Here is a 56,668-nt window from a genome sequence, read left to right as displayed (position 1 = left end):
GACCGCCTTGGCGTGCTGCTCGTTGTCCAGGACGCCGGGATGGTCCGTCGCGCGCATCGACGCCTTGGTGGCCAGCACCACCTCGCGGGGTGCCGACGCCGGACCGGCGGCCAGCGCCAGAGCCGCGGCGACGGGGTCGTCGGCGACTTCCAGCGCCAGTCCGTGCCGCACGGCGGCGTCAGCGTCGAACCTCATGCCGAACAGCAGCGCCGCCCGTGCCGCCTGCGGACCGATGGCGCGCTGCAGCATCCAGGTCGCGCCGCCGCCCGGGTGAATCCCGAGCTTCTGGAACCGCGGGTCGAAGACCGCGCCGGGCCCGGCGATCCGGACGTCGGCGGCGAGAGCAAGGTTCAGCCCCGCCCCGACGGCCGGGCCGTTCACCGCGGCGATCGTCGGCAGCGTGCAGTCGGCCACGGCGAGGAAGCCGTCGTAGATCACCCGCAGACCGTTCACCGTGGCGGCACCGAGCGCGGTCAGGTCGGCGCCGGCACAGAAGGCCTTGCCGGCGCCCGTCACGACCACGGCGTGCACGCCGTGATCGGCCTCAGCGGCGTTGATCGCGGCCCGCAGGCCGGCAGACATTTCCGCGGTCACCGCGTTGCGGCGTTCGGGATCGTTGACGGTGATGACTGCGACGCGGTCGATGACCTGCGTCAGTACGAGATCGGACACCACCCCAGCCTATGGCCTGTGTTTCGACTCACGTGAGTCAAAACCTTTACCCGAGATCATTTCTGCGAAACAACTGTGTGATTGCTTTGCTGTTCGTGTTGAGAGGTGTTCGGAGTTCATGTTGAAGCGTTTTGCTGTGGTTGCTGCTGTGGGCATGTTGCTCCCGTTGGGGGCAGCGACCACTGCGGTCGCCGACCCCGCGCCCGCCGGTGACGAGGGCCCGCCGCCGGACACCGGCATCGTGGCCTCGGAAGAACCGGCGACGGTCACGACGCCCGATGGCTGGACTCTCACCGTCGTGGCCAAGAACGAGACCGAGCTGCCCGTCGCACCTCTGACGACAGCGGTCAGCTCGCGCGAATACCTCGTGGGCGGCACATTCACCGGAACAGTGACCGGCAAGGGCAAGACCACCCTCGCCGGCGGCACGCTGGAAGCGGGCTACCAGATCGGCTGCGGCATCGAGCTGGGCCAGGTGCGTCTGGTCGGCTCCATCGGTATCGCTACCTCGGGGTCGACGCTGGCCGGGTTGCTGCCCACGGGCGTGAGTGTCCCCATGTCGGGCACCGTGGAAATCCACCCGAAGCCCGGCACGGTCACCCAGGTGCCGGTCGACAAGAAGTCCTTCAAGGCCGCGCCGGTGCGCGTCACGCTCAAGGACACACACGTCAAGGTCGACGGCTGCGTCGGCCAGTCCTTCCTGCGGTCCTACGCGGTCTTGACCAGCTCGACCACCGACACCGACGACATCGTCGCCTACTACGGCATCACCAAGTCCGTCTGACCCACACCTCCCGCCGAAACGGCATTCCAGCAGGGCAGTTCTCGAACTTTCCCTGCTGGAATACCGTTTCGCCGTTTGTGGAGGCCTCCGACCGGGCACAATGCGCGGGTCCGTAGGAGGGGGAGCATGAGCGACGACGCCGAATCGCCGGCAATGCGGCAACGCGTCGAAGACCGGTACCGGCAGCTGGCCGAGATGCGCCAGCTGCGGCCCATCGTCGCCGTCGTCAACCGCTTCAACGAGATCGACGGCGGCACCCTGGGCACGGTGGTGTCGGTGCAGCTGTTCACCACGGTGATCCCGCTGGCGATCATCGGCTTCAGCTATCTCACCGGGTTCGCCGACAGCGCCAGCCCCGGCGTCGTGGTGAGCCGGCAACTCGGCCTGGTGTCGCCGCTGACCGACCACGTACGGGCCGCCTTCGGCCGCGCGTCGGGCCTACGGTCCAACTGGACGTTCTTCGGCGTCGCGAGCTTCCTGGTCTGGGGCATCCCGATGTCGATGACCATCGCCGGAATCTTTGCCAAGGCGTGGCGCCGCGAGCCCTTCGGCTGGGGCGGCAAGCTGTGGCGCGGAGTGACGTGGTTCGTGCTGTACCTGACGATGATCGGGGTGCGGGAACGCATCGCCTTCGGCGCCGAGCACCACGGCTGGAGCCAAATTCTGCTCTTCGCGGTGTCACTGATCCCGGTCTGGATCTTCTGGACCATCACGCCTGCGCTACTGGTGCGCGGTGGCGGCCGGGGCCGGGCCGCTCTGCTGCTCGCGGGCTTCGCAGGCGTGGTCATCGAGGGCACCATCCTGCCGCTGGCGGCCCGGATGATCTTCCCGCCGCTGCTGCGCGGGTGGGACGACTTCGGGCCCATTGGCGTGGCGATGGCGCTGCTCACCTGGTGCGGGATCAGTGGCGCCGGCTGGGTGATCACGGCGTGCGTCGGCGCGGTGCTGTGGGAGCGGACGGCGCCGTCACAGACCGTCATCGAGGCGGAGTCGGACGACGGCGGCGGACCCGACACAAAGCGCCCCCGACAGGATTCGAACCTGCAACCTACGGAGTAGAAATCCGCTGCGCTATCCGTTGCGCCACGGGGGCAATGCGCAGGAAGTCTATCTCGGCGGCTCCTCGCGGTGGTCACCGCAACAGCGGTATTGCGCCGCGCCGTTTCCGGCAGCGGACTAGCGTTAGGGGCCAGCGCTGGGCAACGACAGAGGAGAGCGACAGCCATGAGCGACGTGCCGGACTTTGACACGGCCGGGTTGCCCGAAGAGTTGAGTGCAGTCGATCAGTTGATGCATCGCGGGGAAGCCAATCCCCGCACCCGCTCCGGCATCATGGGCGTCGAACTGCTGGATGTCACCCCGGATTGGGAGCGGTACCGGGCCGGGTTCGAGCAGGCCTCCCGCAAGGCGATCCGGCTGCGGCAGAAAGTCGTGATGCCGAGCCTGCCGACGGCCGCCGCACGCTGGGTGGTCGACCCTGATTTCAACCTCGACTACCACGTGCGCCGGGTACGCGCGCCGGGTGCCGGCACGCTGCGCGAGGTCTTCGATTTCGCCGAGCTGGCGCTGCAGTCGCCGCTCGACATCTCCCGTCCGCTGTGGACGGCCACGTTGGTCGAAGGGCTGCCGGGCGGTGGCGCCGCCAACATCGTGCACATGAGCCACGCCGTCACCGACGGTGTCGGCAGCATGGAGATGTTCGCGAACCTGTACGACCTGGAGCGCGATCCGGCGCCGCGGCCTGCGGCGCCGCTGCCCATCCCCGAAGACCTGTCGCCGAATGACCTTACGCGGCAAGGTATCAACGCGTTGCCCAAAGGCATCGCCAACAACGTGCTCGACGCCACTCGCGGTGCGGCCGGTCTGCTCGGGCGCATGATGCGCGACCCGGCCGACGCGGTCGGCGGGGTGGTCGACTACGTCCGGTCGAGCCGCCGGGTGATGACACCCGCGGCGCCGCAGTCGCCGGTGCTGCGCCGGCGTGGTCTGGCGTCGCGCAGTGAGGCGATCGACATCAAGTTCAGCGATCTGCACAAGGCGTCCAAGGCGGCCGAGGGGTCCATCAACGACGCCTACCTCGCCGCCTTGTGCGGTGCGCTGCGCCGCTATCACGATGCCAAGGGCATCCCGGTCGCGTCGCTGCCGATGGCTGTGCCGGTGAATGTGCGTTCCGACTCGGATCCGGCCGGGGGCAACAGATTTGCCGGGGTGAACATCGCGGCGCCCATCGGCGTCGTCGACCCGCGCAAGCGCATCCAGAAGGTGCGTGCCCAGATGACCCGCAAGCGGGAGGAACGTGCCATCGAGGTGGTGGGCGTCGTCGCGCCGCTGCTGAATCTGGTCCCCGAAACGCTGCTGGAGTCCATGGCCGGGTCGGTGGTCAACTCGGATGTGCAGGCCAGCAATGTGCCCGGGCCGCCGGTCGACACCTTCATCGCCGGCGCAAAGGTGGTGCGGCACTACGGAATCGGGCCGCTGCCGGGCGTCGCGATGATGGCGGTGCTCATCTCGCGCAGCGGCTGGGTCACCATCAGCACCCGCTACGACCGGGCGTCGATCAACGATCCTGAGTTGTGGGCCCGCTGTCTGCTGGATGGATTCAACGAAGTGCTGGCTCTGGGTGGGGACGGCCGGGCCATCCCGGCGTCGTTCGAGTTGCCCGGCGATCAGGCCGAGTCGGCAGTGAACGGGGGCGCCGCACAATGAGTTCGGACGACGAGTATTCGGCAGAGTTCCGCAACGCCCGGTTGCCGGGCTCGGTGGCGGAGATCCTGGCCAGCCCGCAGGGGCCGGAGGTCGGTGCGTTCTTCGACATGGACGGCACCCTGGTGGCCGGATTCACCGGCGTGATCATGACGCAGGACCGGTTGCGCCGCGGCCAGATGGGCGTCGGTGAATTCATCGGCATGGTGCAGGCCGCGGTGAACCACCAGCTGGGGCGCGCCGAGTTCGAGGACCTGATCGGCCGCGGAGCGCGGATGCTGCACGGCAATTCGCTCAGCGACCTCGACGAGCTGGGCGAGCGCTTGTTCATCCAGCACATCAAGAAGCGGATCTATCCCGAGATGCGCGAACTCGTCCGCGCCCACATGGCGCGCGGGCACACCGTCGTGCTGAGTTCGTCGGCGCTGACCGTCCAGGTGGAGCCGGTGGCGAACTTCCTCGGCATCAAGAACGTGCTGTGCAACAAGTTCGAGACGGATGAGTACGGGCTCATCACCGGTGAGGTCGTCAGGCCGGTGCTGTGGGGACCCGGAAAGGCCAACGCCGCACAGGCGTTCTCCGCGAACAATGGTGTCGACCTGGCGAAGAGTTACTTCTACGCCGACGGTGACGAAGACGTCGCCCTGATGTACCTGGTCGGCAACCCGCGGCCCACCAATCCGGCGGCGAAGCTGGAATCTGTTGCCGCCAAACGTGGTTGGCCGGTGCTGAAGTTCTCCAGCCGCAGTGGCAGCAGCCCCATCGCGCAACTGCGGACCTTCGCCGGTATCGCGTCGCTGGCCCCGGTCGCGGCGGGTGCCCTCGGTCTCGGTCTGCTGACCGGCAATCGGCGCACGGGCGTCAACTTCTTCACCTCGGCGTGGAGCAAGGCGCTGATGACGACCCTCGGCATCGACCTGAACGTGATCGGTGCCGAGAACCTGCGGGCCCAGCGACCGGCGGTGTTCATCTTCAACCATCGCAACCAGGCCGACCCGATGATCGCCGGCGCACTGGTCAGCGACAACTTCACCTCGGTGGGCAAGAAGGAACTCGAAAGCAACCCGATCATGGGCACCATCGGCAAGGTGATGGACGCCGCGTTCATCGACCGCGACGATCCGGCGTCCGCCATCGAGAGCCTGCACAAGATGGAAGACCTTGCCCGTAAAGGTCTTTCGATCCTGATCGCACCCGAAGGTACCCGCCTGGACACCACCGAGGTCGGTGAGTTCAAGAAGGGGCCGTTCCGGATGGCCATGGCCGCGGGCATCCCGGTCGTGCCGATCGTGATCCGCAACGCGGAGGTGATCGCCGCCCGCGATTCGTCGACCTTCCATGCGGGCAAGGTCGACGTCGTCGTCTTCCCGCCCATCTCGGTCGAAGACTGGACCCTCGACAACCTGTCCGACCGCATCGACGAGGTGCGTCAGCTCTACCTCGACACCCTCCGAAAATGGCCGCACGACAAGGTGCCCGACAACGCGCTCTACCACCGGGCCACGCCGGAATCTGCCGACACAGACGATTCACCCGACGACAGCGGCGAAGCGCCGCGCGGCGCCAAGGGCCGACGGTGAAGCACACCGCTGACGACCTCGCCAGCTTCGACCCGACCGACGACGCTCTGGTGCTGACCGCGGTCGGTTCGGCAGCCGAGTGGGACCTGCTGAACGACTGGCTGGCCCACCAGCGCAAGCAGCACCCGGACACCCGACTCGAGGTGCTCCGGCTGCCGACCGAGGGGGAGCCCTCGTCCGGCACGTTGGCCCGCCTGGTCGAACTACTCAGCGCCGACGACAGCCGTTCCGTGGTTCCCGTCCGGGTGTTCTGGGTGCCCGCCGGTCTGCCGACGCGTTCCAAGATCGTCTCGCTGATCTCGGGCCGCGACCGGTACCGGCCACCGGAGCTGCTGCAGCGCCGCATCCTGCGCAAGGACCCGCTGCGGGCCCGGGTGGTGGCCGGTGAGCCCGCCACCGTCGGGCAGCTGCGGCAGCAGTGGAAAGACACCACGACCGCCGAAAACCCAAGGGAATTCGCCCGGTTCGTGCTGCGTCGGGCGCAGCTCGCCATCGAGCGCGTGGAGCTGCGGCTGCTCGGTCCCGAGTACAAGTCACCCCGGCTGGTCAAGCCCGAGGTGCTGGCGTCAGCCCGGTTCCGGGACGGGCTGGAGAAAATCCCCGGCGCGACGGTCGAGAAGGCCGGCGAGATGCTCGACGAACTGTCGACGGGCTGGAGCCGGTTCTCCGTCGACTTCATCCCCAAGGTCGGGCGGGCCATTTTCAGCCGGGGATTCGACCCCAACGTGGACTACGACCGCGAGCAGGTCGAGGCCATGCGGCACTCGCTGGAACTGCACCCGGCCGTGCTGCTGTTCTCGCACCGGTCGTACCTCGACGGCGTGATCGTGCCGGTGGCGATGCAGGAGAACCGCCTGCCACCGGTTCACACCTTCGCCGGGATCAACCTGGCGTTCGGTCTGATGGGTCCGATCTTCCGGCACTCCGGCGTCATCTTCATCCGGCGCAACATCGCCGGCGACCCGTTGTACAAGTACGTGCTCAAGGAGTACGTCGGGTACATCGTGGAGAAGCGCTTCAACCTCAACTGGTCCATCGAGGGCACCCGCTCGCGGACCGGAAAGATGTTGCCGCCCAAGCTCGGTCTGCTGGCGTACGTCGCCGACGCCTACCTCGATGGCCGCAGCGAGGACATCCTGCTGCAGCCCGTCTCCATCAGTTTCGATCAGCTCCACGAGACCGCCGAGTACGCCGCCTACGCTCGCGGCGGCGAGAAGACCCCCGAAGGTCTGAGCTGGCTGTACCACTACATCAAGGCGCAGGGCGACCGGAACTTCGGCAAGATCTACGTGCGCTTCCCCGAAGCGGTGTCGATGCGGGAGCAGCTGGGTCCGCCGGACGGCGCGGTGTCCACCGACCCCGCGGTCAAGCGCCTGGCCCTGCAGAAGATGGCATTCGAAGTGGCCTGGCGCATCCTGCGGGCCACGCCGGTCAACGCCACTGCGTTGGTGTCGGCGCTGCTGCTGACCACTCGCGGCCTGGCCCTGACGCTGGACCAGCTGCACCACACGCTGCAGGACGCGCTGGATTACCTTGAGCGCAAACAGATTCCGATGACCAACTCGGTACTGCGGCTGCGTACGGCCGAAGGCGTCCGGGCTGCGCTCGACGCGATGTCGGGCGGGCATCCGGTTACCGCGGTGAACACCGGCCGCCAGCCGGTCTGGTACATCGCGTCGCAGGACGAGCACGAGGCCGCGTTCTACCGCAATACGACCATCGACGCGTTCCTGGAAACCGCCATCGTCGAATTGGCCATGGCGCACGCGGCCAAGGCGGAATCCGATCCGGTGGAGGCGTTTTGGTCGCAGGTGATGCGGCTGCGCGACCTACTCAAGTTCGAGTTCTACTTCGCGGACTCGGCCAGGTTCCGCGAGCACATCGTGGAAGAGATGTCGTGGCAGGCCAACTGCGAGCAGCAGTTGGCCGAGGGCGGCGAGGCCATCTACGCGATGCTGCGGGCCAAGCGTCCGATCATCGCCGGCGCCATGTTGCGGCCGTTCCTGGAGGCCTACGAACTGGTCGCTGACGTGTTGCGGGGTACGCCGCCCGAGATCAGTGAGAAGGATCTGACGAAACGGGCACTCGGCGTCGGCCGGCAGTACGTCGCGCAGGGCCGGATTCGCAGCAACGAGTCGGTGTCGGCACTGCTGTTCACGACGGCGCGCCAGGTGGTCGCCGACCAGAAGCTGCTCGAAGCGGCGCCCGATCTGGAGGAGCGGCGCACGGCCTTCCTCGCCGAGCTGCGGTCGATCCTGGCGGACCTGGCGACCGTCGACTCGATCGGCTGGATCAAGTTCGACGTCCGCGAGTTGCAGCGGCGCAAGTCCAAGACGGCCATCGAGGCCGAGTAACCCGGGGTAACTCGGGCCGGTGCACTCGGGGCCCGGGTTATCCACAGTTCGCGATTCATCCACAACCGGCGCCGCCATCGCAGCGGCGCCGGTTCTTTTGTCGGTGCCTGGCGGGTCAATGGACGCACAGGCCGACGAGAACGCCGGCAACACCGAAATGGATGGAGAAGCACATGTTCGAGACACCCTTCACCGTGGTCGGCAACGTGGTGACCAATGTGGTCCCGCGTCGGGTAGGTGAGACCAATGTCGTGACGTTCCGCGTGGCGAGCAACTCGCGGAAGAAGACCGAGGACGGCTGGGAAGCGGGAAATTCGCTGTACGTCTCGGTGAGCTGCTGGGGCCGCGTGGCCGACGGCGTGGCCGGCCGGTTGTTCAAGGGCGACCCGGTGATGGTCGTCGGCTACATCTACACCAACGAGTACGTCGACAAAGAAGGCAATCGCCGCTCGTCGATGGAGATGCGGGCGACGTCGGTCGGTCCGGATATGGGGCGGTGCCAGGTCAAGGTCGATCCCCGGCGGCCGAGCCCGCTCGACGTCGAGGCCGGCGACACACAGCCCCAGGACGAGCCGCCCGAGACTGCGAATTCGGACGACCTGGTGCTGTCGGCGTAGGGCCCCGGTCGGGGCGCCGCACAGGGCCATCCGCGGGGCGCCCCGACCGCGCCATCGGGCGATTTGGCGGCTTGCCTAGGATGGGCAGCGAGTTTTCGCGGGACCGCGCCAGATCCAGTGAGCCGGGGCTCGCGCTACGAGAACGCTACGACGAACAGCCAACGAAAGGCATGACGACGGCATGGCCGAATTCATCTACACGATGCGCAAGGTCCGTAAGGCGCACGGCGACAAGGTCATCCTCGACGACGTCACCCTGAACTTCCTGCCCGGCGCGAAGATCGGTGTCGTCGGCCCCAACGGCGCCGGTAAGTCCAGCGTCCTGAAGATCATGGCCGGCATCGACAAGGCCAACAACGGCGACGCCTTCCTGGCGCCCGGCGCCAGCGTCGGCATCCTCATGCAGGAGCCCGAACTCGACGAGACCAAGACCGTTCGCGAGAACGTCGAGGCGGGCGTGGCGATCAAGGGCAAGCTCAACCGGTACAACGAGGTCGCCGAGCTGATGGCCACCGACTACACCGACGAGCTCATGGAAGAGATGGGCAAGCTCCAGGAGGAGCTCGACGCCGCGGACGCCTGGGACATCGATTCCCAGCTGGAACAGGCCATGGACGCGCTGCGCTGCCCGCCGCCGGACGAGCCGGTCACCCACCTGTCCGGTGGTGAGCGCCGCCGCGTTGCGCTCTGCCGGTTGCTGCTCAGCAAGCCCGACCTGCTGCTGCTCGACGAGCCCACCAACCACCTGGACGCCGAGAGCGTGCTGTGGCTGGAACAGCACCTCGCCGACTACAAGGGTGCGATCCTCGCCGTCACCCACGACCGGTACTTCCTGGACAACGTCGCCGAGTGGATCCTCGAGCTCGACCGCGGCCGCGCCTACCCGTACGAGGGCAACTACTCCACCTACCTGGAGAAGAAGGCCGAGCGTCTCGAGGTTCAGGGCAAGAAGGACCAGAAGCTGCAGAAGCGACTGAAGGACGAGCTGGCCTGGGTGCGTTCGGGCGCCAAGGCCCGCCAGGCCAAGAACAAGGCCCGCCTCGGACGCTACGAGGAGATGGTTGCCGAGGCCGAGAAGACGCGGAAGCTCGACTTCGAGGAAATCCAGATTCCGACGCCGCCGCGCCTGGGCAACGTCGTGGTCGAGGTCGACAACCTGGAGAAGGGCTTCGACGGCCGCACCCTGATCAAGAACCTGTCGTTCACGCTGCCGCGTAACGGCATCGTCGGCGTCATCGGCCCGAACGGTGTGGGTAAGTCCACGCTGTTCAAGACCATCGTCGGCCTCGAGGAGCCGGACGACGGCAACGTGAAGGTCGGCGACACGGTCAAGCTGTCGTACGTCGACCAGAGCCGGGCCGGCATCGACCCGAAGAAGACGGTCTGGGAGGTCGTCTCCGACAAGCTCGACTACATCGAGGTCGGCCAGAACGAAATCCCGTCCCGTGCCTACGTGTCGGCGTTCGGCTTCAAGGGCCCCGATCAGCAGAAGCCGGCGGGCGTGCTCTCCGGTGGTGAGCGCAACCGGTTGAACCTGGCGCTGACCCTCAAAGAGGGCGGCAACCTGATCCTGCTCGACGAGCCGACCAACGACCTGGACGTGGAAACGCTGTCTTCGCTGGAGAACGCGCTCGAGCAGTTCCCGGGCTGCGCTGTGGTCATCAGCCACGACCGCTGGTTCCTGGATCGCACCTGCACCCACATCCTCGCCTGGGAAGGCGATGACGAGGACGAGGCCAAATGGTTCTGGTTCGAGGGCAACTTCGGTGCCTATGAAGAGAACAAAGTGGAACGACTTGGAATCGAAGCGGCGCGTCCGCACAGAGTGACCCACCGCAAGCTGACTCGCGACTAACGTCGCACGTACGTGCCGATCGGGGCACGACGGTGCGACGTCAGGAGCAAGTCGGATGACGGAAAATCGGGGCGGACTCAGCAGCACGACGCAGTCCGCCGGCGCGGGCGGCAATGCTGGTCTTGCACGGGCATATCTGCTGACCTACCGCGGCCCCAACGACGGCTCACCGGCCGACGGTGGGGTCACCGCCCCGATCGACGTGGCGCTGGCGACCCGGGTGTCCCCGGAGTTGCTGGCCGCGCATTTCCGGCTCGGCCGTCGCCGCTCGATGGGGGAGACGCTGGTCGCGATCTACCCGGCCGACGATCCCGGCCGCTTCGGCCCGGCGCTGCAGATCGTGACCGACCACAGCGCGCTGCTGATGGACTCGGTGATGGTGTTGCTGCACCGCATCGGCGTCGCCTACACCGCGATCATGAGTCCCGAGTTCCGGGTGCGCCGTGATTCGGCCGGTGAGGTCGTCGCGATGGGTCCGGCGGGTGACCCCAGCGCACCGGCCGACGGCATCGACGAGACCTGGATTCATGTGCAGTTGGCGACCATCGGTGACGGCAAGGCAGTCGCCGACGCCGCGGCCGTGCTGCCCCACGCGCTGACCGACACCCGTGCGGTGGAGCTCGACACCCCCGCGATGAACGCCGCGCTCGTCGGGTTGGCCAATGCACTCGACGCCGACCACAACGGCCGGTTCCCCGGCTACGACCGGCGCGATGTGGCGGCCCTGCTGCGCTGGCTGGCCGACGGGCACTTCGTGCTGCTCGGCTATCAGCAGTGCACGGTGCAGAACGGGCAGGCGCAGGTCGACCCGACGACCCGGCTGGGCGTGGCCAAGCTACGCGCCGACGTGCTGCCACCGCTGGCGGGCGACGACGAACTGCTGGCGGTCGCGCAGGCCACCATGCCCAGCTACCTGCGCTACGGCGCCTACCCGTACATCGTGGTGGTCCGCGAGAGCGCGGGCCCGAACGGGCCCGCCCGCGAACACCGCTTCATCGGACAGTTCACCGTCGCCGCGGGCAACGCGAATGTGCTTGAGATACCGCTGATCTCGCGCCGGGTCAACGAGGCATTGGCGCTGTCCAACGGGGACCCGAGCCGGCCCGGCCAGCTGATGCTCGACATCATCCAGACCGTGCCGCGGTCCGAGCTGTTCTCACTGACCGCGCGCGACCTGGTGGACATGGGCAAGTCCGTCATCGACCTGGGTTCTCGCCGGCGTGCGCTGCTGTTCCTGCGTGCCGACAAGCTGGCCCACTTCGTGTCGTGCCTGGTGTACCTGCCTCGAGACCGGTACACCACCGACGTCCGGTTGGCGATGCAGGACATCCTGGTTCGCGAGCTCGGTGGCGAAAGCATCGAGTACACCGCGCGCGTCAGCGAATCTCCATGGGCTGTCGTGCATTTCACCGTGCGGCTGGGTGAGACCGCCAGCCCGGCGAGTGTCGACACCTCCACGGCGAACGAGACCCGGATTCAAAGCCTGCTGACCGAGGCGGCCCGGACGTGGGGCGACCGGCTGATCGGCGCCGTCACGCCGGGCACCATCACCCGGGCCGAGGCCGAGCACTATGCGGTGGCCTTCCCTGAGGTGTACAAGCAGGCGTTCACGCCGGTCAAGGCCATCGCCGCGATCGGCATCATCGATCAGCTGCAGGACGACAGCGTCAAACTCGTGCTGGACTACCCCGAGCCGGCCGCCGACGAGGACCGCACCGCGCAACTCACCTGGTATCTGGCCGGCCGCTCTGCGTCGCTCAGTGAGCTGCTGCCGATGCTGCAGTCCACGGGTGTGGTGGTGCTGGAGGAGCAGCCGTTCAATGTGGTGCGCGGCGACGGCATGCCGGTATGGATCTACCAGTTCAAAATCTCGGCGCACCAGTCCACTGTCGACGCACCGGAGGCCGAACGCGAGGTCATCGCCACCCGGTTCGCCGACGCGGTCACTGCCATCTGGCAGGGCAAGGTGGAGGTCGACCGGTTCAACGAGTTGGTGCTGGGTGCGGGACTGACCTGGCAGCAGGTGACGATCCTGCGGGCCTACGCAAAGTACCTGCGGCAGGCCGGTTTTCCGTACAGCCAGTCGCATATCGAGACAGTGCTGCGGGACAACCCGGGCACGGCGAGGTCCCTCGTCGAATTGTTCGAGGCGGTGTTCGACCCAGCCGGGGGAGACGCCGTCGAACGCGCTCAGACCGCCGCGGCTGCCGTCGCCGCCGACATCGACGCCCTGGTGAGCCTGGACACCGACCGGGTCCTACGGGCGTTCGCGGCGCTGGTGCAGGCCACCCTGCGCACGAACTACTACGTCACCGCCGAGGGCTCGGCGCGACAGCGGAATGCGTTGTCGTTCAAGCTCAATCCTCAGCTCATCGACGAATTGCCCTTGCCCAGGCCGAAATACGAAATCTTCGTGTACTCACCGCGGGTCGAAGGCGTGCACCTACGGTTCGGCAACGTGGCCCGCGGCGGCCTGCGCTGGTCGGACCGGCGGGAAGACTTCCGCACCGAAATCCTGGGCCTGGTCAAGGCGCAGGCGGTGAAGAACGCCGTCATCGTCCCCGTCGGCGCCAAGGGCGGCTTCGTGCTCAAATCGCCGCCGGTACTCACCGGTGACGCGGCCACCGATCGCGATGCGCTGCGCAGCGAGGGCGTCGCCTGCTACCGGCTGTTCATCGCCGGCCTGCTCGATGTCACCGACAACGTCGAGACGGCCACCGGCGCCATCGTCCCGCCGGCACAGGTGGTGCGCCGCGACGGTGACGATGCCTACCTCGTCGTCGCCGCGGACAAGGGCACCGCCACGTTCTCCGACATCGCCAACGACGTCGCCAAGTCATACGGCTTCTGGCTGGGCGACGCGTTCGCCTCGGGTGGTTCGGTGGGCTACGACCACAAGGCGATGGGCATCACCGCCAAGGGCGCCTGGGAGTCGGTCAAGCGACACTTCCGGGAGATGGGGCATGACACCCAGACCCAGGACTTCACCGTCGTCGGCGTCGGTGACATGAGCGGTGACGTGTTCGGTAATGGCATGTTGCTGTCCAAGCACATTCGGCTCGTGGCGGCCTTCGACCACCGGCACATCTTCCTGGACCCGAATCCTGATTCAGCCCGATCGTGGATCGAACGCGACCGGATGTTCCAGTTGCCCCGATCGAGTTGGGACGACTACGACAAGTCGCTCATCAGCGAGGGCGGCGGTGTCTACAGCCGTGAGCAGAAGTCGATCCCGATCAGCCCGCAGGTGCGCGAAGTGCTCGGCCTCGCCGCCGACGTCACCGAACTCACGCCGCCGGCGCTGATGAAGTCGATCCTGCTGGCGCCCGTCGACCTGTTCTGGAACGGCGGTATCGGCACCTACATCAAGGCCGAGACCGAGTCGGACGCGGACGTCGGCGACCGTGCCAACGACGCCATCCGCGTCAACGGAAATCAGTTGCGCATCAAGGTGGTTGGCGAGGGCGGCAACCTCGGCGTGACGCAGCGCGGCCGCATCGAATTCGATCTCGCCGGCGGCCACATCAACACCGACGCGATGGACAACTCGGCGGGTGTGGACTGCTCGGACCATGAGGTGAACATCAAGATTCTGGTCGATGCCCTGGTCACGGCGGGCAAGGTGGCGGCCGCCGAGCGCACCGACCTGTTGATGTCGATGACCGACGAGGTCGGTCTTCTGGTGCTCGCCGACAACATCTCGCAGAACGACCTGATGGGCACCAGCCGCGCCAACGCCGCCAGCCTGCTGCCGGTGCACGCCGCCCAGATCAGGGATCTGGCTGCGACGCGTGGCCTGAACCGTGAGCTCGAGGCGCTGCCGTCGGAGAAGGAGATCCGTCGGCGGATGGAAACCGGTCTGGGCCTGACCTCACCGGAGCTGGCCACCTTGATGGCGCACGTGAAGCTGGCGCTCAAGGAGGACGTGCTGGCCAGCGACCTGCCCGACCAGGAGGTGTTCGCCGGGCGGCTGCCGAACTACTTCCCGGAGGAACTTCGGGACCGGTTCGCGCCGGACATCCGGTCGCACCAGCTGCGCCGGGAGATCATCACCACGATGCTGGTGAACGACCTGGTCGACACCGCAGGCATCACCTACGCGTACCGGGTCTCCGAAGACGTCGGTGTGGGGCCGGTCGACGCGGTCCGCAGCTATGTCGCGGTGGACAAGATCTTCCGGGTCGGCGAGGTGTGGCGGAACATCCGGGCGGCCGGCCTGGCCGGTGTCCCGGTGGATGTCACCGACCGCATGACGCTGGACCTGCGCCGGCTGATCGACCGGGCCGGCCGTTGGCTGCTGAACTACCGGCCCCAGCCGCTGGCGGTCGGCGCCGAGGCCAACCGGTTCGCGGCGAAAGTCGAGGCACTCACCCCGCAGATGGCGCAGTGGCTGCGTGGCGATGACAAGGCCATCGCGGAGACCGATGCCGCCCAGTTCGTGGCCGCCGGTGTCTCGAAGGAACTGGCCTACATGGTGGCCACCGGGCTGTACCAGTACAGCCTGCTGGACGTCATCGACATCGCCGATATCGCCGAGCGGGAGCCCGCCGAGGTGGCCGACACCTACTTCGCGCTGACCGACCACCTGGGCATCGACAACCTGCTCACCGCGGTGTCGGAGCTGACCCGCAACGATCGCTGGCATTCCTTGGCGCGCTTGGCGATTCGCGATGATATTTACGGATCGATCCGGGCGCTGTGCATCGACGTGATGGCGGTCGGTGAGACCGATGAGACCGGCGAACAGAAGATTCACGAGTGGGCGTCGACCAACAGCTCCAGGGTCACGCGGGCCCGCCGGACACTGACCGAGATCCTGGGTGACGAGGTGCGTGACCTGGCGACCCTGTCGGTGGCCGCACGGCAGCTGCGCAGCATGACCACGCGAACGACGGGAACGGGCAATCAGGGATGATGGGCGGGTGACTGAACGCTTCACTACGCCGGTGCCGGTGCGCTGGTCGGACATCGACATGTATCAGCATGTCAACCACGCCACCATGGTGACCATCCTCGAGGAAGCGCGGGTTCCGTTTCTCACCGAGCCCTTCGCCGAGGACGTCGCCACCACCGGACTGCTGATCGCCGAAGTCAACGTCAAGTACAAGGACCAACTGCGCCTTGTCGATTCGCCGCTGCAGGTGACCATCTGGACCAACCGGCTGCGGGCCTGCGACTTCACGCTGGGGTATGAGGTGCGGTCGGCGCAGGCCGATCCGGATTCCAAGCCGGCCGTGATCGGGGAGACCCAGCTGGCCACGTTCAACATCGAACGGCAGATGCTGGTGCGCATCGCCCCGCATCAGCGCGAGTACCTCCAGCGTTTTGCCCGATGACCGAACGCGGAATCTGGCTCGCCGACACGGCGCAGGCAGAGAACCTGGGCACCTTCGTCGAGCGCGCGCTGCGCCTCGACGAGGCTGCGGTGGTGCGGCTGCGGGCACGCGGTGAGGGTGTCGTCGTCGCTTGGGCGGCAACGGGTTTCGAGGTGCTGGCCGCGCGTGTGGTCAGCGGCCGGGTGGCGCCGTCCGACCTGTGCGCCGGAGCGGATGCGCTCAGTCGCGAGCTGCCCGGGTCGGGCCGCATCGATCCGGGATTCTCGATGGACTCGGCCTGGCGTGGTGCGCTGCCGCCGGACAACGGCTTCAGCCACCTCGATGACGTGCCGGCCCACGCGGTGCTGGAGTTGTTTCAGCGCGGCGTCGAATTGGCTCGCGAGCACAGCGGGCCGCAGGGCCCGCCGCCGTCGCTGCTGGACCAGGACGTCCTGCGGGTCAGCGCCGGCGACGTCGAGGTGGGCATCCCGATGCGCTGCGTATTCGCCTTGACCGCCATGGGTTTCGTGCCCGACCCGCTGCCGGAGAACGAGGTGGTCCGGGTCCGGGTGCATCCGGCGTGGCTGCGCATCGACGCGCGGTTCGGCTCGGTGTACCGCCGCCGCGGTGGCCCGATCCTGTTGTCGCCCTAGAGGTCAAGCACGTCAATGCTTGCGGACGACGCGTTCGGATTCGCCGGGCTTCCACACGGTGATGTCGAGGTGTCCGTCGCCCACCTCGACCGCCGACGCCCCGATCAGGTCGGCGCGGTAGCAGTGCTCGAATTCCTGGCCTCGGATGTCGAAGCCGGTCTGTTCGTACAGTGCCTCGGCGAACCGCCGATGCAGGGCCTTGTCCTGCACGTCCTCCACGACACCCCATAGCTTCGCGTCGCCGTCGGTGACGTGGGTGTCGACCGTCGCGGTGTGCAGGCAGAAGCGTGGATCGCGGGCGAGGTCATCGAATTTCGTGGTGTGCGGCATGCCCGAGAGCCACAGCTCGTCTTCGAAGAACCGCGGCTCCATGGGGCTGATCCGCGGGAATCCATCCGAGCGCAGAGTGCCCAGCATGCACAGGTTTCCGGTGGCGCTGTGCCGACGGACGAAGGTGGCCGCAATCTGCGGTGCGACGTCCGCGAATTCTTTCCAGCTCGTCATGTTCGCGACGGTAGTCCCCGTCGCCGCGCCTGGAAACCCTCCGGGGACTCAGTCGGGGATGGTGGCGTACGCCCGGACGGGGAAGGTGCCGAATCCTTCGACGCGTGGCGGGACGGCAGTGAAGCGGGCGCCGCGCGCGGGCAGCGCGGCCAGGTTGGTGAGGTGTTCGACGACGTGAATCCCATTGCCCAACAACGCAGTATGGATGGGCCGCCGCCCCGCTGCTTCCGGGCTGGCGTCGTCGATGTTCACCGAGTCGATGCCGACCAGCGCCACTCCGCGGCGCACCAGGTGTTCGGTGGCGGCCTCGGACAGGAACGGTGCGTCGACGGCGTAGGCCGCGGTGCCGAAGTGCCGGTCCCAGCCGGTGTCGATCAGCACGGCACAGCCGGCCTCGATGTCCTCGGGTAGCTCGGCGACATCGACGGCCCGCGCTGTGACGTCCCGACGGTGGATGACGATCGTGGGCAGGTCCACCAAGGTGTTCAGGTCGAGGCCGGCCAGGTCGGCACCGTCCTCGTAGCGGTGAAACGGCGAGTCGATGTAGGTACCGGTGTTGCCGACCATGGTGATCGCGCCGATCGCGAACTCGGTGCCAGGGGCGTAGACGTCGCGGGACGCTTCACGCGTGAGGTGCGCGCTGATCGCCGGGGCCGGCAGCCCGGGGTAGGTCACCATCCCCGCTCGAATGGTGTGAGACAAGTCGACGAGCATCGTGACTCCGTTCAGGTTGCCGATCCCAGAGTCATGAACTCTAACGTTGTCAGCCGGTGGCAAGTGCGTCGTGCCAGGGCTTCGTGTCGGTGATCTGGGCCAGCGACGCGATCTTCCCGTCGCGAACGGTGATGTCGTGAGCGAAGGCCGCCGCATAGCGGCGTCCGGTGGTCCGGCCACGGCCGCGGTAATACCCGAGCACGATGACGCGATTCTCGCCCGCGGCGACGAATTCGTCTGGATATGGCGCGGTTTCCCAGTGCGCGGAGGCGCCGCCCCACACGTCGCGCAGCATCTGCTCCGGGCTGTGCACGGCTCCGCCGAGCCCGAAGGGCATGCCCTCGCTGACCCGTCCGGTGAAGTCAGGATGCAGTAGCGCCGCCAAGCCTGCCCTGTCGTGCGAGGTGAAAGCGGCGTAGAGGCGTTCGGCAACTTCAACGGTCGTGTCGGGTGTGCTCATGTCCAGTTTCCTTTCGGTGTGCCGGTCGATTTTATTAGAGAGTTCACTCTAATAAATAGTAGAGCATACTCTCTAGATCATGGGTAGGGCTCCACAGCACAGTGCCGACGATTTCCTGGACGCGGCCGCACGCCTATTCGCCGCCGGGGGAGTGCGGGCGCTGACGATGAACGCGGTGGCGCGTGAGGTAGGGGCCCCGAGTGGGTCGATCTACCATCGCTTTCCCGACCGCGCTGCGTTGTTGGCCGCCTTGTGGTTACGCACCACCGCCGGCTTTCAAAGCGGATACCTGGAAGCCCTCGGGGACCACCCCACGCCGGACAGCGCGGTTCGCGCGGCAGTGTGGTTGGTCGACTGGTGTCGCGGTCAACTACCGGCGGCTGTCGTGCTGCAGGCCGGCGTCCGGGCATTCGAGCCCGACGGATGGAACGCGGCCGCGCGCGCCGAATTGGCTGCCGCTGAAGACGATTCGCGACAGCGCCTCGACGGTGCTGTTCGGAGCCTGGCGAAACAGACCGGACGGCCCGCGGATCAGATTGCCTTCGCCCTCTTGGATCTGCCACTGGCCGCCGTGCGGCGGCACCTCCTGGCGGGCGAGCCGCCACCGAGGCGGGTCACCACGCTGGTAAAGAGCATGGTGGGTCTCGTCGTGGGCGGTGCTGAGCCCTGCTAGTGGCGCGCCATGGCTTCCGCGCCGACGGCGGACGCGGTCGGCGCGGGAGTCACGCGCTCCAGCACGGCCCCCACGAGTTTCTCGGCCAAGTCGAACGAGAATGGCTGCGCCATAACGCGATTGATTCCCGGGGCGACGCGTTGCATGACGTAGCCCAGCCAGGCCTCTGCCCGCACGGGTACCACCGCGAGGTCGTAGCTGACCGCACGCACCACGGCCCGGGCCACGAGGTCGGGGCTCATCGGCGAGAACGGCAGCATCTCGGCGAACTCTTGTAGCTGCTTGGTCAGTCGTTGGGCCTGCGCGACGAGCGCGGGGTCTACGCCGACGGTCACCGCTCGGTCGCCGATATTTGTGCTGATCACGCCGGGGCAGATCGCGCTGACGCCGATGCCGTACGGCTTGAGCTCGAGCCGCAGGCATTCGCTGAGCATCTTGACCCCGGCCTTGGACACCGAGTACGGCGCCATGACCGGCGTCGGCGTGAACGCCGCCGCCGAGGCGATGTTGACGAGATGACCGCCTCTGCCGCGCTCGGCCATCTGCGCACCGAACACCCGGCAGCCGTGCACCACCCCCATCAGATTGATGCTGAGCTGCTTGTCCCAGTCCGCCGCCGACAGCTTGAGAAACGGTCCGCCGACAACGATGCCGGCGTTGTTGACCACGACGTCGGGCACGCCGTGCTCGGCACGCACATCATCTGCGAAAGCCTCCCAGGCATCCGGATCGGTGACGTCCAGCTGCGCGGCCGACGCGCGGCGGCCGGCGCCTTTGATCATGGCGGCGGTCGCCTCCGCCGAGTCGACGTCGATATCGGAGACCACCACGTGCGCACCGCGTTTGGCGAAGCGGATGGCGGTGGCACGACCGATGCCGCTGCCCGCACCCGTGACGACGACGAGCTGTGGTTCCAGATTGTTGATCTTCATCCGGCCTTCTTCGAGGTGGCTGCTATTTCGGTGGCGTTGTCGGTGCCCGCGCCATACCGATAGACGTCGATGTTGTAATGGCGGTTCTGCCAGTACATCTCGCCGTGCGTGGTCGGCCGGAACGGTGAATCACCGTGGTAGTCGATGTAATACGTGTTGGACCCCGCGCATGTCGGCGTGAACAGGACGTTGTGCGCCTGACGCTGGAGGCAGTGCTGGAAGTAGGCGTCGTGGACGTCCTGCCGGATCTCGACCTCCCGGGCGCCGCGCCGCTTGGCTTCGGCGATGGCACGACTGAGATGTGCGGCGGTGGCCTCGATCATCCACAGATACGACCCGAGGACGAATCCGTAGGGCCCGGTGATCATGAACATGTTCGGGAAGCCGGGTACGGAGACGCCTTGATAGGCCTGAAACCGATTGACCGCCCAGAACTCGGCGGCATCGAGTCCGTCGCGGCCGACGACGGGGAAGGGCGGTACCGAATCCCGTTCCCACAGCTTGAATCCGGTCGCACAGATGAGGACGTCGACCTCGTGCTCGACACCGTCGGCCGTCACCACACCGGTCTCGGTGACGCGCTCGATGGAGTCGGTGACCAGGCTGACGTCACTGCGATTGAACGTCTTCAAGTAGTCGTTCGACATCGACGGCCGTTTGCAGCCCAGGCCGTACCGCGGGATCAGTTTCTCTCGGGTCGCCGGGTCGCTGATCTGGCTGCGCATCCAGGCCCGGATCGGCGCCTCGATGATTTTGCGCGTGGTGTCGACCATCCACGACGGGCCGGTGAGCATGCCGCCCATCCCGATCTCGGTGGCGAGGGTCCCGACGGCGCGCAGCGCCGACCGCAATTGGCCGAACTCCAGCACCGTGCGGGCGATACCGTGAATCTGGCTGTCGGGCTTGGGAAATACCCAGATCGGGGTGCGTTGAAAGACGGTGAGGTGCGCCACCTCGTCGACGATCGCCGGCACGAGCTGAAGCGACGTCGCGCCCGTCCCGATCACCGCCACCCGTTTCCCTGCCAACGCGACATCGTGATCCCACAGCGCGGTGTGCATCAGCACCCCGCCGAAATCCTGCAGCCCGGGAATGTCCGGCAGCTTCGGCCGTTCCAGCCCGCCGACCGCCATCACGATGTGGCGGCCGGTGATCTCGGATCCGCCGTCGGTCCGCAACCGCCACATGCTGTTGCGCTCGTCGAACGTCGCCCCGGTCACGGTGGTACCCAGCCGCAACTTGTCGCGCAGGCCGTACTTGTCCACCATGTCGTCGGCGTAGTCCCGCAACTCACTGCCGGGAGCGAAGACCCGCGACCAGCCGCCGCGCTGCTCGTAGGAGAAGCTGTAGATGACAGACGGGATATCCACTGCCACACCGGGATAGGTGTTCGCGTGCCAGGTGCCGCCGACGTGGTCCCATTTGTCGACGATGACGAAGTCGTGGATCCCCTTGCGGTATAGGGCGATGCCGGCGCCGATGCCACCGAACCCGGCGCCGACGATCACCACCTCATGATCGGGGGCCTGCCGCTCGGCTGTGGGTGGCTGCGCGACCTTCGTACTCGCGGTCATGACCGGTCCTCGGCTATCGCACGTAGTCGGCGAGTTCGCCGTCAGCGCCGAACAATTCGCGCTGCCAGCGTTCGAGGAGGTCGTCGGTCAGCACATCGTCCGGATGAAAGCCGGGCCGGAGATACTCGTGAATTTCTGCGAGTATTCCCCGCAGAAGAGGACCACGGAACACCCCGTAGGTCTGGCGGAGCACCTTGATGGGCCGCCACGCCGTCGGATCCAACAGGATCGAGAACATCACCGCGGCGGTGACCAACGGGATGGTGAGGTAGTACATGAACCACATGACCGTGGTGCGAATCCGCTCCGAACCCCCAACTGCCCGGTAGACATCGAAGGCGACGGATTTGTGTTCCAACTCCTCCATGGCGTGCCAGTTCAGCAGGTGCCAGACCTCAGGATCGCCGGGGATTTCCTGGAGTTCCTCGTTGGACAGCACCCGTGCGCCGAGCACCGCGGTGTAGTGCTCCGCGGCGGCCGTCATGGCCAGATGGACCTTCGCCGGGATCATGTTCTCGATGCGAACCATCGTCTTCTGCCGGACGCTGGTCGGTGCGAACAACAAGAAGCGCACCAGCGGATAACCCATGTCCGCGAGCTGACCGTTGAGCTTGCGATGTTCCTGCCCGTGCACGGATTCCTGGCCGATGAATCCCGCGACGCGCTTCTTGAGCACCGGGTCGGTGATCTCGTCGGAGAATCGGCGGACCGACCGGATGAACGACTCCTCGCCGGGCGGAAACAAGCCCGACAGCACCGCCACCAGGTGGCTGAACACGATGTCGCCCTCGACGAAATGGCGCTTCAGGGGCTCGGGTTCGCCGAACCGGAACCGCATCCGGCGAACGGTTGGGTACGTGACCCCGTTCGGGGTGATCGGCTGAGCAGTCATGATCGGTTCCCTTCGTGGTTTCGGCTATTTCAGGTGATCGACGAGGACGCCGTCGGCGCCGAACAGCGCGTCGTGCCACTGCAGGGCCAGCGCGGTTGTGTCGACATCGTCCGGATGGAATCCAGGACGCAGATATACGGCCAGATCGGGCAACAGACCCTTGAAGATCGGGCCGGTGAACAGCTCATATGCTTCGCGTGCCAGGCGATCCGGTCGGCGCCGTGCGACGGGGTCGGACCCGATCGAGACGGCGAGCGAGACCAAGGTCACCGGTAGGAGCAGGCTGCACACTGCCACCATCACCGCGATGCGGGTGCGCTCGGTGCCGCCGACGGCGCGGTACACATCGAATGCGACCGACTTGTGCTCGAGTTCTTCCAGCGCATGCCAATTCAGCAGGTGCCACACCTCGGGTTCGGCCGGGATCGATTGCAGTTCGTCGCTCGACAACACCCGCTCGGCGAGCACCGCGGTGTAGTGCTCCGCGGCGGCGGTCACCGCCAGATGCACCTGCGCAGGCAACCGGTCCTCGATCCGTATTCGCCTGTCCCTCAGCTTTTTTGAATCCCACCACGCGATGGGATAGCCCATCTCGATCAGTTTCTGATTGAGATGCCGGTGCTCCTGGCCATGCATGGACTCCTGGCCGATGAAGCCGGCGACCCGCTTCTTGAGATCGGCATCGGTGATGCGGTCGGCAAATCGGCGGACCGACCGGATGAAGCCTTCTTCGCCGGGTGGGAAGGCACCCGAGAGGCCGGCGACGAAATGGCTGAACACCATGTCGCCGGCGACGAAGTACTTCTGGCCGCCTTCCTCGTTGAAGCGGAAGCGTATTCGTCTCGTCCGTGGATAGCGTGCCCGCGCTATCCGCCCCGGCGTCGACACCTCGTGTTGCTGACTCGCTGCGGTCATGCCACCACCTTTCCTCGAACATTCAGTAACTAGTACCGCGAGTTCTAGTAGTTCGGACGTTACGACGGCGCGCGCCCCGGCGCAAGGGTTTTGGATAACGAGGTTTTCTGAGTTTTTCGCCGCGGGGTGCCCCGGCGGTCCTGCGGCTCAGTCCGTGGTGCCGAACAGCGCCATCTGCTCGTCGGGCTGGATGACGACGCCGCGCGCGGCGGCCGCCGCGGACACCGCGCCCCAGATCACGGGCGTCAGCTGGGTGATGAGTTCGTCTTTGCTGATCGTCGGCTCATTGAGCCACCGCAGTACGCCGAGGGCGACGGCGCCGAGAATCGCGTCGGCGGTGTATTCCAGGTGGTCGGCGTCGCCGTTGTGCATACGCAGCATTGCCGCAAGAACTTCGGTCATGGCGCTGGACAGATTGCGGCCGTTCTGGAGCAGCTTGGTCCGGGAGTGATCGTCGCTGAAATGCGATCCGACGACGAACCGGAATAGGTTTGGCCGCTCGTCCACGAGGTCGATGTAGCCCGCGAGCGCCGAACGCACGAGTTCGAGTGCCGTGGCGGTGACGTGGAAGCACGGAATGACGCGCTGCACGATCAGTTCCTGCATGCGGTCACCGACAGCGGCGAACAATGTCTCTTTGTCGGTGAAGAAGCGATACAGCTTCGGTCGTGGGACGCCGGCGGTTTTCACCACGTCGTCGATCGACAGGTCCGGCCCGAACTCCTCGATCGCCCGCAGGGTCGCCTCGATCAGCTCCTCCCGCACTGTCGCGCGATGCGCACGCCAGCGGTCTGCCCGCGCATCGCCGGTCGGCGCGGCCAGTCGCACCGCAACACGGGTGGCATCCACGGGCATGGGCTAATCGTAGTTCAGCCAGAGGGCCGTGTCGGGTGGCATTTGTCCATCCGGCAGTGGCCCGCTGGCGAGCAGCACCTCGCCGTGGGGCACATCGACCGCAGTGCTGCCGGCGTTCAGCAGGCACACCAGGCCGTCCTCGCACTGGAATGCCAACAGGTCCGGTGCGGTCGGCAGCCACCGCACCGAACGTCCCAAAGCTGTTCGGCCCCGGCGTAATTCGATTGCCATACGGAACAACGACAACGTCGAATCCGGGTCCGCGGACTGCGCATCAACCGTCAACGGCCCCCAGTCGGCGGGCATCGGCAACCAGGTGTCCGCGGTCGAAGAGAACCCGTACGGCACCGCGTCGCCGGACCAGGGCAGCGGCACCCGGCAGCCGTCGCGGCCCCGCTCGGCGTAGCCGGACCGCTCCCAGACCGGGTCTTGCAGGACGTCGTCGGGCAGGTCGACGTTGGGCAGTCCGAGTTCCTCGCCGTTGTAGACGAATACCGCGCCGGGCAACGCCAACATCACCAGCGCCATCGCCCGGGCCCGGGAAAGCCCTTGGGCGCCATCGCCGTAACGGCTCACTTCGCGTTCGACGTCGTGGTTGGACAGCGTCCAGGTGGGTGGTGACTCTGCCAGCTCGGCGGCGGCCAGGGAATTCTCGATCGCCTCACGGACGGCGTACGCGGTGAAATCGGCTCGTACCAAACGGAAATTGAAACCGAGGTGCAGCTCGTCAGGGCGTAGGTACTTGGCGAAATCGGCGTTGTCGAACACCCAGACCTCGCCTACGGTGGCCGCGTCGGGATAGTCGTCGAGCACCGTCCGGATGTCGCGGTGAATGGCGTGCACGCCGTCGTTGTTGAAGCGTGGATCGTCCACTCGGGTGGCCAGCATGATCCCGTCGGGATCGGCCATGTCCGGCAGGTCGGCCGGTTTCGCCATCCCGTGCGCGACGTCGATCCGGAAGCCGGCGACGCCGCGGTCCAGCCAGAACCGCAGCGTCCGTTCCAGATCCGCGGCGATCTCCGGGTTGTCCCAATTCAGGTCCGGCTGCGCGGCGTCGAACAGGTGCAGATACCACTGGCCGGGTCGGCCGTCGGCCGCAGAAACCCGGGTCCACGCCGGGCCGCCGAACACCGATGTCCAATTGTTGGGTGGCAGATCGCCGCTGCGCCCGCGGCCGTCCCGGAAGAGGTAGCGGGACCGCTCCGGACTGCCCGGACCCGCGGCCAGCGCCGCCCGGAACCACGGATGCGCGGAGCTGGTGTGGTTCGGGACCAGGTCCATCGTGACCTTGATGTCCACGGCCCGCGCGGCGGCGATCAACCGATCGAGCGCCGCCATCCCGCCGAACAGCGGGTCGACGTCGCGGGGATCAGCCACGTCGTACCCGTGATCGACCATGGGGGAGACCATCACCGGGTTGAGCCACAGCGCGTCGACGCCGAGCGACCGCAGGTAGTCCAGGTGTGCCGTCACGCCATCGAGATCGCCGACGCCGTCACCGTCGCTGTCGGCGAAAGATCGCGGGTAGAGCTGATAGAAGACCGCGCGTGACCACCACCGCGGCGCTGTCATCAGAACGCCGAATTGACCATGTGCTGGGCGGCCATGTCGAAGTAGTCGAGCAGTGCCTGCCGGTGCACGGCATCGATGGTGTCGGCGTCGATCGAGGCGAGCGCGGAGTGCATGCACCGCAGCCAGGCGTCGCGCTCGAGGAAACCGATCCGGAACGGGGCGTGCCGCATCCGCAGTCGCGGGTGCCCGCGTTCGGTCGAGTAGGTGCGGGGACCACCCCAGTACTGCTCGAGGAACATCCGCAGCCGGTGTTCGGCGCCGTCGAGGTCATCCTCTGGATATAGCGGGCGCAGAATCTCGTCGTCGCGGACCAGTTGGTAGAACCGCGACACCAGGAGTTGGAAGGTCTGAGCTCCACCGACTTCGTCGTAGAACGACCGTTGCGCCTCTGTCACGTTGGCCATTGTCCACCAGGGTGCCCCGGTGCGTTTCGCACGGGACTGGTCACCCGAAGTTCATCGGATCGTCCAGCTAACACGCCGGAATTCTCGTGCGATCTCTGCCGATCCGTGGTGGACTGTCAGCACGGAGGACGTATGTCGCAACGGAGAAAGGTCCGCGGCCACAGACTTCACGGCGCCGCGGTGGGTTTGCCTGTGCCTGGCACAGCACTGTCATCACCCCTGCACGCAGTCGAGTCGAGTCCCCCAGAAGGATCAGTCGGCTCGCTCTGGGGCCGCCGCCGCGTCCTGCTGCTGAACTCGACCTACGAACCGTTGACCGCCCTGCCCATGCGTCGCGCCGTGATCATGGTGCTGTGCGGCAAAGCCGACGTGGTGCACGACGATCCGACCGGTCCTGTCATACATTCGGCGACCCGCGCGGTCGCCGTTCCATCGGTAATCCGGCTGCGAAGCTATGTGCGGGTCCCATATCGGGCCCGCATTCCCATGACCAGGGCCGCGCTGATGCACCGGGACCGATTTCGCTGCGCGTACTGCGGCGGCAAGGCCGACACCGTCGACCACGTCGTGCCACGCAGCCGCGGCGGCGAACACTCCTGGGAGAACTGCGTCGCGGCCTGTGGTCCGTGTAATCACCGCAAGGCCGACCGGCTGCTGAGCGAACTCGGCTGGACGCTGCATGCGGCACCGCTGCCGCCCAAAGGGCAGCACTGGCGGCTGCTGTCGGCGGTCAAAGAGCTCGATCCGGCCTGGGTGCGGTACCTCGGCGAAGGCGCCGCCTGAAATCCGGCGGCGGAATGCCCCTGTCCTCAGCGTGAGCTGGTTGCGTACTGATACGGTTTGCGCGTGAGCATTGCACTTACTCATTCGCTGCTCGGTGGGGTGCCGTTGGCGCTGCTGCTGGTGCTTGGCGCGCTGTTCTTGTTGCGCAAGAGTCCGCATCCGGACACCTACAAGATGACCGACAAGTGGACCCACGCGCCGATCCTGTGGGCGGCCGAGGAACCGGCGGATCACGGCCACGGTGGCCATGACTCGCACCTGACTGTGGGAGGTGGCGCAAGTGGCAAGTGGTAGCCAGACCGAGGTCGCAAACATCGATCCGGCCAACCTGCCGTACGGCTACGCCGTCACGTACAGCGGCCGCATCTCCGGCGTCACCGAACCCGGTGAGCTGTCGGTGCACTACCCGTTCCCGGTCAAGGACCTGGTGTTCCTCGACGACGCCCTGAAGTACGGTTCGCGCGCTGCCGGCGCCCGGTTCGCCGTCTACATCGGCGACCTGGGTACGGACACCGCCGCCACCGCACGTGAGGTGCTGGCCACCGTGCCGACGCCGAACAACGCGGTGCTGCTGGCCGTTTCGCCGAACCAGAAGGCCATCGAGGTCGTCTACGGCTCCGAGGTCCGCGGTCGTGGTATCGAAGAGGCCGCTCCGCTGGGAGTGTCCGCGGCGGCCGCGTCGTTCAAGCAGGGCAACCTGATGGACGGCTTGATCAGCGCGGTCCGCGTGCTGAGCGCCGGCGTCTCGCCCGCCTGATTTCTCTTCACTCTGCCGGGTGCGAACCAATGGTTCGCACCCGGCAGAGTGCTATCTGGGGCCTGCCCTGACGAGGACGGGCTCGCGCCCTCTCGTTGAGCCTGTACTGAGGGCGCATCTGTTCAAGTGACCCACGCACGGAGTGCAGGGTCAACGCGTTTTTGAGCCGTCGTGCCGCTGACCCTGAATCCTGGGCACCACGCAAGCGCCCGGCGATGTTGACGACGGCCGAGGTACCTAGCTCAGCGCGCGGCGGGGTAGCGCTTGCGCAGGCGGGCTTCGTATCCCGGCTGCAGCGCGGTGAGGCTGATGTCGCCGTCGTAGTGCGCCAGCACGCGCGGGTCCATCACCCGACGCCACAACGGCGGGCAGATGGCCAGCAGCAGCATGGTGCCGTAACCGCCCGGCAGCTGCGGAGCCTCATCGGCATGGCACAGCGCCTGGTACCGACGCATCGGGTTGGCGTGGTGATCGGAGTGCCGCTGCAGGTGGAACAGGAACACGTTGGCGATCACGGTGTTGCTGTTCCAGCTGTGACTGGCGCGCACGCGCTCGTAGCGGCCGTTCGGCAGCTGCTGCCGCCGCAGGCCGTAGTGCTCCAGGTAGTTGACGGTCTCCAGCAGGAAGATGCCGATGACGGCCTGACCGAACAGCCAGGGCAGGACGGTGACGCCGAACCAGGCCACCAGGATGGCGAACAGGACGACGGTCATCAGCCAGGCGTTGAGGACCTCGTTGTGCAGCGACCACTTGGATTTACGGATGCGGGCGAGGCGGTCGGACTCCAGCTGCCACGCCGACCGCAGGCTGCCCACGACCGACCGACCGATGAAGGCGTACAGGCTCTCGCCGAGCCGTGAGCTGGCGGGATCCTCCGGAGTGGCCACCCGCACGTGGTGGCCGCGGTTGTGCTCCACGAAGAAGTGGCCGTAGCAGGTCTGGGCCAGAGCGATCTTGCTGAGCCGGCGCTCGGACATGCCGCGCTTGTGGCCGAGTTCGTGGGCGGCGTTGATCGCGATGCCGCCGACCGTCCCGACCGCGGCCATGAGGCCCAGCTTGTCGACGAGCGACATGGTCACCCAGCCGCCGCCGGCCCACAACCAGCACGCGAAGATCAGCGACAGGTACTGCGCCGGCAGGAACAGGTGGGTGGCGATCCGGTAGAAGGGGTCGTCTTCCAGACGGCGCAGGTCTCCGGGAGTCGTCTCGGCCTCGGGGCCCACGATGTGGTCCAGCAGCGGGACCAAGCCGAAGGTCAGGAGCGAGCCGGCCCACCAGAAGGCGTCGATGCCCGTGAGCCACACCAGCAGCCAGGACAGGCCCACCATTCCGGGAGTGATGGGGCCCAGCAGCCACAGGTAGCGCTTGGGATCGCGCCATTTCGACTTCGGCGCTTCGGGTGCGTCGGGCTCAGCGGGCGCGTGAGGCTGCGACGCCTCCTGGCCCGCGCGCAATGCCGACAACACCCCGTATTCGTACCCGCATTCGGCCGTTTGCGCAAATACACCACGGTAGCCAGAGCCAGTTCTTGTCCGTTTTCTTAGCGTTATCCAGCAAATTGTCTGCGGGGTCAGGGTGCGGGGGCATTCCGGCGAATTGGCCGGCTGCTGTCCCGGCCGTGGGACACCGGTCGTCCGCCCGGCGTATTCGGCAATAAACTTGCAGGTAGGGTGCCATAGACGGATATGGGTGACCTACGACATACCGGGCGTCGCGCGGGTTGGTCGACGCGTTGGCGGCCGGATCTCGCGGAGCGGCGGAAACCCCGCGGCATCGTGTAATTTTTGTGATGAATCCGTTATTCGGAACGTCGGAGGTTGCCGGCTTCGGGTTAGCTGGACGTTAGGCGGAAGGACGATCTTGGCAGTGATGCAGGGCCGGCATCGACACATCCCGCGCTGCGGCGCGGCCCGTGCCGCCGACGCATGTCCTGTCGAGGCAGGCAACCGATGAGCCCGATCAGCCGGCGCCAGTTTCTCGGCGGTGCGGCGGTGGTGGGTGTCGCGGGTGCGGCCGGTGTGGGCGTCCTTGTCGAAAGATCGCGTGACCGCACCGAATCCCGGAAGCACTTCTCGGCCATCGTGATCGGCAGCGGCTACGGCGGCGGCGTCTCGGCGCTGCGGCTGGGACAGGCCGGCGTCGAGACGTTGGTGATCGAACAGGGCCGGCTGTGGGACAAGCCCGACGACGACGGCAAGCGGTTCTCCAAGATGCTGCCGGCCGACACCCGCGCCGGTTGGTTCACGAAGGTGCCGCCGAGTCTGGTCACCTCCTTCGGCGGCTTCACGGTGGAGCAGGTGGCGGAGCACGCGCCGTCGCCCCAGCCGATCCAGGCCGGCATCTGCCAGAAGGTGACGCACGGCGCCCACGACGTCTTCCGGGGTCTGGCGGTCGGTGGCGGCTCGATGATCAATGCGGGTATCGCTGCCATCCCGACGCCGCGCCAGGTCGCCAAGGCGTTCCCTGACATCGGCGGCGACGAGTTCCTGCGCACCTATGTCGAACGCGCCAAGTCCGCGCTGAAGATCAGCTACCGCGACATGCCCTGGTTCGAGCAGACCCCGTGCTTCCAATACGCCCGCGTCGGCCGCAAGTACGCGGCGGCGGCCGGCTACAAGGTCGACTACAACGGCAGCTCCTACTCCTTCGACTATCTGGTCAAGGAGGCGGCCGGACAGGTACCGCAGTCCTCGCTGGCATTCGAGCAGCAGTTCGGCAGCAACTACGGCCGGTTCGGCAGCGTCGACCAGACCTACGTTGCCGAAGCGCTCAAGACGGGCCATGTCACGCTGCGCCCGCTGACCGAGGTCACCTCGATCCGCCAGGAGCGTTCGGGTGAGTTCGTGGTGTCCACCCGTGAAATCGACCGCTGGGGCAAAGAGCTGTCCAAGACCGAATTCGGTTGTGACCAGCTGTATCTCGCGGCCGGCGTGCTCGGCACCACCAAGCTGCTGCTGAAGGCGCGGGAGACCGGTGACCTGGCCCGGTTGAACGATCAGGTCGGCAAGGGCTACGGCAACAACGGTGACCTGATGGTCGGACACAACCTGGCCAAGAGCGATCCGGCTGGCACCACGCAATCCCTGATGGGCATGATCAACATCGATGGCCGCGACGACCCGGACAACCCGGTGTACGCCAGCATGTTCTCCATGCCGCTACCGGTCGAGACGTACCTGCTCGGCTACTACGTCATGGTCGACACCGGCGACCGGGCCGACATCACCTACGACCGCCAGTCCGACACCGCGACCATCCAGTGGACCGACGCCTTCGCCGCGAACAACGAGGCCAGGGCCAGGCAGGTGTTCGACAAGATCATGCGGGCCAACCGTGTCGACTACCGCAATGACCTGTTCAGCGGAAAAGTGTTCGCGCCCAACACCGTCCACCCACTGGGCGGCTGTGTGCGGGGCAAGGCCACCGACGCCTTCGGGCGGGTGAACGGCCACCGAAACCTGTTCGTCAACGACGCCTCGCTGATGCCCGGGCACCTCGGTTGCAACCCGTACATGACCATCACCGCGCTCGCGGAGCGCAACATCGAAGGCATCCTGCAGGGCCGCACCTAGCCTGTCGGCCAGGTGCGGCCCCGCAGTCGCGTCAGCTGATGTCGAAGGCCCGCGCGCGCAGCGAACGCTCGACTCCCGCACGGCCTTCCACGACCAGGCGGCGCAGGGCCGGCGGCAGCTCCGGGTCGGAGAGGAACCGGTCGGCGGCGTCGAGACCGGCCTGACTGATGTCCCACGCCGGGTACAGGCCGATGACGACGGTCTGGGCCACCTCGCTCGAGCGCCGCTCCCACACCCCGGAGATCGCCGCGAAGTACAGGTCCCGGAACGGCGCCAGCAGTTCGGCCTGCCCGGGCTGGACCAGGCCGCCGACGATGGCGCGCGTGGTGATGTTCGCCAGCGTGTCGTCCTCGATGACCTGTTGCCACGCAGCCTCTTTCACCGCCGCCTGCGGGCGGGCGGCGGTCGCGGCCGCGGCATTGCGCTGACCGGCCGCCGTCGGATCCTGCTGGGCTTCGGTGTCGATGAACGGCGTCGCCACGCCGTCCGCGTCGATGACGCCCGCACGGGCCAGCGCGGTGACGATGCGCCAGCGCAGATCGGTGTCGATCACCAGGCCCGTCATGTTCACCGCAGCAGGCTCGTTGTCCAGCAGTGTCGACAGCACCGCGATGTGATTCGGCGCCAGCACCGACGTGCACAGCGCATTGATGTACGCCAGCTGGTGGTCCGATCCCGGCGACGAGTCGCGCGCCAGGTCCAGCAACGCGTCACCGAAAGCGGCCCAACCGATTTCGGCCGCCCATACGGGATCGGCGTAGGAGGTCAGGGCGGTCTGTGCCTGCAGCACCAGCCGCTGGGCGACGCCCACCTCGGTCTCGGCGTGCAGGCCACTCATGACCAGCGCGACGAACTCGCGGGCCTTCATCTCGGCCTCGCGCGTCATCTCCCACGCCGCCGACCAGGCCAGGGTGCGGGGGAGCGGGTCCTCGATGTCGGCGATCCGGCTCAGCACCGTCTGCAGCGACGCGGGATCGAGCCGCATCGAGCAGTACGTCAGATCGTCGTCGTTGACCAGGATCAGCTTGCTGCGCGAAAGCCCCACCAGGGCAGGGACATCCGTCACGGGGCCCTCGACGTCGAGTTCCTCGCGGTGCACCCGGACCAGCTTGCCGGAGCCGTCGTCGTCGTACAGTCCGACGGCCAGCCGGTGCACGCGGGTCTCACCGGCGCCGGGTGCCGCACCGCTCTGGGTGATGGCGAACCGGGTGAACGCGCCGGCGCCGTCGACGTCGAAGTCGGCCCGCAGCGTGTTCAGGCCCGTGGTCTTGAGCCACTGCTGGCCCCAGTCCGACAGGTCCCGGCCCGACGACTTCTCCAGTGCACCAAGCAGATCGGCGAACGTGGCGTTGTCGTAGGCGTGGTCGCGGAAGTAGTCGCGCAGACCCGACAGGAACGGCTCCAGCCCGACATAGGCCACCAGCTGCTTGAGCACACTGGCGCCCTTGGCGTAGGTGATGCCGTCGAAGTTCACCTCCACTGCCGCCAGGTCGGGGATGTCGGCGGCCACCGGGTGGGTGGACGGCAACTGGTCCTGCCGGTAGGCCCAGGACTTCTCCACGTTCGCGAAGGTGGTCCAGGCCTGCTTGTACTCGGTGGCCTCCGCCTGGCACAGCACCGAGGCGAACGTGGCGAAGGACTCGTTGAGCCACAGGTCATCCCACCACCGCATGGTGACCAGGTCGCCGAACCACATGTGGGCCATCTCGTGCAGCACGGTCTCCGCGCGGCGCTCGTACGAGTAGCGCGTGACCTTCGACCGGAAGACGTAGTCCTCCAGGAACGTCACCGCGCCCGCGTTCTCCATGGCGCCGGCGTTGAACTCCGGCACGAACAGCTGGTCGTACTTGCCGAACGCGTACGGCGTGCCGAAGTTGTTGTGGTAGAAGGAGAATCCCTGCTTGGTCTCGGTGAACAGCCGCTCGGCATCCATGTACTCGGCCAGCGACGCGCGGCAGAAGATGCCCAGCGGAATGTCGCCGTGCTCGTCGCTGTAGACGTCGTCCCACCGGGCATAGGGCCCGGCGATCAAGGCGGCCAGGTAGGTGCTCATCTTCGGGGTGGTGGCGAAGGTGTGCTTGCCGCCTTCGGCCGAGCTTCCGGCGCCGTTCGAGATCACCTGCCAATGTGCAGGTGCGGTCACCGCCACGTCGAAGGTGGCCTTGAGGTCCGGCTGGTCGAAGCAGGCGAACATCCGCTTGGCGTCAGCGGTTTCGAACTGTGAGTAGAGGTAGACCTCGCCGTCGACGGGGTCGACGAAGCGGTGCAGCCCCTCGCCGGTGTTGGAGTAGCGGCAGTCCGCGTCGACGACGACGACGTTCTGCTCGGCCAGCCCGGCCAGCTGCACGCCCGTTGATTCGTCGTACGCGGACACGTCGATGGGCAGCCCGTTGAGGGTCGCGCTGCGGAGGGTGTCGGCGGCGATGTCGATGACGGTGTTGGCGCCGGGCAGGGCGCTGAACGTCACCGTGGTCACCGACCGGAAGGTGCGCTCGCCCGGTGCGCCGGCACCGTCGGTGAGGTCAAGATCGATGCGGTAGTTGTCGACGGTCACCAGTGCGGCGCGCTCGGCGGCCTGGTCGCGGGTCAGGTTCGGAAGTGCCACGTCACCAACTTAGGGGACAACCGGTGGCCGTGACCGGGAACATCGGGACGCCGGGCATAGTTGTTCGCAACGGGCTCTGTACCGACCACCAAAGGAAGACGTATGGCCGACGCCACCGCTACACAGGATGTCGCAGGATTCTGGTTCGATCCGTTGTGCCCGTGGGCCTGGATCACCTCGCGCTGGATCCTGGAGGTCGCGCAGGTCCGGAACGTCGACGTGCAGTTCCACGTCATGAGCCTGGCGGTGCTGAACGAGGGCAGGGACCTGCCCGAGCAGTACCAGGAGATGATGAAGCTGGCGTGGGGTCCGGTGCGCGTCGCGATCGCCGCCGAAGAAGCGCTCGGTTCCGACGTGCTGGCGCCGCTGTACACCGCGATGGGCACCCGGATTCACAACCAGGGCAACAAGAACTTCACCGAGGTCATCGCCGAGTCCCTCGAAGAACTCGGGCTGCCCGCCGAACTGGCGGAGGCGGCCACCAGCGACAAGTTCGACGAGGCGCTGCGCAAGAGCCACCACGCCGGCATGGACGCCGTCGGCCCCGATGTGGGGACGCCGACCATCCACGTCAACGGCGTCGCGTTCTTCGGTCCGGTGCTCTCGCGTATCCCGCGCGGTGAAGAGGCCGGAAAGCTGTGGGACGCGTCGGTGATTTTCGCTTCCTACCCGCACTTCTGGGAGCTCAAGCGCTCCCGCAACGAGGCTCCCGAATTCGACTGAGCGCAATCGGCCGCTAGTCACGCTCGCCTGGGTCGGCACAGGTAATCTCGTCGGCGTTCCGCAAGGAACGTCTGGACGCCATTACGGTGGTCAGACACATCCGAAACATGAGCCACAACGATGCAACTGGTGGGGAGCGACGTGCCGACGGACAGTTTCGTCCTTCGACGTGCGGGTTTGAGTAGGATGCGCTGATGTCGCTGGAGACGGGCGCAACCTTCGCCGGGTACACCGTGCGTCGATTGCTGGGCTCAGGGGGAATGGGCGATGTGTACCTCGTCCAGCACCCCAGGCTGCCTCGCCTGGACGCGATGAAGGTGCTCCGGGAAACCGCCTCCGCCAACGACGAATTCCGTATCCGGTTCGAGCGTGAGGCGAATATCGCCGCGGGCCTGTGGCATCCGCACATCGTCGGCCTGCACGACCGCGGCGAGTTCGAGGGCCGGCTGTGGATCACCATGGACTACGTCGACGGCACCGATGCCGCGCAGCTGGTCAAGTACGAGTACCCGAACGGGCTGCCGCTGGAGTTGGTGGCCGCCATCGTCAAGGCCATGAGCTCGGCCCTGGACTACGCACACCAGCGCGGGTTGCTGCACCGTGACATCAAGCCGGCCAACATCCTGCTCAGCAACATCGACACCGACGAGCGGCGAATCCTGCTGAGCGACTTCGGCATCGCCCGCCAGATCGGTGAGGTGACGGGCCTGACGTCGGCCAACCTGGCGATCGGCACCGTCTCCTACTCGGCGCCCGAGCAGCTGATGGGCGGCGAGATCGACGGTCGCGCCGACCAGTACGCGCTCGCCGCGACCGCGTACCGGTTGCTCACCGGCCAGACGCCCTACCAGGACACCAACCAGATCGCGGTGATCAGCCAGCACCTCAGTGCGACCCCGCCCAAGGCCAGCGACCTGAAGCCGTGGCTGGAGCCGCTGAACGACGTGCTGATCAAGGCCATGGGCAAGTCGCCCGATGACCGATTCGATTCCTGCACCAAGTTCGCGCGGGCCTTCGAACGGCAGGCCGAACTGGTCACCGAGTCACCGACGCTGAACCTGCGCACCGCCGAGTTGCGGCTGCCGACGGTCAAGCCCGCGGCGCCCGTCGCCGAGCCGCCGTCCGCTCCCGAGGTGACCCCGCCGCCTCCGGTCCCGGTCGCCGAACCCGACCTCGTCGACGAACCGGAGCCCGAACCGGTCGCGCCGGAACCTGTTGTCCAGGAGCCCGTTGCGCAGCCCCCGGTTCCGGAGCCACCTGCGCCACCCGTGCCGCAGCCACCGTCCGAGCCGGTCTCGGAGCCGACGCCGACGCCCGAACCGGTTCGCCCGGAGCCGACGCCGCCGCCGGTACCGCCGCGCGCTCCGGTCGGTCCGCCGCCTGAATCGAAACCGTTTCGGCCGGAACCGGATTCGTCACCGTCGGCCCCGCCGTATCGGCAGCCGCTGCCGGCACCCCCGGGTCCTCCGCCCTTGCCGCCGCAGCGGCCTGTCCGGCCTACTCACGAAACGGTGTCGCCGACCGTGGTGCTGCCGGTCATCCCGGCCGACCCCGCGGCGCACGCCGCGCCCGGCATGGGCCGCCCCGGCGGACCGCCACCGTCGTACTCGCAACTCGCGGCCGACATCGGCAAGACGCAGCCCGGTCGTAGCCAGTCCTCGGGCGGCAAGTCCACCAAGATCTGGGTGATCGGTGGCTCCATCGCCGCCGTCGTGGTCGTGCTGATCGGTGTCGTTCTCTTGAATTCCGGTGGTGACTCGAGTGGGTCTTCGGACGCCTCCGGAACCAGCAGCCAGAGCTCCGGAGTGGACAAGCCGGCGTCGTCGTCGCACAAGCCGACACCGCCGCTGCTGGTCGGTACACCCGGCAACTACCAGACCATCGCCACCTACCTGAAGAGCAACAACATTCCGGAGGCACTGGTCCACCGCAATGAACCCGGCGCACCGGTGGTGACGATGCCGATGCCCCCGGGCTGGGTCGACGCCGGACCGCAGACGCCGGCTTTCGCGTACGAGTCGATCGTCTACAACGGCCCGAGCGCCGGCGCGTACCGGCCCAGCGCCACGGCGTTGATCTCCCGGCTGGGCCCGAACGCCGATGCCCAGAAGATTCTCGACTTCGCGCCGGGTGAGCTGAACAACCTGCCGGGATTCACCGCCACCGACCCCGGCACACCGGGCACTGTCGACGGCCACAAGTCGTTCCAGATCGCCGGTTCCTGGAATTCCAACGGGGTGACGAAGCTCATCACGCAGAACACCGTCGTCATCCAGGACGGGACCGGGCTGTACGTCATGCAGATCAACATCGACGGCGTCGCCGACCAGGCCGAGATCATCAAGCAGATCACCGAGGCCGTCGACCGCGACACGAAGATCGCCTCCGGCTAACCGGCTGATTCTGTCCGGGGCCGCTGTTCTGCCAGAATGTGCGCCATGCGCGTATATCTCGGAGCCGACCACGCCGGATACGAACTCAAGCAGGCCCTGCTCGACCATCTGACCGCCAATGGCCACCAGGCCGTCGACTGCGGTGCCTTCGCCTACGACGCGGAGGACGACTACCCGGCGTTCTGCATCGACGCCGCCAAGCGCACCGTCGACGACCCGGGCAGCCTGGGCATCGTCATCGGCGGCTCGGGCAACGGCGAGCAGATCGCGGCCAACAAGGTGCCGGGTGTGCGCTGTGCGCTGGCCTGGAGCGTCGAAACCGCGCAGCTGGCCCGCGAGCACAACAACGCGCAGGTGATGGGCATCGGTGGCCGTATGCACAGCACCGAGAAAGCCTTCGCGATCGTCGACGCCTTCCTGGCTGCCGAATGGTCGGAGGCCGCGCGGCACCAGCGCCGCATCGACATCCTGGCCGAGTACGAGAAGACGCACGTGGCTCCTGAGGTTCCGGGCGCCGGGGCCTGATCCGAGGCCTGACCTATGCCGGAGGGGCATACCCTGCACCGGTTGGCCCGCCTGCACCAGCAGCGTTTCGGGCGGGCGCCGGTGGTGGTCAGCAGTCCGCAGGGCCGGTTCTCCGATGCCGCGGCCGCCGTCAGCGGCCGGGTGCTGCGTAAGGCCGATGCCTGGGGCAAGCACCTGTTCCACCACTACGACGGTGGCGCGGTGGTGCACGTCCACCTCGGCCTGTACGGCACGTTCACCGAACAGCCGCTGCCGATGACCGCACCCGTCGGGCAGGTGCGCATGCGCATGCTCGGGTCCGACTTCGGCACCGACCTGCGGGGCCCGACCGTCTGCGAGCTGATCGACGAGGGCGGCGTCGACGACGTGGTGGCCCGGCTCGGCGCCGACCCATTGCGCCGCGACGCCGACCCCGGACTCGCCTGGGCGCGAATCAGCAAGTCCCGCAGATCAATCGGATCGATGCTGATGGATCAGTCGGTGATCGCCGGCGTCGGCAACGTGTACCGTAGCGAGCTGCTGTACCGGCACCGGATCGATCCGCACCGGCCGGGCGCGGCGCTGACCGAGTCCGAGTTCGCCGACCTGTGGACCGATCTCGTCGCTCTCATGAAGGTCGGCGTGCGTCGCGGCAAGATCGTCGTCGTGCGTCCGGAAGACGACCACGGCGCGCCGTCCTACGCCGCGGACCGGCCGCGCACCTATGTGTACCGGCGGGCGGGAGAGGCGTGCCGCGTGTGCGGCGCCACCATTCGCACCGAGGTAGTGGAGGGGCGAAACCTGTTCTGGTGCCCCGATTGTCAGGTGTGACGGGGTTGATTTGGGGGACCTGAAAACCCCGTAGGCGGTTGAGGGTGCGTCCTCGCTGAGGTGTACTCGCACGACTACGCCCAGGATGCAGGGTCGATTGGGTTTCAGCGTCCCGGATTGTTGACCCTGACGTGACGGCGTACCTCACTCGAACAATTGCGCCGTGGATACAGGATCAATGGGAACCTTTGGTGCCGGACACCGATCAATTCGGCAGGCTCCTAGTCGCCGCCGCCTCCGCAGCCGCCACCGCAACCACCGCCGCCACAGCTGCTGCCTCCGGAGTCACTGCTCCCGGAGTCCCAACTGCCGCCGCCGGCATCCCAGCCGTTGTTGTCGTTCCAGCTGACGTCCTGCCCTTGGCCGGAGTCGGCGAACTGGCTCTGATCGAGGCCCTGCTGGTAGCCCTGGTCGAATCCCGACCCGTATCCGGACTCGAAACCCTGTGCGCCGTAACCCACTCCGTGCATGCCGTCGAACAGTGCGTCGAACAACAGCACCGAGCCGACGCCCCAGGCACCGGCCACCAACGCCGGCTTCCACCACGGCTCGGAGTACCAGCCCTCGGGCACCGGACGGCCGGCGACCCGTCCGCCGGGGTAGTAGTTCGGCGTCGCCGCCGTCGGCCCCGGTGAGGCCTGAATCTGCCTGCCGTCGAACTGGATTCGGCGGTCCTCGGTGACCTCGCCCGCGCCGCGCTGGCCGGCCAGTGCCTGCAGCGGCGGACCGGGGTCGATGCCCATCGCGGTCCGGGCGGCGCGCACGTAGTACAGCCCCTCGATCGCACTCTGCTTGGCGAACGCCGCCTGCTGGGCCGTGGTGGCCTGCTCGATCTGCGACGCCGCGGCGTTGTAGCGCTCGGATGCGTCGGCCATGGCCTGGCGCGAGGCGTCGTCGGTGCCGGTCAGGTTGAACACCTGGCCGCCGAGCATCTCGATGACGCGCCGGGCATCGGCTTTCGCGTTGGCCAGGGCGGCGGCCTTGTTGGCCTTGCTCTGCCTGCTGAACAGGAAGAACCCGATGGCCGCGATGACGATCAGGATGAGCACGAACTCCATGCAGGCAGCTTACCGATGACCGCCATCACATAGATATGGACATTAATGTCCATATCTATTACCGTCGTCGTCATGAACCTGACATTCCACGTCTTCGACATCGAACGCGGTGTGTTGTCGACCGCGCCCGGAATCGTCACCAGCTACCCGGGTGGCGACACCGCGGTCCGTGAACTGGCACCGCTCGGCGCGGGATTTCGCCCGGTTGCCTGGAGTCGTTGCGGCGCCATCGATTACACCGCGCTCGGGCAATGGGCGGCGTTCCACCGCAACCGGTCTGCGGAGGCCCCGGTGCTGGTCGCGCCGTACCTGCCGTCGGCCCGCGGTGACCACGATCCGACCGACGACGCCCGCGTCGCCGCCCGGCTCACCGCCGCCACCGGCGTCGCGCACATTGTGACGGTGGACCCGCACTCCCCGGTCTGGGCCGACGAAGCCCGGCGCGGGGGAGCGGCCGTCACCGTCATCGAAGCCGTCGACCTGGTCGGCTGTGGCGCCGCGCACCACCCCGGCTGGGCCGGTGTCGTCGCACCCGACAAGGGTGCCCGCGACAGAGCCGGACAGGTGGCGTCCCGGTTGGGTGTGCCGCTGTATGTCGCTGGCAAGCAACGGAATCCGGCCAACGGGAAGCTGTCGGGGTTTGTCGCCCCGGAGGGTCTGCCGGACCGCGGCCGTTTGCTGGTGATCGACGACATCTGCGACGGCGGCGGCACCTTCGCCGGGCTGGCTGATGCCATCCGCGCGAGCAGACCCAACCTGGCCCTGCACCTGTGGGTCAGCCACGGCTGCTTCACCGGACGCTGGCGGGACAACCTCGCCGGCTACGCCTCGGTCACCAGTACCGACTCCCGCGCCACACCCGGCGGCGTGCACGTCCAACCGCTGGAACCGTTCATCACCCACACCCTGACCACGCTGATCTGATCAGAAGGACTTCATCATGACCATCGAAGCAACCGCCACGTACCGGCCCGAGACCATTGCGGCCCTGGATGTCCTGATGGACACCGATGCCTACAAGCTGGACCACCGCCGTCAGTACCCGGCCGGCACCGAGTACGTCTACTCCAACCTGACCGCTCGCGGCAGTCGTATCCCCGGGGTGGCCTGGACCGCGTTTTTCGGCCTGCAGGCCTACCTGCGCTACCTGAACCAGCGGTGGAGCGTCTTCTTCGCCGCTGATATCGACGAGGTGTGCCAGGCCTACGTAGACCGCGTCACCCAGGTGTTGGGACCCAATGATGTTGGCGCCGAGCACATCCGACAACTGCACGCCTACGGGAGGCTGCCGCTGCGGGTACGGGCGCTGCCGGAAGGCACCATCGTGCCGGTCGGCGTCCCGTACCTGACCGTCGAGAACACCGCGCCCGAGTTCTTCTGGCTGACCAATTACATCGAGACCGAGATGTCGGCCGCGCTGTGGCAGCCCATCACGTCGGCGACCACCGCGTGGCGCAACCGGACTCTGCTGGACACTAGGGCGCGGGACTGCGGCGCCGACCCGGCCGCGGTCGACTGGCAGGGGCACGACTTCTCCTTCCGGGGCATGGCCGGCAGCGCGGCTGCCGCCGCATCGGGGGCCGCGCACCTGTTGGCGTTCACCGGCACCGACTGCCTGCCCGCGCTGGGCTGGATCGACCGGAACTACCCGGGCTCAACCGGGATCATCGGGGGCAGCGTGCCGGCCACCGAGCACAGCGTCATGTGCGCCGGCACCCAGGACGATGAGGTCGCCACGTTCGCCCGGCTGCTGGACCTGTATCCGACCGGCATCGTGTCGATCGTCAGCGACACCTGGGACCTGTGGCACGTCTGCACCGGCATCCTGCCCACGCTGAAAGACACGATCACCGCGCGTGACGGCAAGGTGGTGATCCGCCCCGACAGCGGTGACCCCGAACGCATCATGTGCGGCGACCCGCAGGCCCCGGCCGGCAGCCCCGCGAACAAGGGTGTGGTGAACCTGCTGTGGGAAGTGTTCGGCGGCACGGTCAACGCTGCCGGATATCGGGAACTGGACCCGCACATCGGCGTCATCTACGGCGACTCGATCACGCACGAGCGGGCGGCCGCCATCACCGCCAACCTGATGGGGCAGGGCTACGTGTCCACCACTCCGGTTCTCGGATTCGGTTCATACACATATCAATACGTCACGCGTGACACCTTCTCCATCGCGATGAAGGCCACCTGGGTACAGGTCGACGGCCGCGGCCGGGACATCGCCAAGGCGCCGGTCACCGATCCGGGCAAGCGCAGCGCGCGGGGCCGGTTGGCCGTGGTCCGTGACGAGCGTGGGCGGCTGACCCTGGTGCAGGGCGCTGCCGGTGCCGTAGAGGCGACGGACGCCATGCGGACGGTGTTCGAGGACGGCGTCATCGTCAACCCGGTGTCCTTCGCCGAGGTGCGCGCTACCGTGCGACGTGATTGGGCGGCATATGCCGCCGGCGAGGAGGACGCGCGTCATGGCTGAGTCGCTGGCCACCTGGCTGAGCGTCGACGTCTTCGCGGTGAGCCCCGGCGAGGAGCCGGGGCTCATCCTGGCGCGCAGGCAACGCGAACCGCATCAGGGGGACTGGGCGTTGCCCGGCGTGGTGCTCGACGCCGCCAAGGGGGAGACGGTCGCCGCCGCGGCACACCGAGCGCTGCGGGACCGGGCCGATGCCGAGCCCATCGAAGGGCCGCCGACCGTGGCCCTCGTGGTGTCCGACCCGGAGCGCGACGAGCGCGGTCACACAGTGTCCCTGGTGAATGTGATGCGCGCACAACCCGGCGGCGACGCACTGGTGGTGCGGAAGGGACAGGCCATGCCCGCCTTGCCGTTCGGGCACAACGCGATGATCCGGGACACCGCGGCCACAGTGTCGCAGCGGCTGTTGTCGGACCCCGCGACGGCCGCGGCGATGTTCGGCACCGGGTGCACGGCCGGCGAGGTCTGCGCGCTGACCGAGCTGCTGTTCCACCTGTCCGGCGGTACGGGAGCCGAGCCGATTCCGCTCGCCGCGATGCGGCGCCGGCTGGAACGGGCAGCGCTCTTCACCGCGGATGGCAGTCGGCCCGCGCATACCCGGCCGGTGACGGTGTTCAGGACGGCGCGGTAAAACGGCGCCTGCGTAAGCGCTGGCAAATTGCTTGGGTGCGGCTGGGCTCGGTGCGGGGCACGCTCGTTACGTTCCTGTGAACATGCCTGCGACCTGGGGAAATAGTCCTCGCTCGAGTCGCGACCTGCTGCTTTGCGAGATACGCTCCCGGCACCCTGCTGGGAGGAGATCAACTGATGACAAGTGCCGAGACCGAACCTATGGCAAACACCGATACCGAAACAGCGCCGGCGCGATGGTTCAACACCGACACCGGCAAGGTGCTGATCATCGGGGTCGGTGCTGTCGTCATCTTGTTGCTGCTGCTGGCGATCGGGGCCCTTGCCGGATTCAAGATCCCGCCGCCCGCGCCTGATCAACCGGCCGCCCCGACGAGCGCCGCCACGTCGGCTCCGGCCTCCACCTCGGCTCCTGCCGCCACTTCGTCGTCTTCGGCAACCGCGACACCCGCGCCGGCGCCGGTCACCACTGCGACGGCCACCGCCCCCGCGAGCCCGACGCCCGCACCGCCGACTGGCCCGTCGACACAAACCACTCAGGCGCCGACGACCTATACGCCGCCCGCCAGGCAGTACACGCCACCTGCCAGCCAGCCCGGCACCGCGTCGCCGACCGCCAGCGCGTCACCTACGGCGACCGCGACCGCGCCCGCGAGTTCGGAAGCCCCCGCCAATCCGCCGCAGTTCAACGTCATTCGCACGACGAACGGCGTCGCGCGGCCGATTCCGGGTAGCAGCTAGGCGCCCGCGCACACAAGCAAAACTGCACAGGCGTTAATGTCGATGAGGTGTCACAGCAATTCCCCAGTTTCACGGTGTCCCCGTCGTGGCAGAAGCGGTTTGATTTCTTCAACACCTACGGTCTGCCGAACTCGACGCCGGAGTCCAAGGCGGCCTACCAGGCCCTGACGTTCCTGGAACGGCTGAAGCTCACCTCGAACATCCTGGCTTTCTTGTTCGGGCCCATCTACTTCTTCGTCAAGGGCATGTGGCGCAAGGGTCTGACCTTGCTCGGCATCTTCGTCGCGGTCGAGGTGGTGCTCATCGTCCTCAATGTGTCGGACACCCTCGTGCGTGCCATCGGATTCGGTCTCGCCGCGATCGCCATGACGACCGCGAATTACGCCTACTACCTGCACGTGGTGCGGGGCAGCCAGTCCTGGAACCTGTTCGAGGGATACGGCAAGCAGCGCTAGCTGCCGTCGAGCCGCAACCGTTTCAGCCGGCGCGGGCTGAGCGCGGTCAGCCTGACGTCACCGCCGTAGATGGCGAGGACGCGCGGATCCATGACGCGGCGCCACAACTGTGGGACGAGGCTCAGCACCAGCATCGCCGTGTAGTTGCTCGGCAGCTGCGGGGCCTCCGTGGCGTGCCGAATCCCCTGGTAGCGGTGCGACGGGTCGGTGTGGTGGTCCGAGTGGCGCTGCAGATGCAGCAGAAACACGTTCATGATCACCGTGTTGCTGTTCCAGCTGTGCTCGGCACGCAGTCGCTCGTAGCGGCCCGACGGTAGTTTCTGTCGGCGCAGCCCGTAGTGCGACAGGTAGTTCATGCCTTCCAGCAGGAAGATGCCGATGAGTGCCTGGCCGAACAGCCACGGCAGGACCACGGGCCCGAACCACAGAGCGAGCCCCGCGAACAGGACGACGCTCAACAGCCAGGCATTGAGGACGTCATTGCGCAGGCTCCAGCGTGAATGGCCTTGCCGGTCAAGGCGTTTGGCTTCGAGCCGCCAGGCCGAGCGGGTGCTGCCGAGCGTCGACCGGACGACGAAGCAGTACACGTTCTCGCCGAAGCGGGCGCTGGCCGGGTCTTCCGGTGTCGCGACGCGGACGTGATGCCCGCGGTTGTGCTCGACGTAGAACTGCCCGTACCAACTCTGCGCGAGCGCCAGCTTGCTGAGCCACCGTTCGGCGCGGTCGCGTCGGTGTCCCAATTCATGGGCGGCGTTGTTGGCGATGCCGCCCGACAGGCCGACGGCGACCATCAGTCCCAGCTTGTCGGTGAACGTCAACGTGACCCAGCCGCCGCCGGCCCATACCCAGCAGCCGAAAGCCAGCGCGAGGTACTGCGTGGGCAGGAACATGTGGGTGGCGAATCGGTAGAACTTGTCCTGCTGCAGCGCCGCCAGGATGCGATCGGGGGCGCGGTCGTGCGTTTCCCGTCCGAACAGATGGTCGGCAGCGGGCCCCACGACCAGAATCACGACCAGTGCGGTCCACCAGAAGACGTGCAGCCGCGTGGTCCACACCAGGAGCCAGGACAGTGTCACCGCGCCGGGGGCGGACGGGACCAGTAGCCAGAGGTATCGCTTCGGGTCTCGCCAAGTGCGCTCAGCAATTTCTGAATCCACGTCAATAGACCGCCGGTTTCGGCGGTCTGATCGGGTGATTGACGTGGTCATCGGAGCATTTATACCGCCGCTGCTGTGAAGTCTCGACTCGGTTGGCAAAAATATTTGCCAGCGTCTTCCGAATTCTTGACCAGATCGTCTTTGACCTGCGCATTGCGGCGTTGAATCACTACCTGATCGGCATTGCGGCAATTTGCATCGAATTGGCAGGAAACTCTCAGAAATGGGCGGAATCGGCGCGCTGACAAACGCAATTAATTGGCCCGTCGGTCAATAATGAACATTTATCGCTCGAGCAAAGTCGTTTGTCGACAGAAATAGCGGATGTGCGTGCTCGCTGGGCGCAGGATCCCGCACGCCGCTGAGGCCGTTCCGGCGCGAGCCGATTTCGATGCCCGGCCACGGCCGAAAACGGGACCCAAAACAAAAGGACCGGCCTGGTCAGGCCGGTCCTATGGAGCGGGCGACGGGAATCGAACCCGCGTAGCTAGTTTGGAAGACTAGGGCTCTACCATTGAGCTACGCCCGCGTGCACTGCTGCGATCACAGTACCGGCAGACAGTACCGGGACAGCGGCCGCCAATCCAATTGAGGTTGTCGTGTGTCTAGGACGTAGTATCTCGACCGCGGTAATGCGACCGCGACGAGGCACGGGGTGTAGCGCAGCTTGGTAGCGCATCCGCTTTGGGAGCGGAAGGCCGCAGGTTCAAATCCTGTCACCCCGACCACCGACTGATGACAAGTATCAAAAAACAAGGAGTAACGCTGTGAAGAGCACCGTGGAGCAGTTGAGCCCCACCCGGGTTCGCATCAACGTGGAGGTGCCCTTCACCGAGCTTCAACCCGAGTTCGACCAGGCCTACAAGGAGCTGGCCAAGCAGGTCCGCCTGCCCGGCTTCCGTCCCGGCAAGGCCCCGGCCAAGCTGCTCGAGGCCCGTGTCGGCCGCGGCGCGGTGCTGGAGCAGGTCGTCAACAGCGCCATCCCGGCCCGCTACGGCGAGGCCGTCACCGCTCAGGACGTCAAGCCGCTGGGCCAGCCGGAGATCGACATCACCAAGCTCGAAGACAACGACGAGCTGGTCTTCACCGCTGAGGTCGACGTCCGTCCGGAGATCGCCCTGCCGGACCTGAAGGCCATCACGATCTCGGTCGACCCGATCGTCATCGACGACGACGAGGTCGACGCCGAGCTGCAGAACCTGCGCGCCCGCTTCGGCACCCTGACCGGTGTCGAGCGCGCCGCCGCTGACGGCGACTTCGTCTCGATCGACCTGTCGGCCACCGTCGACGGCGAGGACGTGCCCGAGGCCAAGACCGAGGGCCTGTCGCACCAGATCGGTTCCGGTCAGCTGATCGAGGGCCTCGACGAGGCCATCATCGGCCTCAAGGCCGGCGAGTCCAAGGACTTCCCGACCACCCTGGCCGCCGGCGATCACGCCGGTAAGGAAGCCCAGGTCTCCGTCACCGTCAAGTCGGTCAAGGAGCGCGAGCTGCCGGAGCCGGACGACGACTTCGCCCAGCTGGCCAGCGAGTTCGACACCATCGACGAGCTCAAGGAGAGCCTGGTCGCCCAGGTTCGCCGGGTGAAGCAGATCGGCCAGGCCGAGCAGATCCGCGACAAGGCCGTCGAAGCCCTGCTGGAGCAGATCGAGGTGCCGCTGCCCGAGGCCATCGTCCAGGCCACCGTCGACGAGACCGTGCACAACGCGGTCCACGGACTGGACCACGATGAGGCCAAGTTCGAGGAGCAGCTCAAGGAGCAGGGCAGCAGCCGCGAAGAGTTCGACGCGGACACCCGCACCAACGCCGAGAAGGCCGTCAAGACCCAGCTGCTGATGGACGCCATCGCCGACGAGCTGGACGTCAAGGTCGGCCAGGGCGACCTGATGGAGCGCATCGCCTTGATGGCCCGCCAGTACGGCATCGAGCCGCAGCAGCTGATCCAGATCCTGCAGCAGAACAACCAGCTGCCGTCCATGTTCGCCGACATCCGTCGCGGCATGACCATCGCCGCAGTCGTCAGCGGTGCCACCGTCACCGACACCGACGGCAACGCGGTCGACACCGCGGAGTTCTTCGGCCCGGCCGCCGACGCCGCTGAGGCCGAGGTTGCCGACGAGACCGAGGCTGCGGCTGAGGCTGCCGACGAGGCTCCGGCTGAAGAAGCCAAGGATGAGAAGCCCGCCAAGGCGAAGAAGGCCAAGGCTGAGGCGAAGGACGAGAAGCCGGCCAAGGAAAAGAAGGCCAAGAAGGCGAAGGACGAGGACTGAGTCCTCAAAGTCTGATCGTGGTACAGGTGCCGCAGGTGTCTTCAGTGATGCCTGCGGCACCGTCCGCTCTGCGGCGTCTGTGACGCTGTGAGCGAACTAGGCCGCGTCGGGGACTCGCGGCCGTCGGCCGTTGGTTAGTGTCGTGTGAACGAACTCGAGAAAGCAGGTATCCAGTCGTGACTGACATGCGTTCAAGCGCACCGGGGCTCAACCTCACGGACTCGGTCTATGAGCGTTTGCTTGCCGAGCGCATCATCTTCCTGGGCTCGCAGGTCGACGACGACATCGCCAACCGGCTGTGCGCTCAGATCCTGCTGCTGACGGCCGAAGACCCGACCAAAGACATCCACATGTACATCAACTCGCCGGGTGGCTCGATCAGCGCCGGCATGGCGATCTTCGACACCATGCAGCTGTCGGACTGTGACATCGCCACCTATGCGATGGGCATGGCCGCGTCCATGGGTGAGTTCCTGCTGGCCGCCGGCGCCAAGGGCAAGCGCCACGCGCTGCCGCACGCGCGGGTCCTGATGCACCAGCCGCTCGGTGGCGTCACCGGTAGCGCGTCGGACATCGCCATCCAGGCCGAGCAGTTCCACGTCATCAAGAAGGAGATGTTCCGGCTGAACGCGGAGTTCACCGGCAAGAGCATCGAGCAGATCGAGGCCGACTCCGACCGCGACCGCTGGTTCACCGCGCAGGAAGCGCTGGAATACGGCTTCGTCGACCACATCATCACCCGCGCAAACCTCAACGGCGGCAAGGGGGCCTCGAAGTGATCTCCAAGCATCTGAACCCGGAGCTGGCTCCGCAGGCGCGCTACATCCTGCCGCAGTTCACGGAGCGCACGCACACCGGCGAGCGCATCGTCGACCCCTACGCCAAGCTGTTCGACGAGCGCATCATCTTCCTGGGTGCCCAGGTCGACGACGTGTCCGCCAACGACGTGATGGCCCAGCTGCTGGTGCTCGAGTCGCAGGACCCCGATCGCGACATCACCATGTACATCAACTCGCCGGGTGGCTCGTTCACCTCGCTGATGGCGATCTACGACACCATGCAGTACGTGCGTGCCGACATCCAGACGGTCTGCCTCGGTCAGGCCGCGTCGGCCGCCGCGGTGCTGCTGGCCGCCGGTACGCCCGGCAAGCGCATGGCCCTGCCGAACGCCCGCGTGCTGATCCACCAGCCGTCGCTCGGCGGCGTCATCCAGGGTCAGTTCTCGGACCTGGAAATCCAGGCCGCCGAGATCGAGCGCATGCGCACCCTCATGGAGGAGACGCTGGCGCGGCACACCGGCCGGACTGCCGAGCAGGTCCGCAAGGACACCGACCGCGACAAGATCCTCACCGCGGCCGACGCCAAGGAATACGGGATCATCGACACGGTCCTCGAGTACCGGAAGCTCTCGGCCCAGAAGGCCTAGTTCTGTAAAGGCCAACGGCCGCCAACCTGTTCAGGTTGGCGGCCGTTGGCGTTTGTTTCAGTCCTTGGCCGAGCCGGCCTTCGACGCGGCGGACGACGCGCCGCCCTTGGCGGCCTTCTTGTCCTTGGTCTTCTTGTCGGTGGCCTTCTTGCCCTTCGTCGAATCGTGTTGCGCTGACGACGAATTGTCGGTGCCGGACTTCTCGGACTTCTCCGGCTTGGTAGCGGGCTTGGTGTCGGGCTTTTCCGGCTTGGTGGCCGTCGCCGGCTCGCTACCGGACTTGGTGGGCGAATCGTCGGTGCCCGCCGTTGGTGTCGTGGTTGCGGTCGACGCCGGAGAAGTCCGCCGCGGCTTCTGCACGGTCTTGGTGGGCTTCTTCTCGGTCTTGGTGGACGGCTTGTCGGCGCCGGCGGCGTCGTTCGTGCCCGCGGTGCCGGCAGCGGGGGCGTCCGGCTCCGACGCCTTGTCGGTCGCGGCGGTCGAGCGGGGGGCGGTCGCCGCAGACGACAAGATGGACGACAGCTGCGGCTTCACCACATTGAATGGCAGCGCCTTGCCCGTCACCAGCACGGAGATGAAGTTCGCGACGGCGATCGCCGGGGACAGGGCGGCGAACGCCGCACCGGCGACGGGCGCGAGCGGAGCGAGTGTCGACGGCAGCTGCAGCCCGAAGGTCAGCGCGGCCGGCGCGGCGGCCAAGGCCGAGCCGGCGGCGTTGGTCGCGCTGGTCACTCTCGTCTTGACGGTGTCGATGGCCTGTTGGACCGGGTTGGCCGCGGTCGGTGCAGGGTCGGCTGCCGCGGGTGCCGGGCTGTCGGCCGCGGCGGGTGCCGGGCCGGCGGCGGCCGGCAGCAGGGTCGTCACCGCTTTTGTCAGGTTTGCGACCATCTGGTACGCGAACGTCCCCACGATCTGGAACGGGGCCGTGAGCACGAAGGACGCCAACGCAATGGGCACCCACGGGAGGTACAGGGGATCGGTGGCTGCGCGATTCAGTATCACCAGCGGTATGGACACCACTGATTGCACGGTGCTCTTGGCCGACGCGACCACGGCCTGCGCGAGGACGTTGAGCACGTTGACGACAACGTTGCCCGCAGTGGCGATCGGGTCGACGGCGGCCAGGGCAACCGGCCCCGCGGACGTGTTGCTCGCTGCGGCGCTGGTGATCTGGTCGAGCAGCTGCTGCTGTTGCGCGGCCATGTCTTGGGCGAATGCCGCGAACTGGATGGCCCGGGATTCAATCCGCGGGGTGCTGACAGCAGCAACATGCGCCTGGGTCGCGAGCTGGCCGTTCGGCGCCAGGACGCAGGCGGCCGCGACGACACCGGCCAGGGGCAGGCTTTGGAGCCGCCGGAGTGGGGTGGCTGTCGTGGCGTGGCTGAAGTGATTCATCGCGCAGGTCCTTCGCGTATTCGGATGAGAGCGTCGCTCGGTGGGGGTGGGCCCCAGTCGAGAAGATTAATTGACGTAGTCGGAAGATTACGTCGAAAGGTATGTTTTCGCCCTTCGTCGGCCGCCCGCCTCGCGCCAAGAAACCGCCAAGGCGCCCGCCGCACCCTGTGACGCGACCACGAATCCCGGCCACCCCGAACAGGACCCGTCATGAGCCGACCCGCACGCCGTTCCTCCCTCGCACTGGCCACTGCCGCTCTGGTCGCGTCCGTGGTGGCCGGATTGCCGGTGGCCCAGGCGAATCCAACCCCGGACACCTCGATGCCGGTGCCGTGGAATCAGGTCGGCGACGGCTGGACCCTGGCCACCTGGAACCCGGTCCCCGGACGACTCCCGGGCGAACGCCCCGACCCTGACGCGCCGGCACCCGCGAAGGTGGCCAACACCCTGTTCCTGATCGATCCGGCCGGTCACCGGTACGCCATCACCACGTTCGAGCCGACGGACAAAGGATGGCACCCGCGCCTGGTCGACTGGTCGGGCAATGGTGGTCGCGCACTGCTGACGATGGGTGACTCGGTGATCGTCGTCGACTTGCACACCGGCAGCCAGAGCTCCTTCCCGTCGAGTGCTTCCCCGCGGTTCAGCCGGCCGGGCGGTGAAGCGATCGTGTTGTCATCGACGAGCCACGACCAGCCCAGCACCTTGCAACGTGTCGACTTGGCGGGCAACGTGCAGCTGACCTACCCGACCGACGACCTGGCCGGCGCCGGCCGATTCGGCGGCGACTATCTGGAAACCCCCGACGGCACCACCCTCGTGCTGTCGACGGCCAACCGGGCCAATGGCGAGGTGCCGCGGACCGACAACAGCTTCGTGCTCATGGGCAACGACGGGACCGTCGGGCGGGTGCTGCCGGTACCGATGCCGGGCGCGGTGTGCCGGACGACCCGATGGTTGGCGCCAACGGATTTCGTCGCCAGTTGTACCGCGCAGAAGTCCGCGGGCAGCCAGTTGTGGAAGGTGCCGATCGACGGGTCGGCGCCGACCGCGCTCACCGCCGTCAACAACGCGAAGAACGAACCCGGATTCGAAGGCGACTACGGCGACGTCGGCCTCTGGCAGCTGCCGAGCGGCACGTTTGTGCAGTCACTCGGCGCCTGCGGCGTGGTGTTCCTGTCGCGGGTGACGGCTGATGGTCACACCCAGCGCGTCAAGGTTCCGCGGGCGGGCAACAACATCGACGTGGTCGGTGCGTCAGGCGGATCGCTGGTCCTGAAGTCGACGACCGGCTGCAGCCCATCGCAGGCGCTGATGGCCTACGACCCGGCCGCGAACACCACGCGGGTCCTGCTCGGTCCGACGGTGAACGACGGGCACGTCGTCGACGCCATGACCTTCGGCGAGGGCTACCGGTCATGACGCGGTACGCGTCCGCCCTGGCGGCCCTGACCGTCGCGGTCGCCCTGTCCCCGGTCGCGCATGCCGATGACCATGAGACCGCCGAGGCCTGCAGCTGGGTCAGCGCCGACGAAGCCGCGGCATTTCTCGAAGGCCCGGCCATCGCCGCGCCGATTCGGACGCAGCTTCCCGAATTATCTTGTGCCTACCGGTCATTGGACGAGCCGCAGGCACGACGCAGCCTGGAGTCCGATGTCCGGTTCGCCGACGCGTTCCCCTGGGACGCCGCAACGACATTCAAGGAGGTGGCCGCCTGGCCCAGGGCCACCGCGGTCGAAGGCGTGGGCCTGAAGGCGGTCTGCACCTACGAACCCAACGTCACGCCGCCGTCGACGACGCTCACTGTGTTGTTGACAGGTGAACGGCTCTACCGCGTGACCGGCAGCTACGTGTGGCGTTGCGACACCCTGAAGACGTTCGCGGAACTGGCAATAGCCCGCATCGGCCGATAGCACCCGATACCCTCGGCCCATGCGGCCGACCGGAATCGATTTCGGCGTTCTGGGCCCGCTGCGGATGGCCGTCGACGACCACGTCGTCTCGCTGGGCGCACCCAAGCAGCGAGCAGTGTTCGCGATGCTGTTACTCAATCGCGGTCGCCCGGTGTCGGTGGACGCGTTGATCGACGCGGTGTGGGAACAGTCGCCGGCTGCGGCCGCCCGCACCGCATTGCACTCCTACATCTCCAATCTCCGAAAGGTCCTGGCGGAGTCCGGAATGCCGCGGGAGACGCTGGCCGCCGCACCGCCCGGCTATCGACTCGATGTGCCGGAGGAGTCAACCGACCTGGGGCGCTTCGAGAAGGAAAAGGTCGCCGGTGTGCGCGCCGCGGCCGCCGGTCGGTTCTCGTCCGCGGGCACCCACCTGTCGGCCGCGTTGGCGCAGTGGCGCGGCCCGGTCCTCGGTGATCTGTCCGACTTCGCCTTCGTCGACGCCGTCGCCGCCGCGCTGGTCGACGACCGGATTGCGGTGGAGACCGCCCGAGCGGAAGCTGAAATTGCTTGTGGCCATGGATCTCTGGTGATCGGGCCGCTGGAAACGCTGGTCGCCGAACATCCCTACCGGGAACCGCTGTGGGCGCAGTTGATCACCGCCTATTACAGCTGTCAAAGGCAGGCGGACGCGCTCGATGCGTTCCGGCGGGTGAAGGCGATCCTGGCCGAGGACCTCGGTCTCGATCCCGGCCAGGCGATAACTGTCCTGCAGCAACGGATTCTGCGCCAGGAACCGCTCGACGTGCAGGGTGCCGCGCAAGCGACGGCAGTGCACACCATCGGCCGGCTCCGATCAGCCTCCACGCGGTCGACCTCGTCCAAAGCGGGCCTGCGCGACGCGACCGGGCGATGGTTTGCCTTGCGCGCGATGGCAACCCGGATCGGGCGCCTCGCCGACAACGACATCGTGCTCGACGCGGCCGACGTCAGCCGGCACCATGCCGTCATCGTCGATGCGGGCACCGGGCCGGTCATGGTGGACCTGCGCTCGGCCAACGGTGTGTACGTACAGGGCGCGCGGATCGAGGCCAACACCAATCTGTTCGATGGTGATCGCATCCGCATCGGCGCGCATGAGTTCACCGTCGAACTCGGGTAGGGGCAAGGCCAAGAATCCGCCAAGCGCATCGGCGAACCCTGGGGGCATGAAGATTTCGGTTCTTGCCCTGACCGCGACAGTGACATTCCTGAGCGTGGCGCAGACGGCGTCCGCGCAGCAGTCGTGCGGTGCCCTGGGCGGGACGGCCGACGCCACCGGCATCTGCCGGATCCACGAGGTCGGTACCGGGTATGAACGGACCGCGGCCTTCCCGGTCGACTATCCCGACCAGCAGGCGGTAGCGGACTTCCTGGCCCAGGACCGCGACGGATTCGTCGGCTGGGTGGACAAGTTCGGCCGCGGCCGGGGGTACACAGAGACGGTGACGCCGACGGTGTACCGCTCGGCGCGAACCCAAACCCTGGTGCTCAAGATCGTGGATCCGACGGGCTTCGCCCACGAAGGGCATCCGGACATCCGGTACCGGACCTTCACCCACGGGCCCGCTGGGTCGATCACCATCGACACGTTGTTCGGGCCGGGTTCCGATCCGGTGGCGATCCTGACACCGGTGGTGCAGCGCGCGTTGAAGGCGCGCAATGCGGCGCTGATCGAACCGGACCGCAGCTCGTACCGGAACTTCGCGCTCACCGACGAGGGCGTCACGTTCTTCTTCGGCGAAAGTCAGCTGGTGGGCAACGGTGGCCCGCTCACGATCGCGGTGCCGATGGACCAGCTGGGTGGGCGGCTGCAGGGGTAGGCCGAAGGTCGTCTACTTGCGCTGGCCGCGAAATGCGTCGGCGGCCTCAATGTGCACACGGTAGGGTTGCAGATAGGTGAACAGCCCTGATCAGAGGCCTGTCGAGCCAACGCCAACCGGCGCCGGGAAGACACGCCAGAATCACGGTCAGCGCGCCGAGGGGTGGCAAGCCACCGATCGGGCTATGTTCTCCTGCACACGGATAAATACCACCGGAGCGATTCGCCCCTTTCGGTCGCATCGCAACGGAGCGAACGGGTAGCGTCGGGTTCACACCCGAAATAACCCACTATCTGGTGTAACGACTGACGGCGACCGGAGAAAGTAGGGCCTCACCCCATGGCGCGCATCGGAGACGGCGGTGACCTGCTGAAGTGCTCGTTTTGTGGAAAGAGCCAGAAGCAGGTCAAGAAGCTGATTGCTGGACCTGGCGTCTACATCTGCGACGAGTGCATCGACCTCTGCAACGAGATCATCGAAGAGGAGCTGGCCGACGCTGACGACGTCAAGCTCGACGAGCTGCCCAAGCCTCAGGAGATCCGGGACTTTCTCGAGGGCTACGTCATCGGTCAGGACAACGCCAAGAAGACGCTCGCGGTGGCTGTCTACAACCACTACAAGCGCATCCAGGCGCAGGAGAAGTCGCGCGACTCCCGGTCTGAGCCGGTTGAGCTCGCCAAGTCGAACATCCTGATGCTCGGACCGACTGGCTGCGGCAAGACCTACTTGGCGCAGACACTGGCCAAGATGCTCAACGTGCCGTTCGCGATCGCCGACGCGACTGCGCTGACCGAGGCCGGCTACGTCGGCGAGGACGTCGAGAACATCCTGCTGAAGCTGATCCAGGCCGCCGACTACGACGTCAAGCGGGCCGAGACCGGCATCATCTACATCGATGAGGTCGACAAGATCGCCCGCAAGAGCGAGAACCCGTCGATCACGCGCGACGTGTCCGGTGAGGGTGTGCAGCAGGCGCTGCTGAAGATCCTCGAGGGGACGCAGGCGTCGGTGCCGCCGCAGGGCGGGCGCAAGCACCCGCACCAGGAGTTCATCCAGATCGACACCACCAACGTGCTGTTCATCGTGGCCGGTGCCTTCGCCGGGCTGGAGCGGATCGTGTCCGACCGGGTCGGCAAGCGCGGCCTGGGCTTCGGCGCCGAGGTGCACTCCAAGGCCGAGATCGACACCCAGGACCACTTCGCCGAGGTGCTGCCCGAGGACCTCATCAAGTTCGGTCTGATCCCCGAGTTCATCGGTCGTCTCCCGGTCGTGGCGTCGGTGACCAACCTGGACAAGGAATCGCTGGTGTCGATCCTGTCCACGCCGAAGAACGCGCTGGTCAAGCAGTACGTCCGGCTCTTCGAGATGGACGGGGTGGAGCTGGAGTTCACCGAAGAGGCCCTCGACGCGATCGCCGACCAGGCCATCCACCGTGGCACCGGTGCCCGTGGCCTGCGCGCCATCATGGAAGAGGTGCTGCAGCCGGTGATGTTCGACATCCCGAGCCGCGACGACGTCGCCAAGGTGGTCGTCACCAAGGAGACCGTCCAGGACAACGTGTTGCCGACCATCGTGCCGCGCAAGGCGTCCCGCTCGGAGCGTCGCGACAAGAGCGCATAGTTCGCCAAAGGAAAAGCCCCCGCCACGGCGGGGGCTTTTCCATTTGGAATCCTTACCTGATCACCCGGTCCGGACGGGTGTAGACGTTCATCGACTCGCCGCGCAGGAACGCCACGAGGGTGAGCCCGGCCTGGCTGGCCAGATCGACCGCCAGCGACGACGGTGCGGACACAGCGGCCAGCAGCGGGATACCGGCCATGACGGCCTTCTGCGTGAGTTCGAACGACGCCCGCCCGCTGACCAGCAGGACGGTGCCCGTCAACGGAATGCGGTCGTTCTCGAGCGCCCATCCGATCACCTTGTCCACCGCGTTGTGCCGGCCGATGTCTTCGCGGGCGACGAACATCTGGCCGCCGGCGCTGAACAGTGCGGCACCGTGCAGTCCGCCGGTGCTGTTGAACACCTTCTGGGCCTGGCGCAGCACCTGTGGCATGGCCGAGAGCGCGTCGGAGGTGACGCTGGTCGGGTCGTCGCCGGGGGAGTAGTGGCTGACGGTTCGGACGGCATCGATCGACGCCTTGCCGCACACGCCGCATGACGAGGTGGTGTAGAAGTTGCGTGTCACGTCGACCGACGGCGGCGGGACATGCGGTGCCAACATCACGTCGAGCACGTTGTACGTGTTGGCCCCGTCTTCGGTGGCGCCACGGCAGTAGGCGACGCGGGCGATGTCATCGCGGCGTGCGATCACGCCCTCGGTGAGCAGAAACCCTTGGGCGAGTTCGACATCCGACCCCGGCGTCCGCATGGTGACGGTGAGGGGACTGCCGTTGACCCGGATTTCCAGGGGTTCCTCGACCGCCAGGGTTTCCGGGCGCGAGACCGCGCCGTTGACGGTGACGTGTTCGGCCCGGCGCCGTGCGGTTACTCGACCCATGGCTGGTCCGATCCCACGTCGCTGCGCTCGACCCCTGGGACAAGCCTGATCACCACTGCCTTGGATACCGGGGTATTGGATTTCCGGGCGGTGTGGTCCAACGGAATCAACGGATTGGTCTCCGGGTAGTAGGCCGCGGCATTGCCCGCGGGGGTCGAATAGGGCACCACCAGAAAGTCTTTCGCGCGGCGCTCGTGGCCGTCGAATTCAGAGACCAGGTCGACGCGGCTGCCGTCGCGCAGCCCGAGGGCCGCGATGTCGGCCGGGTTGACGAACACCACGCGCCGGCCGCCTTTGACGCCGCGATAGCGGTCGTCCAAGCCGTAGATGGTGGTGTTGTACTGGTCGTGGCTGCGCAGCGTCTGTAGTACCAGCCGGCCTTCGGGCACCGGCACCCACTCCACGGGTTCGATCGAGAAGTTGGCTTTGCCTGTGTGCGTGGGGAATTCGCGGGAATCCCGGGGCGGGTGGGGCAGCTGGAAGCCGTCGGGCCGGCGGACCCGCACGTTGTAGTCGGTGCACCCGGGGACCACGTCGGCGATGGCGTCGCGAATGCCGTCGTAGTCGGCGTTGAACGATTCCCACGGCACGGGGTGGTCGGCGCCCAGCAGGGTCCGGC

At 67.0% G+C, this 56,668-nt stretch carries 51 protein-coding genes and 3 tRNA genes (2 of these 54 cut by a window edge); 33 read left to right on the top strand and 21 right to left on the bottom strand.

Features of this window, described 5'->3' with window-relative positions:
• Positions 1–672, bottom strand: the 5' portion of a protein-coding gene (locus tag ACNO8X_RS23430; protein ID WP_418002934.1) for an enoyl-CoA hydratase. It extends 81 nt beyond the left edge of the window; the window shows 672 of its 753 coding nt (coding positions 1–672); the start codon lies at positions 670–672; the stop codon falls past the left edge of the window.
• Between the two features lie 118 nt (positions 673–790).
• Between ACNO8X_RS23430 and ACNO8X_RS23425 the strand changes: the two genes are divergently transcribed.
• On the top strand, positions 791–1,456 hold the full coding sequence (locus ACNO8X_RS23425) for an MspA family porin (RefSeq protein WP_418002933.1): 666 nt from the start codon (positions 791–793) through the stop codon (positions 1,454–1,456).
• A gap of 323 nt (positions 1,457–1,779) precedes the next feature.
• On the opposite strand, the gene ACNO8X_RS23420 is transcribed toward ACNO8X_RS23425, so the two are convergent.
• Together ACNO8X_RS23420 and ACNO8X_RS23415 are read right to left on the bottom strand one after the other, a co-directional pair.
• Positions 1,780–2,472 (bottom strand): hypothetical protein, encoded by a 693-nt coding sequence (locus tag ACNO8X_RS23420; RefSeq protein ID WP_418002932.1) that lies wholly within the window; start codon positions 2,470–2,472, stop codon positions 1,780–1,782.
• Between the two features lie 4 nt (positions 2,473–2,476).
• Positions 2,477–2,549: transfer RNA gene (locus ACNO8X_RS23415), tRNA-Arg, on the bottom strand.
• Between the two features lie 131 nt (positions 2,550–2,680).
• On the opposite strand from ACNO8X_RS23415, the gene ACNO8X_RS23410 reads away from it, so the two are divergent.
• The 8 genes from ACNO8X_RS23410 (at position 2,681) to ACNO8X_RS23375 (ending at position 16,533) form a co-directional block, all read left to right on the top strand.
• Entirely contained in the window at positions 2,681–4,162 is a 1,482-nt protein-coding gene (locus ACNO8X_RS23410) for a wax ester/triacylglycerol synthase family O-acyltransferase (RefSeq protein ID WP_418002931.1), read from the top strand.
• Positions 4,159–5,739 (top strand): HAD-IB family hydrolase, encoded by a 1,581-nt coding sequence (locus ACNO8X_RS23405; protein WP_418002930.1) that lies wholly within the window; start codon positions 4,159–4,161, stop codon positions 5,737–5,739. Before ACNO8X_RS23410 ends, ACNO8X_RS23405 begins: the two co-directional genes overlap by 4 nt.
• On the top strand, positions 5,736–8,093 hold the full coding sequence (locus ACNO8X_RS23400) for a glycerol-3-phosphate 1-O-acyltransferase (protein ID WP_418002929.1): 2,358 nt from the start codon (positions 5,736–5,738) through the stop codon (positions 8,091–8,093). The genes ACNO8X_RS23405 and ACNO8X_RS23400 overlap by 4 nt, the downstream gene beginning before the upstream one ends.
• Positions 8,094–8,266: 173 nt before the next feature.
• Positions 8,267–8,710, top strand: coding sequence for a single-stranded DNA-binding protein (gene ssb / locus ACNO8X_RS23395; protein WP_418002928.1), 444 nt, complete (start codon positions 8,267–8,269; stop codon positions 8,708–8,710).
• A gap of 181 nt (positions 8,711–8,891) precedes the next feature.
• Positions 8,892–10,565, top strand: coding sequence for an energy-dependent translational throttle protein EttA (gene ettA / locus ACNO8X_RS23390; protein WP_043394363.1), 1,674 nt, complete (start codon positions 8,892–8,894; stop codon positions 10,563–10,565).
• A 55-nt stretch (positions 10,566–10,620) separates the two neighbouring features.
• Positions 10,621–15,480 carry an NAD-glutamate dehydrogenase gene (locus ACNO8X_RS23385; RefSeq protein WP_418002927.1) on the top strand — a complete coding sequence of 1,620 codons (4,860 nt, stop codon included), beginning with the start codon at positions 10,621–10,623 and terminating at the stop codon, positions 15,478–15,480.
• A gap of 7 nt (positions 15,481–15,487) precedes the next feature.
• The gene (locus tag ACNO8X_RS23380; protein ID WP_020102240.1) at positions 15,488–15,901 is read left to right on the top strand and encodes an acyl-CoA thioesterase; all 414 of its coding nucleotides are present in this window, start codon (positions 15,488–15,490) and stop codon (positions 15,899–15,901) included.
• The gene (locus tag ACNO8X_RS23375; protein WP_418002926.1) at positions 15,898–16,533 is read left to right on the top strand and encodes a hypothetical protein; all 636 of its coding nucleotides are present in this window, start codon (positions 15,898–15,900) and stop codon (positions 16,531–16,533) included. Before ACNO8X_RS23380 ends, ACNO8X_RS23375 begins: the two co-directional genes overlap by 4 nt.
• Positions 16,534–16,545: 12 nt before the next feature.
• On the opposite strand, the gene ACNO8X_RS23370 is transcribed toward ACNO8X_RS23375, so the two are convergent.
• The 3 genes from ACNO8X_RS23370 to ACNO8X_RS23360 are packed head-to-tail and all read right to left on the bottom strand — an operon-like array spanning position 16,546 to position 18,211.
• On the bottom strand, positions 16,546–17,037 hold the full coding sequence (locus tag ACNO8X_RS23370; RefSeq protein ID WP_418002925.1) for a pyridoxamine 5'-phosphate oxidase family protein: 492 nt from the start codon (positions 17,035–17,037) through the stop codon (positions 16,546–16,548).
• A 48-nt stretch (positions 17,038–17,085) separates the two neighbouring features.
• Positions 17,086–17,751 (bottom strand): cyclase family protein, encoded by a 666-nt coding sequence (locus ACNO8X_RS23365; protein ID WP_418002924.1) that lies wholly within the window; start codon positions 17,749–17,751, stop codon positions 17,086–17,088.
• Between the two features lie 49 nt (positions 17,752–17,800).
• Positions 17,801–18,211: a nuclear transport factor 2 family protein gene (locus ACNO8X_RS23360; protein ID WP_418002923.1), complete on the bottom strand. Its 411-nt coding sequence runs from the start codon at positions 18,209–18,211 to the stop codon at positions 17,801–17,803.
• Between the two features lie 79 nt (positions 18,212–18,290).
• Between ACNO8X_RS23360 and ACNO8X_RS23355 the strand changes: the two genes are divergently transcribed.
• Complete coding sequence (locus ACNO8X_RS23355) at positions 18,291–18,884, top strand: helix-turn-helix domain-containing protein (protein ID WP_418002922.1); 594 nt, start codon at positions 18,291–18,293, stop codon at positions 18,882–18,884.
• On the opposite strand, the gene ACNO8X_RS23350 is transcribed toward ACNO8X_RS23355, so the two are convergent.
• The 7 genes from ACNO8X_RS23350 to ACNO8X_RS23320 all read right to left on the bottom strand — a co-directional run bounded on the left by ACNO8X_RS23350 (position 18,881) and on the right by ACNO8X_RS23320 (position 26,028).
• Positions 18,881–19,816, bottom strand: coding sequence for an SDR family NAD(P)-dependent oxidoreductase (locus ACNO8X_RS23350; protein ID WP_418002921.1), 936 nt, complete (start codon positions 19,814–19,816; stop codon positions 18,881–18,883). The two genes, ACNO8X_RS23355 and ACNO8X_RS23350, sit on opposite strands and share 4 nt — an antisense overlap.
• Entirely contained in the window at positions 19,813–21,390 is a 1,578-nt protein-coding gene (locus tag ACNO8X_RS23345) for a flavin-containing monooxygenase (RefSeq protein ID WP_418002920.1), read from the bottom strand. Before ACNO8X_RS23345 ends, ACNO8X_RS23350 begins: the two co-directional genes overlap by 4 nt.
• A gap of 13 nt (positions 21,391–21,403) precedes the next feature.
• Entirely contained in the window at positions 21,404–22,282 is an 879-nt protein-coding gene (locus tag ACNO8X_RS23340; RefSeq protein ID WP_418002919.1) for a metal-dependent hydrolase, read from the bottom strand.
• Positions 22,283–22,306: 24 nt separating this feature from the next.
• A complete protein-coding gene (locus ACNO8X_RS23335; RefSeq protein ID WP_418002918.1) occupies positions 22,307–23,197 on the bottom strand; it encodes a metal-dependent hydrolase in 891 nt (296 codons plus the stop codon).
• A 147-nt stretch (positions 23,198–23,344) separates the two neighbouring features.
• A complete protein-coding gene (locus ACNO8X_RS23330) occupies positions 23,345–24,052 on the bottom strand; it encodes a TetR/AcrR family transcriptional regulator (protein ID WP_418002917.1) in 708 nt (235 codons plus the stop codon).
• Positions 24,053–24,055: 3 nt separating this feature from the next.
• Positions 24,056–25,624, bottom strand: a complete 1,569-nt coding sequence (locus ACNO8X_RS23325; protein ID WP_418002916.1) for a glycoside hydrolase family 13 protein — start codon at positions 25,622–25,624, stop codon at positions 24,056–24,058.
• Positions 25,624–26,028, bottom strand: coding sequence for a globin (locus tag ACNO8X_RS23320; RefSeq protein WP_418002915.1), 405 nt, complete (start codon positions 26,026–26,028; stop codon positions 25,624–25,626). The genes ACNO8X_RS23325 and ACNO8X_RS23320 overlap by 1 nt, the downstream gene beginning before the upstream one ends.
• Before the next feature lie 132 nt (positions 26,029–26,160).
• On the opposite strand from ACNO8X_RS23320, the gene ACNO8X_RS23315 reads away from it, so the two are divergent.
• The 3 genes from ACNO8X_RS23315 (at position 26,161) to ACNO8X_RS23305 (ending at position 27,568) form a co-directional block, all read left to right on the top strand.
• Positions 26,161–26,811, top strand: coding sequence for an HNH endonuclease (locus ACNO8X_RS23315; RefSeq protein WP_418002914.1), 651 nt, complete (start codon positions 26,161–26,163; stop codon positions 26,809–26,811).
• 63 nt (positions 26,812–26,874) lie between these two features.
• Positions 26,875–27,105, top strand: a complete 231-nt coding sequence (locus ACNO8X_RS23310) for a hypothetical protein (protein ID WP_029105398.1) — start codon at positions 26,875–26,877, stop codon at positions 27,103–27,105.
• On the top strand, positions 27,092–27,568 hold the full coding sequence (locus ACNO8X_RS23305) for a DUF5130 domain-containing protein (RefSeq protein ID WP_418002913.1): 477 nt from the start codon (positions 27,092–27,094) through the stop codon (positions 27,566–27,568). Before ACNO8X_RS23310 ends, ACNO8X_RS23305 begins: the two co-directional genes overlap by 14 nt.
• Before the next feature lie 242 nt (positions 27,569–27,810).
• Here the strand turns inward: ACNO8X_RS23305 and ACNO8X_RS23300 are convergent, their stop codons facing one another.
• Positions 27,811–29,034: an alkane 1-monooxygenase gene (locus ACNO8X_RS23300; protein WP_418002912.1), complete on the bottom strand. Its 1,224-nt coding sequence runs from the start codon at positions 29,032–29,034 to the stop codon at positions 27,811–27,813.
• Between the two features lie 483 nt (positions 29,035–29,517).
• Here ACNO8X_RS23300 and ACNO8X_RS23295 point away from each other — a divergent pair, with 483 nt between their 5' ends.
• Entirely contained in the window at positions 29,518–31,140 is a 1,623-nt protein-coding gene (locus tag ACNO8X_RS23295; protein ID WP_418002911.1) for a GMC oxidoreductase, read from the top strand.
• A gap of 31 nt (positions 31,141–31,171) precedes the next feature.
• On the opposite strand, the gene pepN is transcribed toward ACNO8X_RS23295, so the two are convergent.
• Positions 31,172–33,745 carry an aminopeptidase N gene (pepN, locus tag ACNO8X_RS23290; protein WP_418002910.1) on the bottom strand — a complete coding sequence of 858 codons (2,574 nt, stop codon included), beginning with the start codon at positions 33,743–33,745 and terminating at the stop codon, positions 31,172–31,174.
• A gap of 102 nt (positions 33,746–33,847) precedes the next feature.
• Here pepN and ACNO8X_RS23285 point away from each other — a divergent pair, with 102 nt between their 5' ends.
• The 4 genes from ACNO8X_RS23285 to ACNO8X_RS23270 all read left to right on the top strand — a co-directional run bounded on the left by ACNO8X_RS23285 (position 33,848) and on the right by ACNO8X_RS23270 (position 38,196).
• Complete coding sequence (locus ACNO8X_RS23285) at positions 33,848–34,468, top strand: DsbA family protein (protein WP_418002909.1); 621 nt, start codon at positions 33,848–33,850, stop codon at positions 34,466–34,468.
• 194 nt (positions 34,469–34,662) lie between these two features.
• Positions 34,663–36,861 (top strand): LpqN/LpqT family lipoprotein, encoded by a 2,199-nt coding sequence (locus tag ACNO8X_RS23280; protein WP_418002908.1) that lies wholly within the window; start codon positions 34,663–34,665, stop codon positions 36,859–36,861.
• 45 nt (positions 36,862–36,906) lie between these two features.
• Positions 36,907–37,386 (top strand): ribose-5-phosphate isomerase, encoded by a 480-nt coding sequence (locus ACNO8X_RS23275; RefSeq protein ID WP_418002907.1) that lies wholly within the window; start codon positions 36,907–36,909, stop codon positions 37,384–37,386.
• A 15-nt stretch (positions 37,387–37,401) separates the two neighbouring features.
• Positions 37,402–38,196: an Fpg/Nei family DNA glycosylase gene (locus tag ACNO8X_RS23270; RefSeq protein ID WP_418002906.1), complete on the top strand. Its 795-nt coding sequence runs from the start codon at positions 37,402–37,404 to the stop codon at positions 38,194–38,196.
• Between the two features lie 221 nt (positions 38,197–38,417).
• Here ACNO8X_RS23270 and ACNO8X_RS23265 read toward each other — a convergent pair whose 3' ends face one another.
• The gene (locus ACNO8X_RS23265; RefSeq protein ID WP_133761328.1) at positions 38,418–39,254 is read right to left on the bottom strand and encodes a DUF1542 domain-containing protein; all 837 of its coding nucleotides are present in this window, start codon (positions 39,252–39,254) and stop codon (positions 38,418–38,420) included.
• A 72-nt stretch (positions 39,255–39,326) separates the two neighbouring features.
• Here ACNO8X_RS23265 and ACNO8X_RS23260 point away from each other — a divergent pair, with 72 nt between their 5' ends.
• From ACNO8X_RS23260 to ACNO8X_RS23240, 5 genes are all read left to right on the top strand, one after another.
• Entirely contained in the window at positions 39,327–40,178 is an 852-nt protein-coding gene (locus tag ACNO8X_RS23260) for a phosphoribosyltransferase family protein (protein ID WP_418002905.1), read from the top strand.
• Between the two features lie 16 nt (positions 40,179–40,194).
• A complete protein-coding gene (locus ACNO8X_RS23255; protein ID WP_418002904.1) occupies positions 40,195–41,727 on the top strand; it encodes a nicotinate phosphoribosyltransferase in 1,533 nt (510 codons plus the stop codon).
• Entirely contained in the window at positions 41,720–42,355 is a 636-nt protein-coding gene (locus tag ACNO8X_RS23250) for an NUDIX hydrolase (RefSeq protein WP_418002903.1), read from the top strand. The genes ACNO8X_RS23255 and ACNO8X_RS23250 overlap by 8 nt, the downstream gene beginning before the upstream one ends.
• 200 nt (positions 42,356–42,555) lie before the next feature.
• Positions 42,556–43,095 (top strand): hypothetical protein, encoded by a 540-nt coding sequence (locus ACNO8X_RS23245; RefSeq protein WP_418002902.1) that lies wholly within the window; start codon positions 42,556–42,558, stop codon positions 43,093–43,095.
• A gap of 47 nt (positions 43,096–43,142) precedes the next feature.
• Positions 43,143–43,550 (top strand): DUF2628 domain-containing protein, encoded by a 408-nt coding sequence (locus ACNO8X_RS23240; protein ID WP_418002901.1) that lies wholly within the window; start codon positions 43,143–43,145, stop codon positions 43,548–43,550.
• Here ACNO8X_RS23240 and ACNO8X_RS23235 read toward each other — a convergent pair.
• A complete protein-coding gene (locus ACNO8X_RS23235; protein ID WP_418002900.1) occupies positions 43,547–44,707 on the bottom strand; it encodes an alkane 1-monooxygenase in 1,161 nt (386 codons plus the stop codon). The two genes, ACNO8X_RS23240 and ACNO8X_RS23235, sit on opposite strands and share 4 nt — an antisense overlap.
• 92 nt (positions 44,708–44,799) lie before the next feature.
• Here ACNO8X_RS23235 and ACNO8X_RS23230 point away from each other — a divergent pair, with 92 nt between their 5' ends.
• Positions 44,800–44,952 (top strand): hypothetical protein, encoded by a 153-nt coding sequence (locus ACNO8X_RS23230; protein WP_418002899.1) that lies wholly within the window; start codon positions 44,800–44,802, stop codon positions 44,950–44,952.
• A 210-nt stretch (positions 44,953–45,162) separates the two neighbouring features.
• On the opposite strand, the gene ACNO8X_RS23225 is transcribed toward ACNO8X_RS23230, so the two are convergent.
• Positions 45,163–45,236: transfer RNA gene (locus ACNO8X_RS23225), tRNA-Gly, on the bottom strand.
• A 122-nt stretch (positions 45,237–45,358) separates the two neighbouring features.
• On the opposite strand from ACNO8X_RS23225, the gene ACNO8X_RS23220 reads away from it, so the two are divergent.
• The 4 genes from ACNO8X_RS23220 (at position 45,359) to ACNO8X_RS23205 (ending at position 48,403) form a co-directional block, all read left to right on the top strand.
• Positions 45,359–45,435 (top strand) — tRNA-Pro (locus ACNO8X_RS23220).
• A gap of 39 nt (positions 45,436–45,474) precedes the next feature.
• A complete protein-coding gene (tig, locus tag ACNO8X_RS23215; RefSeq protein ID WP_418002898.1) occupies positions 45,475–46,977 on the top strand; it encodes a trigger factor in 1,503 nt (500 codons plus the stop codon).
• 185 nt (positions 46,978–47,162) lie between these two features.
• Entirely contained in the window at positions 47,163–47,756 is a 594-nt protein-coding gene (locus ACNO8X_RS23210) for an ATP-dependent Clp protease proteolytic subunit (protein ID WP_043394310.1), read from the top strand.
• Positions 47,753–48,403: an ATP-dependent Clp protease proteolytic subunit gene (locus ACNO8X_RS23205; RefSeq protein WP_043394308.1), complete on the top strand. Its 651-nt coding sequence runs from the start codon at positions 47,753–47,755 to the stop codon at positions 48,401–48,403. The genes ACNO8X_RS23210 and ACNO8X_RS23205 overlap by 4 nt, the downstream gene beginning before the upstream one ends.
• Positions 48,404–48,460: 57 nt before the next feature.
• Here the strand turns inward: ACNO8X_RS23205 and ACNO8X_RS23200 are convergent, their stop codons facing one another.
• Positions 48,461–49,798: a hypothetical protein gene (locus ACNO8X_RS23200; RefSeq protein WP_418002897.1), complete on the bottom strand. Its 1,338-nt coding sequence runs from the start codon at positions 49,796–49,798 to the stop codon at positions 48,461–48,463.
• 210 nt (positions 49,799–50,008) lie between these two features.
• Here ACNO8X_RS23200 and ACNO8X_RS23195 point away from each other — a divergent pair, with 210 nt between their 5' ends.
• The 5 genes from ACNO8X_RS23195 (at position 50,009) to clpX (ending at position 55,172) form a co-directional block, all read left to right on the top strand.
• A complete protein-coding gene (locus ACNO8X_RS23195; RefSeq protein WP_418002896.1) occupies positions 50,009–51,220 on the top strand; it encodes a hypothetical protein in 1,212 nt (403 codons plus the stop codon).
• Positions 51,217–51,711 (top strand): hypothetical protein, encoded by a 495-nt coding sequence (locus ACNO8X_RS23190; protein WP_418002895.1) that lies wholly within the window; start codon positions 51,217–51,219, stop codon positions 51,709–51,711. Before ACNO8X_RS23195 ends, ACNO8X_RS23190 begins: the two co-directional genes overlap by 4 nt.
• Before the next feature lie 19 nt (positions 51,712–51,730).
• A complete protein-coding gene (locus tag ACNO8X_RS23185) occupies positions 51,731–52,852 on the top strand; it encodes a BTAD domain-containing putative transcriptional regulator (RefSeq protein ID WP_418002894.1) in 1,122 nt (373 codons plus the stop codon).
• Between the two features lie 46 nt (positions 52,853–52,898).
• On the top strand, positions 52,899–53,552 hold the full coding sequence (locus tag ACNO8X_RS23180; RefSeq protein ID WP_418002893.1) for an RsiV family protein: 654 nt from the start codon (positions 52,899–52,901) through the stop codon (positions 53,550–53,552).
• A 339-nt stretch (positions 53,553–53,891) separates the two neighbouring features.
• The gene (clpX, locus tag ACNO8X_RS23175; protein ID WP_043394298.1) at positions 53,892–55,172 is read left to right on the top strand and encodes an ATP-dependent Clp protease ATP-binding subunit ClpX; all 1,281 of its coding nucleotides are present in this window, start codon (positions 53,892–53,894) and stop codon (positions 55,170–55,172) included.
• A 52-nt stretch (positions 55,173–55,224) separates the two neighbouring features.
• Here clpX and fdhD read toward each other — a convergent pair whose 3' ends face one another.
• Positions 55,225–56,049: a formate dehydrogenase accessory sulfurtransferase FdhD gene (fdhD, locus tag ACNO8X_RS23170; RefSeq protein ID WP_418002892.1), complete on the bottom strand. Its 825-nt coding sequence runs from the start codon at positions 56,047–56,049 to the stop codon at positions 55,225–55,227.
• A protein-coding gene (locus ACNO8X_RS23165) for an FdhF/YdeP family oxidoreductase (RefSeq protein ID WP_418002891.1) crosses the window boundary here: on the bottom strand, positions 56,037–56,668 show its final stretch. The gene runs 1,711 nt beyond the window's last position; 632 of the gene's 2,343 nt are visible here — the last part of the coding sequence; its start codon lies off the right edge, out of view; the stop codon is at positions 56,037–56,039. Before ACNO8X_RS23165 ends, fdhD begins: the two co-directional genes overlap by 13 nt.

The sequence above is a fragment of the Mycobacterium sp. PDNC021 genome (assembly GCF_048282635.1).
Taxonomy (GTDB): domain Bacteria; phylum Actinomycetota; class Actinomycetes; order Mycobacteriales; family Mycobacteriaceae; genus Mycobacterium; species Mycobacterium llatzerense.
Note: the sequence above shows the minus strand (reverse complement) of the source record. Positions and strands in the feature narration are given on the sequence as shown.

Bases quoted from the DNA above. Each gene is read 5' to 3' on its own strand.
- ACNO8X_RS23425 (WP_418002933.1), top strand. From the start codon at position 791: ATGTTGAAGCGTTTTGCTGTGGTTGCTGCTGTGGGCATGTTGCTCCCG.
- ACNO8X_RS23410 (WP_418002931.1), top strand. From the start codon at position 2,681: ATGAGCGACGTGCCGGACTTTGACACGGCCGGGTTGCCCGAAGAGTTG.
- ACNO8X_RS23405 (WP_418002930.1), top strand. From the start codon at position 4,159: ATGAGTTCGGACGACGAGTATTCGGCAGAGTTCCGCAACGCCCGGTTG.
- ssb (WP_418002928.1), top strand. From the start codon at position 8,267: ATGTTCGAGACACCCTTCACCGTGGTCGGCAACGTGGTGACCAATGTG.
- ettA (WP_043394363.1), top strand. From the start codon at position 8,892: ATGGCCGAATTCATCTACACGATGCGCAAGGTCCGTAAGGCGCACGGC.
- ACNO8X_RS23385 (WP_418002927.1), top strand. From the start codon at position 10,621: ATGACGGAAAATCGGGGCGGACTCAGCAGCACGACGCAGTCCGCCGGC.
- ACNO8X_RS23375 (WP_418002926.1), top strand. From the start codon at position 15,898: ATGACCGAACGCGGAATCTGGCTCGCCGACACGGCGCAGGCAGAGAAC.
- ACNO8X_RS23370 (WP_418002925.1), bottom strand. From the start codon at position 17,037: ATGACGAGCTGGAAAGAATTCGCGGACGTCGCACCGCAGATTGCGGCC.
- ACNO8X_RS23365 (WP_418002924.1), bottom strand. From the start codon at position 17,751: ATGCTCGTCGACTTGTCTCACACCATTCGAGCGGGGATGGTGACCTAC.
- ACNO8X_RS23360 (WP_418002923.1), bottom strand. From the start codon at position 18,211: ATGAGCACACCCGACACGACCGTTGAAGTTGCCGAACGCCTCTACGCC.
- ACNO8X_RS23355 (WP_418002922.1), top strand. From the start codon at position 18,291: ATGGGTAGGGCTCCACAGCACAGTGCCGACGATTTCCTGGACGCGGCC.
- ACNO8X_RS23350 (WP_418002921.1), bottom strand. From the start codon at position 19,816: ATGAAGATCAACAATCTGGAACCACAGCTCGTCGTCGTCACGGGTGCG.
- ACNO8X_RS23345 (WP_418002920.1), bottom strand. From the start codon at position 21,390: ATGACCGCGAGTACGAAGGTCGCGCAGCCACCCACAGCCGAGCGGCAG.
- ACNO8X_RS23340 (WP_418002919.1), bottom strand. From the start codon at position 22,282: ATGACTGCTCAGCCGATCACCCCGAACGGGGTCACGTACCCAACCGTT.
- ACNO8X_RS23335 (WP_418002918.1), bottom strand. From the start codon at position 23,197: ATGACCGCAGCGAGTCAGCAACACGAGGTGTCGACGCCGGGGCGGATA.
- ACNO8X_RS23330 (WP_418002917.1), bottom strand. From the start codon at position 24,052: ATGCCCGTGGATGCCACCCGTGTTGCGGTGCGACTGGCCGCGCCGACC.
- ACNO8X_RS23325 (WP_418002916.1), bottom strand. From the start codon at position 25,624: ATGACAGCGCCGCGGTGGTGGTCACGCGCGGTCTTCTATCAGCTCTAC.
- ACNO8X_RS23320 (WP_418002915.1), bottom strand. From the start codon at position 26,028: ATGGCCAACGTGACAGAGGCGCAACGGTCGTTCTACGACGAAGTCGGT.
- ACNO8X_RS23315 (WP_418002914.1), top strand. From the start codon at position 26,161: ATGTCGCAACGGAGAAAGGTCCGCGGCCACAGACTTCACGGCGCCGCG.
- ACNO8X_RS23295 (WP_418002911.1), top strand. From the start codon at position 29,518: ATGAGCCCGATCAGCCGGCGCCAGTTTCTCGGCGGTGCGGCGGTGGTG.
- ACNO8X_RS23285 (WP_418002909.1), top strand. From the start codon at position 33,848: ATGGCCGACGCCACCGCTACACAGGATGTCGCAGGATTCTGGTTCGAT.
- ACNO8X_RS23280 (WP_418002908.1), top strand. From the start codon at position 34,663: ATGTCGCTGGAGACGGGCGCAACCTTCGCCGGGTACACCGTGCGTCGA.
- ACNO8X_RS23275 (WP_418002907.1), top strand. From the start codon at position 36,907: ATGCGCGTATATCTCGGAGCCGACCACGCCGGATACGAACTCAAGCAG.
- ACNO8X_RS23270 (WP_418002906.1), top strand. From the start codon at position 37,402: ATGCCGGAGGGGCATACCCTGCACCGGTTGGCCCGCCTGCACCAGCAG.
- ACNO8X_RS23265 (WP_133761328.1), bottom strand. From the start codon at position 39,254: ATGGAGTTCGTGCTCATCCTGATCGTCATCGCGGCCATCGGGTTCTTC.
- ACNO8X_RS23260 (WP_418002905.1), top strand. From the start codon at position 39,327: ATGAACCTGACATTCCACGTCTTCGACATCGAACGCGGTGTGTTGTCG.
- ACNO8X_RS23255 (WP_418002904.1), top strand. From the start codon at position 40,195: ATGACCATCGAAGCAACCGCCACGTACCGGCCCGAGACCATTGCGGCC.
- ACNO8X_RS23250 (WP_418002903.1), top strand. From the start codon at position 41,720: ATGGCTGAGTCGCTGGCCACCTGGCTGAGCGTCGACGTCTTCGCGGTG.
- ACNO8X_RS23245 (WP_418002902.1), top strand. From the start codon at position 42,556: ATGGCAAACACCGATACCGAAACAGCGCCGGCGCGATGGTTCAACACC.
- ACNO8X_RS23210 (WP_043394310.1), top strand. From the start codon at position 47,163: ATGCGTTCAAGCGCACCGGGGCTCAACCTCACGGACTCGGTCTATGAG.
- ACNO8X_RS23200 (WP_418002897.1), bottom strand. From the start codon at position 49,798: ATGAATCACTTCAGCCACGCCACGACAGCCACCCCACTCCGGCGGCTC.
- ACNO8X_RS23195 (WP_418002896.1), top strand. From the start codon at position 50,009: ATGAGCCGACCCGCACGCCGTTCCTCCCTCGCACTGGCCACTGCCGCT.
- ACNO8X_RS23190 (WP_418002895.1), top strand. From the start codon at position 51,217: ATGACGCGGTACGCGTCCGCCCTGGCGGCCCTGACCGTCGCGGTCGCC.
- ACNO8X_RS23185 (WP_418002894.1), top strand. From the start codon at position 51,731: ATGCGGCCGACCGGAATCGATTTCGGCGTTCTGGGCCCGCTGCGGATG.
- ACNO8X_RS23180 (WP_418002893.1), top strand. From the start codon at position 52,899: ATGAAGATTTCGGTTCTTGCCCTGACCGCGACAGTGACATTCCTGAGC.
- clpX (WP_043394298.1), top strand. From the start codon at position 53,892: ATGGCGCGCATCGGAGACGGCGGTGACCTGCTGAAGTGCTCGTTTTGT.
- fdhD (WP_418002892.1), bottom strand. From the start codon at position 56,049: ATGGGTCGAGTAACCGCACGGCGCCGGGCCGAACACGTCACCGTCAAC.